Annotated in this window: 65 protein-coding genes, 1 tRNA gene and 1 pseudogene (1 of these 67 running past the window's edge); 1 reads left to right on the forward strand and 66 read right to left on the reverse strand. The window is 26.6% G+C overall.

All coding sequences use genetic code 11. The features are described 5' to 3' along the window. The 50 genes and pseudogenes from HMPREF3181_RS02960 to HMPREF3181_RS03195 all read right to left on the reverse strand — a co-directional run. Positions 1-287 (reverse strand): annotated as a pseudogene (locus tag HMPREF3181_RS02960) (hypothetical protein); the annotation flags it as partial. Between the two features lie 163 nt (positions 288-450). Further along, positions 451-1,239 carry a CD1107 family mobile element protein gene (locus tag HMPREF3181_RS02965; RefSeq protein WP_068472831.1) on the reverse strand — a complete coding sequence of 263 codons (789 nt, stop codon included), beginning with the start codon at positions 1,237-1,239 and terminating at the stop codon, positions 451-453. Next, on the reverse strand, positions 1,229-1,480 hold the full coding sequence (locus HMPREF3181_RS02970; RefSeq protein WP_068472834.1) for a hypothetical protein: 252 nt from the start codon (positions 1,478-1,480) through the stop codon (positions 1,229-1,231). Before HMPREF3181_RS02970 ends, HMPREF3181_RS02965 begins: the two co-directional genes overlap by 11 nt. A gap of 5 nt (positions 1,481-1,485) precedes the next feature. Beyond that, complete coding sequence (locus HMPREF3181_RS02975) at positions 1,486-3,384, reverse strand: CD1108 family mobile element protein (RefSeq protein ID WP_068472836.1); 1,899 nt, start codon at positions 3,382-3,384, stop codon at positions 1,486-1,488. A 6-nt stretch (positions 3,385-3,390) separates the two neighbouring features. Next, positions 3,391-5,817 (reverse strand): VirB4-like conjugal transfer ATPase, CD1110 family, encoded by a 2,427-nt coding sequence (locus tag HMPREF3181_RS02980; protein WP_068472838.1) that lies wholly within the window; start codon positions 5,815-5,817, stop codon positions 3,391-3,393. Then, positions 5,801-6,118, reverse strand: a complete 318-nt coding sequence (locus HMPREF3181_RS02985; protein ID WP_068472840.1) for a PrgI family protein — start codon at positions 6,116-6,118, stop codon at positions 5,801-5,803. The genes HMPREF3181_RS02980 and HMPREF3181_RS02985 overlap by 17 nt, the downstream gene beginning before the upstream one ends. A 3-nt stretch (positions 6,119-6,121) precedes the next feature. Continuing rightward, a complete protein-coding gene (locus HMPREF3181_RS02990) occupies positions 6,122-6,322 on the reverse strand; it encodes a hypothetical protein (protein WP_068472842.1) in 201 nt (66 codons plus the stop codon). Between the two features lie 9 nt (positions 6,323-6,331). Then, positions 6,332-7,204, reverse strand: a complete 873-nt coding sequence (locus HMPREF3181_RS02995) for a VirB6/TrbL-like conjugal transfer protein, CD1112 family (RefSeq protein ID WP_068472846.1) — start codon at positions 7,202-7,204, stop codon at positions 6,332-6,334. Between the two features lie 12 nt (positions 7,205-7,216). Continuing rightward, positions 7,217-7,432, reverse strand: coding sequence for a Maff2 family mobile element protein (locus HMPREF3181_RS03000; RefSeq protein ID WP_156435983.1), 216 nt, complete (start codon positions 7,430-7,432; stop codon positions 7,217-7,219). Positions 7,433-7,512: 80 nt separating this feature from the next. Further along, positions 7,513-9,324 carry a VirD4-like conjugal transfer protein, CD1115 family gene (locus HMPREF3181_RS03005; RefSeq protein ID WP_068472849.1) on the reverse strand — a complete coding sequence of 604 codons (1,812 nt, stop codon included), beginning with the start codon at positions 9,322-9,324 and terminating at the stop codon, positions 7,513-7,515. Then, entirely contained in the window at positions 9,306-9,935 is a 630-nt protein-coding gene (locus tag HMPREF3181_RS03010; protein WP_068472851.1) for a DUF3801 domain-containing protein, read from the reverse strand. Before HMPREF3181_RS03010 ends, HMPREF3181_RS03005 begins: the two co-directional genes overlap by 19 nt. Positions 9,936-10,530: 595 nt before the next feature. Next, positions 10,531-10,815 carry a hypothetical protein gene (locus HMPREF3181_RS03015; RefSeq protein ID WP_068472852.1) on the reverse strand — a complete coding sequence of 95 codons (285 nt, stop codon included), beginning with the start codon at positions 10,813-10,815 and terminating at the stop codon, positions 10,531-10,533. 92 nt (positions 10,816-10,907) lie between these two features. After that, positions 10,908-11,432: a hypothetical protein gene (locus tag HMPREF3181_RS03020; protein ID WP_068472853.1), complete on the reverse strand. Its 525-nt coding sequence runs from the start codon at positions 11,430-11,432 to the stop codon at positions 10,908-10,910. A gap of 11 nt (positions 11,433-11,443) precedes the next feature. After that, positions 11,444-11,689, reverse strand: a complete 246-nt coding sequence (locus tag HMPREF3181_RS03025) for a hypothetical protein (RefSeq protein WP_231723255.1) — start codon at positions 11,687-11,689, stop codon at positions 11,444-11,446. Positions 11,690-11,730: 41 nt separating this feature from the next. Then, positions 11,731-12,630 (reverse strand): ParB/RepB/Spo0J family partition protein, encoded by a 900-nt coding sequence (locus HMPREF3181_RS03030; protein ID WP_068472854.1) that lies wholly within the window; start codon positions 12,628-12,630, stop codon positions 11,731-11,733. An 11-nt stretch (positions 12,631-12,641) separates the two neighbouring features. Continuing rightward, positions 12,642-13,406 carry a ParA family protein gene (locus HMPREF3181_RS03035; RefSeq protein WP_068472856.1) on the reverse strand — a complete coding sequence of 255 codons (765 nt, stop codon included), beginning with the start codon at positions 13,404-13,406 and terminating at the stop codon, positions 12,642-12,644. Between the two features lie 89 nt (positions 13,407-13,495). Next, a complete protein-coding gene (locus tag HMPREF3181_RS03040) occupies positions 13,496-13,957 on the reverse strand; it encodes a hypothetical protein (protein ID WP_068472858.1) in 462 nt (153 codons plus the stop codon). A gap of 17 nt (positions 13,958-13,974) precedes the next feature. Beyond that, positions 13,975-14,928: a DUF6017 domain-containing protein gene (locus HMPREF3181_RS03045; RefSeq protein WP_068472861.1), complete on the reverse strand. Its 954-nt coding sequence runs from the start codon at positions 14,926-14,928 to the stop codon at positions 13,975-13,977. Positions 14,929-14,939: 11 nt separating this feature from the next. After that, positions 14,940-15,308, reverse strand: coding sequence for a replication initiator protein A (locus HMPREF3181_RS03050; RefSeq protein WP_068472863.1), 369 nt, complete (start codon positions 15,306-15,308; stop codon positions 14,940-14,942). A gap of 180 nt (positions 15,309-15,488) precedes the next feature. Then, positions 15,489-15,935, reverse strand: coding sequence for a transcriptional regulator NrdR (nrdR, locus tag HMPREF3181_RS03055; RefSeq protein WP_068472865.1), 447 nt, complete (start codon positions 15,933-15,935; stop codon positions 15,489-15,491). Further along, the gene (gene ftsZ / locus HMPREF3181_RS03060; protein WP_068472867.1) at positions 15,935-16,990 is read right to left on the reverse strand and encodes a cell division protein FtsZ; all 1,056 of its coding nucleotides are present in this window, start codon (positions 16,988-16,990) and stop codon (positions 15,935-15,937) included. The genes nrdR and ftsZ overlap by 1 nt, the downstream gene beginning before the upstream one ends. A gap of 92 nt (positions 16,991-17,082) precedes the next feature. After that, on the reverse strand, positions 17,083-18,681 hold the full coding sequence (locus tag HMPREF3181_RS03065; protein WP_068472869.1) for a cell division protein FtsQ/DivIB: 1,599 nt from the start codon (positions 18,679-18,681) through the stop codon (positions 17,083-17,085). A gap of 2 nt (positions 18,682-18,683) precedes the next feature. Continuing rightward, positions 18,684-19,793 (reverse strand): undecaprenyldiphospho-muramoylpentapeptide beta-N-acetylglucosaminyltransferase, encoded by a 1,110-nt coding sequence (gene murG / locus HMPREF3181_RS03070; RefSeq protein ID WP_068472871.1) that lies wholly within the window; start codon positions 19,791-19,793, stop codon positions 18,684-18,686. A 1-nt stretch (position 19,794) separates the two neighbouring features. Beyond that, positions 19,795-20,898, reverse strand: a complete 1,104-nt coding sequence (locus HMPREF3181_RS03075; RefSeq protein WP_068472873.1) for an FtsW/RodA/SpoVE family cell cycle protein — start codon at positions 20,896-20,898, stop codon at positions 19,795-19,797. Then, positions 20,898-22,223, reverse strand: coding sequence for a UDP-N-acetylmuramoyl-L-alanine--D-glutamate ligase (gene murD, locus HMPREF3181_RS03080; protein ID WP_068472875.1), 1,326 nt, complete (start codon positions 22,221-22,223; stop codon positions 20,898-20,900). Before murD ends, HMPREF3181_RS03075 begins: the two co-directional genes overlap by 1 nt. Before the next feature lie 13 nt (positions 22,224-22,236). Beyond that, complete coding sequence (mraY, locus tag HMPREF3181_RS03085; protein ID WP_082713884.1) at positions 22,237-23,208, reverse strand: phospho-N-acetylmuramoyl-pentapeptide-transferase; 972 nt, start codon at positions 23,206-23,208, stop codon at positions 22,237-22,239. Positions 23,209-23,225: 17 nt separating this feature from the next. After that, complete coding sequence (locus HMPREF3181_RS03090; protein ID WP_068472877.1) at positions 23,226-25,643, reverse strand: penicillin-binding transpeptidase domain-containing protein; 2,418 nt, start codon at positions 25,641-25,643, stop codon at positions 23,226-23,228. A gap of 25 nt (positions 25,644-25,668) precedes the next feature. Continuing rightward, positions 25,669-26,034, reverse strand: coding sequence for a septum formation initiator family protein (locus tag HMPREF3181_RS03095; RefSeq protein WP_068472879.1), 366 nt, complete (start codon positions 26,032-26,034; stop codon positions 25,669-25,671). Positions 26,035-26,047: 13 nt separating this feature from the next. After that, positions 26,048-26,980 carry a 16S rRNA (cytosine(1402)-N(4))-methyltransferase RsmH gene (rsmH, locus tag HMPREF3181_RS03100; protein WP_068472881.1) on the reverse strand — a complete coding sequence of 311 codons (933 nt, stop codon included), beginning with the start codon at positions 26,978-26,980 and terminating at the stop codon, positions 26,048-26,050. 11 nt (positions 26,981-26,991) lie between these two features. Further along, on the reverse strand, positions 26,992-27,429 hold the full coding sequence (gene mraZ / locus HMPREF3181_RS03105; protein WP_082713885.1) for a division/cell wall cluster transcriptional repressor MraZ: 438 nt from the start codon (positions 27,427-27,429) through the stop codon (positions 26,992-26,994). A gap of 295 nt (positions 27,430-27,724) precedes the next feature. After that, positions 27,725-28,474 (reverse strand): prolipoprotein diacylglyceryl transferase, encoded by a 750-nt coding sequence (gene lgt / locus HMPREF3181_RS03110; protein WP_082713886.1) that lies wholly within the window; start codon positions 28,472-28,474, stop codon positions 27,725-27,727. An 8-nt stretch (positions 28,475-28,482) separates the two neighbouring features. Then, positions 28,483-29,118 (reverse strand): TIGR01906 family membrane protein, encoded by a 636-nt coding sequence (locus HMPREF3181_RS03115; RefSeq protein ID WP_068473187.1) that lies wholly within the window; start codon positions 29,116-29,118, stop codon positions 28,483-28,485. A gap of 1 nt (position 29,119) precedes the next feature. After that, positions 29,120-29,863 (reverse strand): YebC/PmpR family DNA-binding transcriptional regulator, encoded by a 744-nt coding sequence (locus HMPREF3181_RS03120; RefSeq protein ID WP_068472885.1) that lies wholly within the window; start codon positions 29,861-29,863, stop codon positions 29,120-29,122. Between the two features lie 2 nt (positions 29,864-29,865). Then, on the reverse strand, positions 29,866-30,573 hold the full coding sequence (nadE, locus tag HMPREF3181_RS03125) for an NAD(+) synthase (protein ID WP_068472887.1): 708 nt from the start codon (positions 30,571-30,573) through the stop codon (positions 29,866-29,868). Positions 30,574-30,690: 117 nt separating this feature from the next. Beyond that, positions 30,691-31,581: a LicD family protein gene (locus HMPREF3181_RS03130; RefSeq protein WP_068472889.1), complete on the reverse strand. Its 891-nt coding sequence runs from the start codon at positions 31,579-31,581 to the stop codon at positions 30,691-30,693. Beyond that, positions 31,581-32,801 carry an MFS transporter gene (locus HMPREF3181_RS03135; protein WP_068472891.1) on the reverse strand — a complete coding sequence of 407 codons (1,221 nt, stop codon included), beginning with the start codon at positions 32,799-32,801 and terminating at the stop codon, positions 31,581-31,583. Before HMPREF3181_RS03135 ends, HMPREF3181_RS03130 begins: the two co-directional genes overlap by 1 nt. A gap of 287 nt (positions 32,802-33,088) precedes the next feature. Next, a complete protein-coding gene (locus tag HMPREF3181_RS03140) occupies positions 33,089-34,567 on the reverse strand; it encodes a 3D domain-containing protein (RefSeq protein ID WP_068472893.1) in 1,479 nt (492 codons plus the stop codon). A gap of 275 nt (positions 34,568-34,842) precedes the next feature. After that, positions 34,843-35,736 carry a DMT family transporter gene (locus HMPREF3181_RS03145; protein WP_068472895.1) on the reverse strand — a complete coding sequence of 298 codons (894 nt, stop codon included), beginning with the start codon at positions 35,734-35,736 and terminating at the stop codon, positions 34,843-34,845. 70 nt (positions 35,737-35,806) lie between these two features. Further along, a complete protein-coding gene (gene gcvH, locus HMPREF3181_RS03150) occupies positions 35,807-36,178 on the reverse strand; it encodes a glycine cleavage system protein GcvH (protein WP_068472897.1) in 372 nt (123 codons plus the stop codon). Between the two features lie 374 nt (positions 36,179-36,552). Further along, entirely contained in the window at positions 36,553-36,684 is a 132-nt protein-coding gene (locus HMPREF3181_RS08035; protein ID WP_255353727.1) for a hypothetical protein, read from the reverse strand. Beyond that, complete coding sequence (locus HMPREF3181_RS07945; RefSeq protein WP_231723256.1) at positions 36,678-37,328, reverse strand: MBOAT family O-acyltransferase; 651 nt, start codon at positions 37,326-37,328, stop codon at positions 36,678-36,680. Before HMPREF3181_RS07945 ends, HMPREF3181_RS08035 begins: the two co-directional genes overlap by 7 nt. A gap of 25 nt (positions 37,329-37,353) precedes the next feature. Then, complete coding sequence (locus HMPREF3181_RS07950) at positions 37,354-37,839, reverse strand: hypothetical protein (protein WP_231723257.1); 486 nt, start codon at positions 37,837-37,839, stop codon at positions 37,354-37,356. A gap of 2 nt (positions 37,840-37,841) precedes the next feature. Continuing rightward, complete coding sequence (dltC, locus tag HMPREF3181_RS03160) at positions 37,842-38,069, reverse strand: D-alanine--poly(phosphoribitol) ligase subunit DltC (protein ID WP_068472899.1); 228 nt, start codon at positions 38,067-38,069, stop codon at positions 37,842-37,844. Between the two features lie 11 nt (positions 38,070-38,080). Next, positions 38,081-39,595 (reverse strand): D-alanine--poly(phosphoribitol) ligase subunit DltA, encoded by a 1,515-nt coding sequence (gene dltA / locus HMPREF3181_RS03165; RefSeq protein WP_082713887.1) that lies wholly within the window; start codon positions 39,593-39,595, stop codon positions 38,081-38,083. 177 nt (positions 39,596-39,772) lie between these two features. Further along, the gene (gene mobB, locus HMPREF3181_RS03170; protein ID WP_068473190.1) at positions 39,773-40,264 is read right to left on the reverse strand and encodes a molybdopterin-guanine dinucleotide biosynthesis protein B; all 492 of its coding nucleotides are present in this window, start codon (positions 40,262-40,264) and stop codon (positions 39,773-39,775) included. Beyond that, positions 40,254-41,483: a molybdopterin molybdotransferase MoeA gene (gene glp, locus HMPREF3181_RS03175; protein ID WP_068472901.1), complete on the reverse strand. Its 1,230-nt coding sequence runs from the start codon at positions 41,481-41,483 to the stop codon at positions 40,254-40,256. The genes mobB and glp overlap by 11 nt, the downstream gene beginning before the upstream one ends. Next, positions 41,473-42,045, reverse strand: a complete 573-nt coding sequence (locus HMPREF3181_RS03180) for an AI-2E family transporter (protein ID WP_068472903.1) — start codon at positions 42,043-42,045, stop codon at positions 41,473-41,475. Before HMPREF3181_RS03180 ends, glp begins: the two co-directional genes overlap by 11 nt. Positions 42,046-42,058: 13 nt before the next feature. After that, a complete protein-coding gene (locus tag HMPREF3181_RS03185) occupies positions 42,059-43,327 on the reverse strand; it encodes a glucose-6-phosphate isomerase (RefSeq protein ID WP_068472904.1) in 1,269 nt (422 codons plus the stop codon). After that, positions 43,328-44,443: a SpoIIE family protein phosphatase gene (locus tag HMPREF3181_RS03190; protein ID WP_068472906.1), complete on the reverse strand. Its 1,116-nt coding sequence runs from the start codon at positions 44,441-44,443 to the stop codon at positions 43,328-43,330. A 14-nt stretch (positions 44,444-44,457) separates the two neighbouring features. Then, complete coding sequence (locus tag HMPREF3181_RS03195; RefSeq protein ID WP_068472908.1) at positions 44,458-45,591, reverse strand: THUMP domain-containing class I SAM-dependent RNA methyltransferase; 1,134 nt, start codon at positions 45,589-45,591, stop codon at positions 44,458-44,460. A 276-nt stretch (positions 45,592-45,867) separates the two neighbouring features. On the opposite strand from HMPREF3181_RS03195, the gene HMPREF3181_RS03200 reads away from it, so the two are divergent. Beyond that, positions 45,868-46,434 (forward strand): ECF transporter S component, encoded by a 567-nt coding sequence (locus HMPREF3181_RS03200; protein WP_068472910.1) that lies wholly within the window; start codon positions 45,868-45,870, stop codon positions 46,432-46,434. Positions 46,435-46,621: 187 nt separating this feature from the next. On the opposite strand, the gene HMPREF3181_RS03205 is transcribed toward HMPREF3181_RS03200, so the two are convergent. From HMPREF3181_RS03205 to obgE, 16 genes are all read right to left on the reverse strand, one after another. Beyond that, positions 46,622-46,864, reverse strand: a complete 243-nt coding sequence (locus HMPREF3181_RS03205) for a hypothetical protein (protein WP_068472912.1) — start codon at positions 46,862-46,864, stop codon at positions 46,622-46,624. Positions 46,865-46,918: 54 nt separating this feature from the next. Then, a complete protein-coding gene (locus HMPREF3181_RS03210; protein WP_068472914.1) occupies positions 46,919-47,794 on the reverse strand; it encodes a DNA-3-methyladenine glycosylase family protein in 876 nt (291 codons plus the stop codon). Next, complete coding sequence (locus HMPREF3181_RS03215; protein WP_231723258.1) at positions 47,794-48,270, reverse strand: DUF5673 domain-containing protein; 477 nt, start codon at positions 48,268-48,270, stop codon at positions 47,794-47,796. Before HMPREF3181_RS03215 ends, HMPREF3181_RS03210 begins: the two co-directional genes overlap by 1 nt. Positions 48,271-48,315: 45 nt before the next feature. Further along, positions 48,316-50,256 (reverse strand): ATP-dependent zinc metalloprotease FtsH, encoded by a 1,941-nt coding sequence (gene ftsH, locus HMPREF3181_RS03220; RefSeq protein ID WP_068472915.1) that lies wholly within the window; start codon positions 50,254-50,256, stop codon positions 48,316-48,318. A 19-nt stretch (positions 50,257-50,275) separates the two neighbouring features. Further along, positions 50,276-50,836 (reverse strand): hypoxanthine phosphoribosyltransferase, encoded by a 561-nt coding sequence (gene hpt / locus HMPREF3181_RS03225; protein WP_068472917.1) that lies wholly within the window; start codon positions 50,834-50,836, stop codon positions 50,276-50,278. Continuing rightward, positions 50,833-52,218 carry a tRNA lysidine(34) synthetase TilS gene (gene tilS / locus HMPREF3181_RS03230; RefSeq protein ID WP_231723259.1) on the reverse strand — a complete coding sequence of 462 codons (1,386 nt, stop codon included), beginning with the start codon at positions 52,216-52,218 and terminating at the stop codon, positions 50,833-50,835. Before tilS ends, hpt begins: the two co-directional genes overlap by 4 nt. Positions 52,219-52,254: 36 nt before the next feature. Then, positions 52,255-52,536, reverse strand: coding sequence for an FtsB family cell division protein (locus HMPREF3181_RS03235; RefSeq protein WP_068472919.1), 282 nt, complete (start codon positions 52,534-52,536; stop codon positions 52,255-52,257). 90 nt (positions 52,537-52,626) lie between these two features. Next, positions 52,627-52,866, reverse strand: coding sequence for an RNA-binding S4 domain-containing protein (locus HMPREF3181_RS03240; protein WP_068472921.1), 240 nt, complete (start codon positions 52,864-52,866; stop codon positions 52,627-52,629). Further along, positions 52,866-53,384, reverse strand: coding sequence for an adenine phosphoribosyltransferase (locus HMPREF3181_RS03245; RefSeq protein WP_068472923.1), 519 nt, complete (start codon positions 53,382-53,384; stop codon positions 52,866-52,868). Before HMPREF3181_RS03245 ends, HMPREF3181_RS03240 begins: the two co-directional genes overlap by 1 nt. 99 nt (positions 53,385-53,483) lie before the next feature. Continuing rightward, positions 53,484-54,641 carry a D-alanyl-lipoteichoic acid biosynthesis protein DltD gene (gene dltD / locus HMPREF3181_RS03250; RefSeq protein WP_068472925.1) on the reverse strand — a complete coding sequence of 386 codons (1,158 nt, stop codon included), beginning with the start codon at positions 54,639-54,641 and terminating at the stop codon, positions 53,484-53,486. Positions 54,642-54,995: 354 nt separating this feature from the next. Further along, a tRNA-Lys gene (locus HMPREF3181_RS03255) sits at positions 54,996-55,071 on the reverse strand. A gap of 118 nt (positions 55,072-55,189) precedes the next feature. Further along, positions 55,190-55,561, reverse strand: coding sequence for a RidA family protein (locus HMPREF3181_RS03260; protein ID WP_068472928.1), 372 nt, complete (start codon positions 55,559-55,561; stop codon positions 55,190-55,192). A gap of 18 nt (positions 55,562-55,579) precedes the next feature. Then, the gene (rsfS, locus tag HMPREF3181_RS03265) at positions 55,580-55,888 is read right to left on the reverse strand and encodes a ribosome silencing factor (RefSeq protein WP_068472930.1); all 309 of its coding nucleotides are present in this window, start codon (positions 55,886-55,888) and stop codon (positions 55,580-55,582) included. 4 nt (positions 55,889-55,892) lie between these two features. Further along, on the reverse strand, positions 55,893-57,035 hold the full coding sequence (nadD, locus tag HMPREF3181_RS07955; protein WP_082713888.1) for a nicotinate (nicotinamide) nucleotide adenylyltransferase: 1,143 nt from the start codon (positions 57,033-57,035) through the stop codon (positions 55,893-55,895). Beyond that, on the reverse strand, positions 57,035-57,328 hold the full coding sequence (gene yhbY, locus HMPREF3181_RS03275) for a ribosome assembly RNA-binding protein YhbY (protein ID WP_068472933.1): 294 nt from the start codon (positions 57,326-57,328) through the stop codon (positions 57,035-57,037). Before yhbY ends, nadD begins: the two co-directional genes overlap by 1 nt. 10 nt (positions 57,329-57,338) lie before the next feature. After that, positions 57,339-57,671, reverse strand: partial view of a GTPase ObgE gene (gene obgE, locus HMPREF3181_RS03280; RefSeq protein WP_068472936.1) — the end only. 933 nt of this gene lie beyond the right edge of the window; the window shows 333 of its 1,266 coding nt (coding positions 934-1,266); the start codon falls outside the window, past its right edge; its stop codon occupies positions 57,339-57,341.

A 57,671-nucleotide genomic window follows, 5' to 3' on the forward strand; every position in this document is an offset into this window, starting at 1 on the left:
TTTTCATCTACTTTGTATCCGTCAGGGGTTGTAGTATTTACAAGCATTGCTCCATCTTTACCAAGATAGTAATTTCCTACCCATACGTTTGTTAATCTAAAACCCGACTTATCAAAATAGTACCACTTATTTGATATTTCTTTCCAAGTTGAAGTTGGATAGCTTCCATCTTTTTCTTCATACCAAGAACCAACCTTATTACTTTTCCATTCTCCTGCTTTTACCGAATTTGCAGAAAAAATTATCATAAATGATAACCCTACAGTTAATAAAGCTTTCTTTTTCATACAATCCCTCTCTTTCTTTTCTAAATATACCTTTTTCTATTTTTTTATCCGTTCAATTTAGTATTAGACAATTATTTTTGGTCAATTTGACCAAAGTTTTTTTATTTACAATCAAATTATACCGCATTATTTTCTATTTGTCAGCACTTTTTTTAAAATTTTTTTATTCTTCATCTTCATCAATATCGTCAAAATTTTCACTATCTTCATCTTCTATTGATTCAGCTTCTTGTAGTTCTTGTAATTCTTTATCTTTTTGTCTTTTTTTATAAAAGAAAAAACCACCTATACCAATAACAAATCCTGCTAAAAGTAAATTATCTAAACTTAAAATACTAGAACCACTAGATTTAGATTTTTTAGTTTTAGAATTAGAATCAGATTCTCCACTTTTTCCTAATTCTTTTTTTAATTCTTCTTTAAAATTTTCTAAATCTTCTTTCTTTAACTCTTTCTCTTTATCCTTATCTTTATCTTCTTTACTTCCACCATTACTTTTATTCATTTCTTTTATGATATTAGCCATTTCATTTTCATTTATTTCGGTTAAAAATTGAACTTGCTCAGATTCTTTTGTATAATCAATGATTAAGTAATAGTTTTTACCAGCTTTTGTTGTAAAAGTTAAAAACTGTCTATTTTCATGCCTTTTATCTCCATTATAAATATGTCCATCAGAACCTATGTTTTCTGTAATTTTATTATTCTTAGAATCTTTTTTCGTTTCTTCTTGTTTAGTTTCTTTTATTTCTTCCTTTTTTTCTTCTTTCTTTTCATCATCTTTCGCTTGTGTTTTTTCTTCTTTCTTTTCATCATCTTTTGCTTGTGTTTTTTCTTTTTCTATATCAATTTCTTCAAGTTCTATTTCCTTTGAACTCGCAAAAGAATTTGCCGGTTTAATAAAAAGAAAACTCATTAACAAAAGTAGTAAAATTTTAGATTTATTTTTCATTAGTACCTCCTAGATATTCTATAAATTCTTCAAGAGTTAAATTACTTTTTTTATAAGCCTTATAAATTTCTCTTATTTCTGTCTTTTCAACTTTCAAACTTAAAATTTCTTTTCTTTCTTCTAAATCTTCTAATTCTAAATCAAGTTTTTTTGCTTTTTCTACTAATTCAGAATATTTTTTCTTTTTTACAGAAATAGAATTTATAATTTTTTCAAGTTCTTTTTCTTCTTTACTTGGCATATATACTATTTTCTCCTTTCAAATTTTGGGTCATATTTTTTTATCTCATCTTCCAGTTGTTTTAACAATGCAGGGTCTGCCGGAGAATCTAAATTTGACAAAGTTATGAAATGAGTAATATTTTGTCCCCAAAAACTCATCCCACTAGGAACTCCTTCTTGATGACTTCCAGTTGTCCTATATCCATTTTCAAAGCCTAAAAATATTTCAATATGATGTTGTTGATTTAATATAGCATCTCCCGGTTTTAATGATGATTTTGGGATAGATTTTACAAATCTATTTGGCATATTAAAGGTTGCATATACTCTATCTATATTTCCACCACATTGTCCCCAAGCATTACATACAAAACTTGAACAATCCAAATAATTACCATATTTTCCAATAGGAACTCCATGTCCTGCTCCAAGTCTATATGGTATTCCTTCGTGTGTTGCACACCACATTAAAACAGCTTGTCTTATACTTCCAGGTGTTACAAGTGGAGAGTTAATATATTTTTCCATAGCTTTTTGATAGCCTTTAGCTGGTTTATATATTTTTCTATCTCCATAAATTATTGGATTTTCAAATTCTTTTAATTCATCTTCCATATTGCCTTTAGTTTCAAGTAAAGTTTCAAAATGTTCTAAATTTTCTTTATCCTCACTAAAATCATTTTTAGCTATATCTTTTATTTCTTTTCTTCTTAAATGAATTACAATCTTTTTTTGTTTCTTTTTATAAGCAGTTCCTTCTTCGTCTATATATCTGTCAACAATTGATTTAGTGATACTTTTTTTATAATTTCTTTCAAAAAGTTCATCTAAACTATTTTTAAATTTATCAAAATCTTTAATTTCTCCATATCTTGCAGTTACATAAGATAATAAATCGTGAACATCGTGTCCCACATCATCAGCATCAACTTCATAAATATCATAATTTATATAATATTTTTGTGGATTGTAAATTTCATCAAGAAGTCTTTTTTCTTTATCTCTATAATAATTTTCCATTTTTTTCAAAACTTCAATATCTGATAAATACGTTGTTGTTGCAACAATATCTGTCGTTGTATTTTGAAAAAACATCAAAGCACTTGTTAATAGTACAATAATTGTTATAAATAAAAAAGAAGATAAAGCTAACCATATTAAATTAATTATTTTACCTTTTATAAAAGTAAAAATCCTACTAGGGATTGTTTTAATATATCCCCAAACTCTTTTTAAAACATTCTCTATTTTTTTATCGATAGTATAAAGATGTTTTCTTTTTATGTTTCTCCTTTGAATAAATTTACTTGTAATTTTACTATCTTTATAGTTCTTTTTTCTACTTAATTTTTGCAAATCTTTTTTAAAAGCTGATTTTTTCTTTAACTTTTCTTGCTTCCTTTCAAATTTAGCTGCTTTATGCAAAAACTTTTTTGGCTTGTTCTTGTTTTTAAAATATTTTCTTGTATGAGTAGCAAGCCTTTTATCTAAAAGTTTTTCTGTTGATTCAATTCCTGCATTATTTTCATCTATATTTTTAAAAGTTCTATTTAGTTGAGAATAAGCAAACATATTAGTTCTACGATAAAATTTATAGAATTTATATCTTTTTCTATTTGCTTTTAAACTGAACTTAGCAGATTTTTTTCCTTTTCTTCTTGCTCTCCAATTTAGATTTCTAGTATGATATTTTCTATAAGTTCTAAAAGGATTGAAATTTTCTTTAAAAGTTTTATTCTTTATTTCACTTCTATATTTTCTTTTTATAAAAGTAATTTTCCTTCCTTTAGAATTTTTGAAATTTCCTAAGGTTTTGTTTTTGAATTTTAAATTTTTCTTAAAATTAAAATTTTGTTTTTTGTTTTTAATAAAACTATTAATGTTTTCTTTAATTCTAATTTTTTTTATTCTAATCTTTTTCATAGCGTTTTAACCTATTTCTCTAAAACTTGTTTGTAACAATTTGTAGAGTTTAGTTGTTTTAGGAAATTTATTTTCAAAAGGTACTATGTCTTTTCCAAATTTAATAAGTCCTGAACCTTTATCTGGATTGGATATATATTTTTCTTGTTCTAAAGATAGATTTAAAAGTCTTGCCATAATTTCCCTATCTTTTGGAGCTTGTTTTAAAATTAAGATAAAATCTGTATTTTCAAAAATATCTTCTACACCTTTATAAGCCAAAATGTTTTTAACATTTTGAGTCATAAGCGTTGGAACTCCTCCATATTTTCTAAATCTTTTGTAAACTTGTGTATTAAATTTTGCAGTTGTTGGGTCTTCAAAAAATAAGTGTGCTTCATCTACATAATATCTAGTTAATATTTTTTTATTTCTATTTACAGTAACTCTATTCCAAACTTCATTTTGAATTATTTGCATACCAATTTTTCTAAGTTTTTCTCCAAGAGAATTTATATCATAACAAATAATTCTCTTTTTTATATCTATATTAGTATGATGATTAAAGATATTCATAGAACCTTTTACATAAAATTCTAAACTTTCGCAAAGCTCGTATGAAATATCAGTTTTATAGCTTAATAATTCATTATATAAATCTTCTAAAATTGGAATATTTTCCTTTTTAGGATTCTTAAAATATTCTTTATAAATTTCTCTTACAGCTCTATCTATTATAGAATCCTCACGAGGCTCTAAACTCCTTTTTAATATAAGTTCAAAAAATGATAAAACAAAATCAAGTTTTATACTTAAAGCAAAATCTTCTCCGCCATACCCTAAGTTAATATCTAAGGGATTGATATAGTTTTTTGAGTTCGGAGAAATTTCTATAACTTCGCCATCAAGAGCTTTTGTTAGTTCTATATACTCTCTTTCCGGGTCTAAAATTATTATTTCATCATCAGTTAAAAGATAAGATAATGTCATTTCTTCCTTTGCTGCAAAAGACTTTCCAGAACCAGTTGACCCTAAGATTAAACCATTAGCAGAATTTAAGTACATTCTATCTAAGCAAATTATATTTTTACTTATTTGATTATTTCCATAATAGAATGGATTTCCTTTTGTTATTAGTTCCTTTGTTTTAAAAGGAATAAATGCTGCAACAGATGAAGTTGTTAAAATTCTCATACTCTCTATTTCATTTTTACAAAGTGGTAAGGACGATACTAGACCTTGTTCTTGTAAATATTTTAATGGTTTTAATATCGAGTTGTTTCTCTTTGCAATTTTTCTAAGACTGGCTAAAATTTTTCTTGAATACAACTTATCTTTTGCTAAAATAGTAAAAAGAATAGTTACTTTAAAAAGTTTTTCATTTTTACTTTTTACATCTTCAAGTAAAGATTCAACACTGTCTAAATTTTCTTTTAATTTTCCACCAATCAAATCCATATCGTAACCTGATTTTATTGCCTTTTTTTGTTCTTCAATTTTCATTTGTTGAAGGTTGGTTAAAGTTTTTGCTACAAGATTAGTTCCGTCAAGTTGGTCGATAGGTTCTATATGAAAATTAATATATAAATCTTCATTGACTTCTACAAATTCTTTCAAAATTTCATCTGAAATTTCAGAACCTGTTATCTCTAAGTAAAAAGTTTGTGCAACCATTTCATTTATTTTAAATTCATCATCTTTTGAAAAATCTAATAATTTAGGTGTAATTTTTTCTTTTTGGTCAATTTGACCAAAATCTAAATTCTTATGAGGATTTAACATTTCATAAAAAAGTGATAGTCTTTCTTCTAAATTCAAAATTTTTATTTCAGTGTCCAACTCTTTAAATTGCTTTTTTAAATCTTTTTCCATTCCTGTCAAATTTATATTAGCTTCTTTTAAATTCTTTGCAGTTGTTTTAAAAGTTAAAAATTTTCTTTTTTCAAAACCTTTATTTTTATTTATTTTATTTTTTAAAATTTGATTATATTCATCTCTAAATTCATCAAAAGCATCGTTTTTGTTTTCTATTTTAAATCTATCTTCCAATTTAAAACTTTTTTCCCCACAATTTATATATGAAAATTGATAAGAGTTAGAAGAATCAAAAGAATTTAATATTTCTGAAAAGTTTATAAATAAATTTTCTCTATCTTCTTCACTTAAAGCGGTATAGTTTCTATCAAAAAATTCTAAAGTTTTACTATATTCATTTTTTGAAATTTTAAAAACTCCGTTTTTATAAACTTCTAATGGTAAAACTGTATCTTCAGTCGTAACATTATTTGTTTTAGCATTCTTATTTAAAAAAACATTTATTGAATCCAAAATTCTTTTTATATCTCTTTTAAGATTAAATTTTTCTTTTGTTTTCTTTCTGTCGATTTTTACTTTTTTTAACTCATTATTTAACTTTTTTAATTTTTCAGTTGTTTTGTTATTCTTTTTTGCCAAGTCCTTTAACCCCCTTTCTCTTCCTTATTTTTTTCATAAGTTTAAAATTTAAAATGTGAAATAAATGTTTTTCTAAGCCTTTTCCATTCTTTTCATAAAAAGCAAAAACAAAAAATGGAATAGCAAGTGTAATCATTAAATATATAGATGTGTTTATTCCTAATTTTTTAAAAGTTAATAAATATGTTGGTAAAGAAACTATTCCCGCAAGACTAAAGCAAATTAATTGTCTTTTAGTTAAATTAAATATTACTTTTGTTTTTATTTTAGTAATATCAGTAGGTACTTCAACAAAATTCATATTCTACTCCTTTTCATTTTTTTCTAATCTTTCCAATTCACAAATATCTTCAGCTACACTTTTGAAATTTCTATAAACGTTTTGATTCAATTCGTTTATTTGTTTTTGTAAATGATGTTCTTTTATTTTTGAGTGAATAAATAAGGCTATTCCTCCTAAAATAAAATATTTATAATTATTTTTATATTTATATTTATATTTCATATTCCTCCTCTAATGAGCATTAAATATACTCTTTGCAAGTGAACCTGTCTTTAGCATAGTTACCATCAATAAAACTGCATATCCTAAAACAGACCAAACAGCTTTCATTGCATTTGTATAATCTATACTCTTTATAAGTATTGCAAAAATAGTTACACAGAGCATTATTAAAAACCCTTGCAAGGCTAATGCTCCTAAATTTTTTAAATAGTTATTTCCAAAATTCCAATTATGGTTTTGACTTGTAATACTAGCTACTGGAATTGGAGCTATCGCCCCCATCAAATATATTTCTATTATTCTTCCATAAATTATAACGTGAATAGCAATAGAAATTATATAGACTGCAAGTCTTACTATCAAAAGCTCTATATATGTTACCATCAAACTACCTACCGAATTTTCTTTTAGAGCTTCTTTTATAGTTGATAAATATGAATCATCAAATTTAGCAGCTTCATTTAGATAAGGTTTTGCATCTGTTATTATCTTTTCTCCAATTTTAAATGCAAATAAAAATATCTTAGTACAATTTTTCACAAACATAAATGCTATTATGAATTTAAAAAGTGGCTTTAAAACGTCTATAACGTCTATCTCTTTCAAGTTATTCTTACTTTCTGCAAGTTGTACATACTCCATTACCAAGATTGCAGCTATTATTAGAGCTGCAACTGGTAAAATAACTAGAGTAGATATATTTTTTACAAATTCCCAAATAGATGTATTCCAAGTATCTGGAGCTACTGAAATATTATTGGATATTCCTATTAAATCTTCATTTATAGAGTCAAATATTCCTGATAATATTTTACCTATTCCATCTATTATTCCATCTTTGATATAATTAGTGATTTTATCAAAGATTCCAAAAAATACCATTCTTTAACTCTCCTAGTAGTTAATATAATTTTGTAGAAGTGGTACTAATTTAAGTCCAACAACAAAAATAATAGCTCCACCTACCATTTGTTTTGTTCCACTATTTTTATCTGCAGCATTCTCAGAACCGTGTCCTTCTCCCCACTTAACAACTCCCATTACTGTTAAAAATGCTCCAAATAATTTTAATGCCCAAGCCATTAAGTTTAATATTTCTGTAAAATTCATTTTTAAAAATCCTTTCTTTTTTGTTTTAATAAAAAAAGAACTTAAAATATTCAAAATTAAAAAATATTCTAAATCCTTTATTAATTTTCTTTTTCTTCTTGTTCTTCAAATTCAAAAACTTCTATTATATCTTCTTCAGATAAATCTATTTCTCCTCTTTCTTCCTTTAAAAATTCTTCTAAATCAATTCTATTTTTTTTATTATAATCTAATAAATATTTATAATTTGGATGTTTTGTTATATCATATTTTTTAGAGAAAAATGGAGGTAACCCTGTAATCTTTAAAATACATTTATCTCTAGGTATTTCTGATAATTCGTTTGCGTCTAAAAGCCTTCTACCTGTTTTTTGATAACTTGTTCCAAAAGTTTCATCTCTACCTTTATTACTTGAATTATTCATAACTTCAATAGTTTCGTTTCCTATCATTTCAGAGATTTCCTTAGTAGTTTTCCCAAACTGTCCTCCTAAAAATAAAAAACTATCACAGTTTTCTATAATTGATTCACTTTGACCTTTGAACATAGCTTCAAGTTGTGCTTTTGCCTGTAAAAATATATTTACAGACATATTTCTTGACCTTAAAACTGTTATTATCCTTTGAAAATTAGGAACTTTACCACTATTAGCAAATTCATCAAATAAAAATCTTATATGATATTTTAAACTTCCTCCTTGATTATATGCTTTTTCAAAAAGTCTATCAAACATTTGAGAATACATTATAGCGGTCAAAAAGTTATATGTTGATTGAGTATCTGATGTAATCATAAATAAAGCTGTTTTTTCATCTCCAAGTGATAATAAGTCCATTTCATCATAGGACGTTATTTCTCTAACTTCTGGAATTGTAAATACTGATAATCTAGCTAAACAAGAAATTACAATAGATTGTTTAGTTTCTTTTGCACCAGAAAGATATGAATTATATTGCAATACTGCAAAATGTTCACTATCTTTTTCTTCAAGTTCCTTAAACAACAAATCTAAAGCATTATTTATACTATCTCCTACGTTACCAAGTTGTAATATTTTAAAAATTGATTCAAATGTATGTTCGCTTTTTTCTAGTTCATAAAAAACATAAGATGAACAAGCTAGAAGTAGCATTCTTTCAGCTTTTATCCAAAAGCTTTCTCCCTTTTTTTCTCCTTCACTATCTGTATTTTCCATTAAACTATCAATAAAGATAAACATATCACTCATATTTCTAATATATGCAAAAGGATTGTAGTGCATAGACTTAGAAAAATCTATCGTGTTAAAAACTTTTAATTTATATTTAGCTTTTTTTAATAAATATGCGGTTTCATCAAATACAGTTCCTTTTGGGTCTGTAACTGCATAAGATGAATGTAATTGCATTAAATTTGGTTTTACAAAAAATCTTGTTTTACCAAAACCCGTTCCACCAATTACCATAACATTTTTATTTCTAGCAAATTTTAAGCTTTTAATATTCTTTATAGTCAAGCTCTCGGTTTGAGTTAAAATAATATTTTCTTTAAATTCTGCATCAATAAATGGAGCTATATCTTTCATGTTGCCCCATCTTGCTCCTCCGTATTCTTTACCACTCTTTTTTAATTTTTTTCTGTTCTTATTTCTTAAATAAACAAAAATATTTACAATTAAAACCATAATTATAGTATTTATTAAATTTTTAAAATTAAAAACTATTTTAGCATTAATAACCTTATTTAGCTCTAAAATAGTTTTAAATGATTTATCTAATAAATCCCCACTCATAGTATCATATATAGTTATAAATTTAAAAGAAAAGTAAAATAAAGCTAAATTGAGTATAAAAAAAGCTATATACTTTTGTTTGTGTTCTTCAAAATCTAGTTTATAGCTATCAATAAGTTTTTTTATCTTTTTCTTTGCCATATTTCTTCACCACTTTTAAAATTCTTTTTAAAAGTATCTTTTATTCTATTAATCTTTTCTGATAAAGACTCTTTGACAAAATCTTTAAATTCAGTTTCTTTTGTTTTAGTTTCTGTAAAATTTTCAGTTTTTGAATTTGTACTTTTCTCTTTTTTATTAAATTCTTCCCAAAAATTTTTTGCTTTTTCTTTCTTATCACGCCTTTCTGTTTTCTTTTCCTTTTTCTTTTCTTTTTTCTTAAATTTAGATTCAAAATATCTATCAACTTCTTTATAAGCTTTTTCTAGAGCTTCTTTATCAATAGCTTTAAAATATAGTTTATAATTTATTTTTCCATTATCAATTTTTTGTTTTTGAACATAAAAATCTACTCCATATTTTTTTAATTTCTTTTTTAATAAACCCCAATATTTTGAATCTTTAATTTTAATATTCTCAAGTTTTCCTCCCCTGTTCAATTCTTTAAACTTCATCTTTCTTCCGTTTAATTTTTGTTTCTTCAAAGGTTTTTTATTTGCCCTATTAGAAATAAATCTTAGAGCTATTTCAAAAAGTTGCCTTGAATTTTTAGCATTAGCTATTAAAACTTGAGTGACATTTTCATTAATCAATTATACTATCAACTCCTTACATATAGAATTTAAAACTTAAGTTTTAATTATCATCAACCTCCTTTATAGTTATAGATAAATTATCTATACAAAAAAAGCAACTATTTTTGTAGTCGCTTTCTTATGTGGTTTTTATATACCTTTCCACGATACATATTATAACATATTTTCTTGTTTTTTTTGAACTTTTTTTGCCCAATTTTTGCCCTGATTTTGCCCAATTTTTGCCCAATTTTTGCCCTACTACTTGTTGGAATTTCAGCAAAAAGTTTGTTCAAATTCTTAACACTTTAAAAAATGTAAAAGTATTTTATGTATTTATCTTATATATTTTTTATTTTAAAGTAATTTAAAATGGTTATTTGCATTTTAAAAGCCAGTTTCACAAAAAATATTTTTTGTCAAGTTTTCAAAATAATTCAAAAAATTTTCAAATTATTAAAAAATCTTAACAATTGACCGTTTTCCTAATTTTTATTCTATTTTTTACACTTTCGCTTTTTATTTTGTGTATGCTTGTTTTTATAAAAATAAAAAAAGAAATAGATTTTTTTCTATTTCCTATTTTACAACTATTTCTATAAATTAAAGTGCTTTACTCAGTAACCAAACTGTTAGTCACTTTATTTAACTTTTCTTCTAAATTAGCTAATTGTTTTTCAACATAATCAAGTTTAGCTATTGAATTAAAACCTTTATTTAATAAATCAAGTTTTTCTTTTTCTAACTCTTCTATCTCTTTTATATAAATATCTTGTTTTTTTAGTATAATATTATTTATAGGTCTTGACTTATAATAAGTATATTTATCTTGTAATAGCTCATTTATTATTAAAACAAGTTCTTCTTTTGTATAAACTTCTGTGTTTATTAATTTCATATAAATTTCCTCGCTCACAAACAATATCTCAAATCCAATACTATCATCATAGTATTTACAAATTAGGCATCACAATCTTCATCATTTTTCTCCTACTTTAATTTATATTCAACAGAAATTACTGAAGAATCTTCATTATTTACTGTTGTACTTTTTATTCCAACTGTCTTTTCTCCAATTTTATAGTTATAATAATCATTTCTTGACACATTTGATTCTAAATTTTTATTATCAGGTGTCTTATATACAATATAGTATTCATCTGGAAATATTCCAAGCAAAACTGTTTTTTTATATTTATCAACTATTAAAATTTCACAATCTTCATTAAATTCGGTTAAACTTTTAATTCCCAATGCTGGTTGTAAAGGATAGCAAAAATTACTTTTTGACTTCTTTAGGTTTTCCTCAATTCTTATTTGATTAGGTTTTTCATTCACTCTAGTCTTATCAAGAAACGACCCGGAAATATGAGTTCCTATAATTACTAAAAAAAATATTATGAGGAATATTACTAATACCCTTTCTATGTCCTTACATTTAAATAAAATAGTAGCAATTAATAAGGCTAATATGGATATAAATATATATATAAATATAAATATTAAAAAACTCATAAATTTACTCCTTAAAATCTCTTGTCTTTTGGTATTTTAGCTACTTTTGACCTACATTCACAGCAATAGTAATATACACTAATTAACTTACTTGTTGCATAGTCATACATTTCAGCATTATAGTCAGTCGCCATACCCTCATTATCAACTACAAACTCATAAATTCCAGTATATTTTTCTTTTGTAAAAAACAAATCTTCATTTCCACATTTTTTACATTTCAATTTCATCTTCTTGCTCCTTTTTGTTTTATTCATAGTTCTATCCTTTCAATTTTTGGTCAATTTGTCCAAAACTTTTATAGCGATAATTTTTCTTGTTCTTTTAGTAATTTATTTTTATTTAAGAAATCTAAAATTTCAATCCACTTACTTTTTTCAATATCAAATTTTAAATACAATTCTTCAATCTCAGTTTCTTTTTTAAATTTTTTCTTTTTATTTAATTTTTCAAAAAGTTCATCTATAACTTCTTGATTTACACTTATTTCCATAATTAAATTTTCTATGAATTGCTTACTAATTCTTTTTAATGAAATTCCTCTATCAAAAAAATATTTACAAACCTCATCTTGTTCATTTCTATTTAACTTTGCTATTTCTAAATACACTTGTTGTTTTAGCTCATTTTCATCAACCATTTTTAAAAATGTTTCATTTAAATTTGTTATTTTTACAAATCTCCTAATTGTTTTTTCTGAAAATGGAGTATCTTTTGCTAATTCTTCCCAAACATTAAATCCTTTTTCGTCTTTATTTCTATTTTTTTGTAGTATTTCTTTTTTTATTAAATAAGAATGAGCCAATTCACTGCTCAACATATTATGCCTTTGATTCAAGTTAGCATTAATTAGCTTTATTGTAGCTTCATCATCAGTCATTTCTTTTACTATACAAGGAGCTTCTTTTTTTCCTAATTGCTTTAATGCTAAATATCTATGCCTACCAGAAATAATTTCAAACAAATTTTCTCTTTTCCTAACTAAAAGTGGACTATATAACCCATTCACTTTTATATCTTCAGCTAAGGAAGTGATATATTCTTCAGATTGTAATCTAAAAGGTTGATTCTCAATTATAATTAATTCATCAAGATTTATATTAACTATTGCATATTCCTCATTTTCAAAGAATACAGATTGTATATTTTCATTATTTCTAACAAAATTTTTCATATCAACATTTTTTAATAAACTCATAATCTCACCACCTATTCTTTATTTATAACTTCTTTTGCAAGTTCTAAGTACTGTTCTCCAAGTTTACTATTTAACTTAACTAATGATGTTTTTATAGCTGTACTTTCACTTGCAACAGTTGATTTGCTTATTGTAGTATTAAATAAATCTTTTTTGTATTCTAACTTTAAATGTTCTAAAACCATTCTACTCATAACAGTGTTCTCTATCATAGTTGGTAATATTCCTAAAACTCTTAAATTTGCATTTAAATGAACTTTTATTTGTTCAATAGTGTTATATACTAAACGTAAACTTTCAATAGTAAAATATTGTGATTGAACAGGAATTATAATGTCCGTAGATGTTGCAAGAGCATTAGTCATTAAAGTTGATATTGATGGAGATGTATCTATCAAAATATAATCATATTGTTTGAAGAAATCGTCTGCTAATATCTCATTTAAAATCATTTCTCTAGCAAGTCTAGTTTCCATCTGCTTTTCAACAACAGATAGGTATGGACTACTAGGAATATATTCTATTTCATCATTCTCAGATATTTTTATATAATCAGTTAAATTTATTGTTTGTTTAAAAAGAAATTTACTAATTAAATCATCAATAGTATTTCTATCATCTCCATCGTGATTTAAATATATAGATAAACTATTTTGTGGGTCAAAATCTATCAATAAAACTCTTTTTCCCAGTTCTTTAAGAGCTACTCCTAGATTCATCGTACTAGTAGTTTTTCCAACTCCACCTTTTTGATTTCCAACTGTTACTATTTTCATCTTCCAATCCTCCTAAATTATTTGATTTTATTTTTATTTAATTTTAATAAGTAATATATACTTTGAATTAGCAAAAGATACTCCATTTTCTAAAAAATAGTTAAAATTTCATCTGATTTTTTTACTTTTAAATAATCTAATATATCTAAAAGTGCCTTATCTTCTAATTTATAAATATATCTTTCACAAAAATTATATTTTTTAGAAATTTCTGAATAAGAAAAAAAGTTTATATAAATATCGATAAGAACTTCTCTTTGAATATCATCAACATAATTTATTAAATCTTTAATCTTATCTTGTTCGAGTTTTATAATCAAGAGCTTATTATCTTGTTTTTCTAATAATTCTAAATATTTGTATATTTGCTTCTCTTTTGAATTGTTAAAATTAGAAAATATTTTTTCATCAAAATTTGTAGCTCTCAAAGTCGTATATTTATCTTCCAATTTGTTTTTTTCTTTTTCAAGTTTAAATTTTATTTTTTCAAAATATTTATATTTACTAAAATATTTTTTTAAATCTTTCTTTGTTTTTATTGAACTTTGCATCTTTACTCCTTATTTTTTTATAAAAAGTTATCTGAAAAGTCATCTGAAATTTCATTATCAATTTGTACTAATTCAGTTGAATATGAATTGTAAAGACAAGTTATTAAGTAACTTCTAATATTTTTAGCTTTTTTACTATTTTTTCTTATCGAACTTAAAACATATTCAATATGAGAATATGTCAACAATAAAAACCTCATTTTAACAAGTTCTTTAGATATATAATTTCCAGATACTCTTATTTTTTCATCTTTAGATAAAATAACATCTAACATAACTTCAATAATTTGATTTAAATATTCCATTTCTGTTTTTGATAGACTTATTTCTAAAATTTCATAATTTAAATTTTTATAAATTAAATCTTTATATTTTTTATATTCAATCACATCAACATCAATCTCTTCGGATTGATTGATTGAATTAGTATAAATAGAATCAGTATGATTTATATTAGTATAATTAGGGTCCAAATTTTGAACTTCTAAAGGTTCATTTTTTGCACTTCTAGAAGTGCAAATTTCAGACTTCTTGAAGTCCAAATTTTGAGTTTCTAGAAGTTCAATTCTTGGACTTCTTGTATTTTTAGCCAATTCTTGATAATTTGGTTTTAAAATATATATTCTATTTGCTAAACCTTGACCCATTCTTCTTTCAAAAAGCAATTCAAATTCAATCAATTCTTTTTTATATTTTATTACTGTATTTTTTGATAAACACAAAACATCTTTTAAACTTTCTATTGTATAAATTAAAAATATCTTTCCGTTTTCATCTGTATATTTATCTTTATTTTTTAAGGATAAACTTTGTCTATCTGCTAAAATTGAATAAAGCATTTTTGCCCCTAATGATAAATTTTGATATAACTTAGAAGATATTAAAATTGCAGGTGTTTTTATAAATCTATATTCTTGATAATAGTCGTTTTCTGAATAAAATAATTCATTATTTACATCTTTATATTTCATAAATTCACCTCCTACATACCATTAGGTTTTAATAAATAATAAATGTTTTGAGATTTTTTATCTTTTTTATCTTTTTGAATCAACAAATCATTTTTTAATAATTCTTTCTTATACTTCAATGAAGTTATAGTTGATACACTTAATGCCTCGTTCATTTCTTCGATAGTGAATTCAAAGAATAAAAATCCTTCTTCATCTTTCAATACATCTTCAGAAATTAGTTTATCAAGATAAATTCCATAAAGCATTTTTGCCCCTAACGATAAATTTTGATAATATTCATTGAACAATTCTTTTGGTATTAAGTAACAATTTTCATTACTTAAATTTAAGACTTTAGGAATATCTCTAAAAAGTCTATCTTTGATTAATAATTTCATAAGTCCTCCTTTTTATAAAAAACAAATTTATTTTATTACACTATTTTGAAATAGTTAATTATAAACTCTTTTTTTCAACAAAAAAATAGATATAAACATTGATTTCTCAATACTTATATCTATTTTCACATCATATGCGGACTTACAAAACCATATAAAAAGGAGTGAATAAATCACTCCTTAAAACTCTTCTTGTAAATATTCCAAAAATGCTTTAACATCCTTGAACTTTTTATAAACAGCTGCAAAACGAACATAAGAAACTTCGTCAAGATTTTTTAAATTTTTCAAAACCAATTCTCCTATTTGAGTCGATTCAATTTCATTTTTATAATTCTTTCTAATATCCATTTCAATATTATCTATAACAGCTTCTATCTGTTCATCATCAATATTTCTCTTTTCACAGCATTTTTTTATCCCAGCAAAAACTTTGTTACGAGAAAAAATTTGTCTTGAGCCATCTTTTTTTAATACAAAAATTACAAATTCAGGCATTCTTTCATAAGTTGTAAATTTATAATTACAAACTTCACAAAGACGTCTTCTCTTAACATAAGTTTTATCTTGCGAATTTCTAGAATCTAAAACTCTAGTAGTTTCTGCTCCACAGTTAGGACATTTCATTATCTTAAGAAACTCGGAATATCTAAATCTAATCCATCATCTTTTTTAGCAGAAGATGATTTGCTTTCAATTGAAGTTGGTTTTCTTAGTCCACCTGATACAAGTGGATCAAAGCCAGTTGCAATAACAGTAATCTTAATATCATCTCCTAATGATTCATCAATTCCTGAACCGAAGATAACATTAGCATCTCCATCAATAGCCTCTCTAATCAATTCAGCTGCTTCATGAGCTTCAAAAATACCAACACTAGCAGCAGTAACATTAAGAAGAACAGCCTTAGCACCATCAATAGAAGTTTCAAGTAATGGACTGTTAATAGCCATCTTTGCTGCCTCAATAGCTCTATTATCTCCACTTGCTCTACCAATTCCCATATGAGCAATTCCTTGGTCTAACATAACTGACTTAACATCAGCAAAGTCTAAGTTAATGATATTTGGAACGGCAATTAAATCTGAAATACCTTGAATACCATTCATTAAAACTTCATCAGCCATAGCAAATGCCTCTAACATAGTTGTTCTTTTTTCAGAAATTTGTAATAATCTATCATTTGGAATAGTAATTAAAGTATCAACTTTTTCTTTCAAAGCCTCAATTCCTTGTTCAGCTTGAACAGCTCTTTTTCTTCCTTCAAAAGTAAATGGTTTAGTAACAACACCAACAGTTAAAATTCCCATTTCTTTTGCAATACCTGCAACAACAGGAGCGGCACCTGTTCCGGTTCCACCACCCATACCGGCAGTTATAAATACCATATCAGTACCTTGAAGTGATTGTATAATTTCTTCTTTACTTTCTTCAGCTGCTTTTTCTCCAACTGCAGGATTAGCTCCGGCTCCAAGACCTCTTGTTAATTTTTCTCCAATTTGTATTTTTGTTTCTATATCAATAGAATTTAAAATTTGTCTATCTGTATTAATAGCAACAAAATCAACACCCCTTAAGCCTGATTGTTTCATTCTTGATATAGCGTTATTTCCACCACCGCCAATACCAAAAACTTTAATTTTGGCTAAATCATTTCCATATACTTCCATTTCAAATGCCATTTCAATTTCCTCCTGTATTTTTTATATTAATTTCTGTTTAATTTTAAATTTCAGTTATTTAATATTATACTAAATTTTTCAATAAAATTCTACTATTTTTTTACTATTATTGGGTTATCTCCAACATTTAATATAATTTCTTTTGCATTTATTCCTTCAAGTTGAATTTTTTTGATTAAAATTCCAATAACTTGAGTTTTTTTAGCATAATCTTTCAAATCTCCAAATGTAACTTTTAAAGAATTTTTAAATTCTAAAACTATTTCTTTATCATTAGTGAAGTCTATACTAACAATTTCAGAATAATATTCTTTAGTTAAAATATCTAATAAAAATTTAACTTTTGTAATATCTTTAGAAAAATCATCTCCAACTTTTAATCCTGTTTCAGAAATTCCTTTTATCTGAACTCCTGATGCCTTAGAATTATCAGTAACAACCTCTTTAACTTTTCCATAATTATCGATAGTAGTTAATCCACTTGGTGAATTTATATAAGCACTAACATAATTTTCTTTTATTTCTATTTCAATTATATTTGGATAATTTTTCCTTACCTTAACACTTTCAATATTTGAAATTTCTTTTAAGTTTTTTTCAATTTTACTTGAAGATGCTAAAAATATATTATCTCCAATACTAACGCCACTTTTTGAAATTAAAATTTCTTTTTCATTAGCAACATTACCGGTAATATTTATATAATCTATTTTAAACAAATCATGAGTTAATCCAAAATAAACAGCTATCGCTGAACAAGCAACTAAAAAAGCTAAAAGGAATTTAAAGAAGATTCTAAATCCTCCTCTTTTTTTCTTTTTCTTACCTTTTTTATTTACATAATATTCATCTTCATCTTCTTCGTATTCATCTTCAAACTCATCATCTGTTTCTTTAAGTTCATTATAGTAATTAGATTTTTGACTTACATTTACAAAAGATTTTTCATCTGAGTCAACATTGTATTCCGGTTCATCATCTAAACTACCAAAATCGTCATCGTCATCTTCTTCATAACTTTTATTTTCAAAACTAACATATCCTGAATTATCAAATAAAGAATCATAATTTCCCTCTTCAGATGAATCTTCATCATTTGCTATACTATATTGATTAAATATTGAATTTTCATCTTCTTTTTTATCATCAAAAACAGTATCTTCAGTTGTTTCAAATAAAGAATCATATTTTTTTTCATCAGATACAGTATTAGAATTTTCATCTTCATGTTCTAAACTGCCAAAATCATCATCGTCATCTTCTTCAGTTTTATCATATAGTTTTATATCTTCTTCAAAATCATCTACTATATCGTAAATTACATCTTCCTCAAGAATTTCTTCTTTTTTATCCAATTCAGCTGTTTCATTTAAGATTTCTTTTTCTTTTGGAATTTCAATTTCTTTTAAAATTTCTTTTTCTTCTGAAACATCTTGAATCACCTCATCTTCAATCATATCAGAAGATGAAAAAACATCCTTTTTAACTTCTTCAAAAGAATTTTTTTCTTTTTCATGCTTAACTTGCTCAAAATCTACACTTCTAAAATTTTCAAAAAAAGATTCATCAATAGTTTTTTCTTTAGACTTTAATTTATCATATTCATAGAATTCATCTTTTACAGAAATGTCTTCATCTCTATTTTTCTTTATAAAAATTCTAGGCTTTTTTTCTCTTTTATCAGCAGACATAACTACCTCCCTTTAAATTCATCATAAAATATTGAAACAAAGTCTTTAACTGCATTAGGTGTAGCAAGTTTTTTCGCATTTTCTTTCATTTGCTCCAATCTACTATTATCAAAAATTATCTTTTCTATATTTTCCCATAATAAATCTGAATTTAATTCTTTTTCTAAAATAAGTTCAGAGGCACCAATATCTTTATATGCTCTCGCATTAAATTCTTGATGATTTTCTGTTGTATATGCTTTTGGAATCAAAATACTTGCTAATCCAATTTTAGAAATCTCAGCAAGTGTTATCGCTCCGGAACTTGTTATAACAAGGTCTGAAACTCCATAAGCCTTATCCATTTCAGTCATATATGGTAAAATTTTTACATTATTTTCAATTTTTATCCCTTTGTTTTTTACTTCTTCTAAAAATTTATCGTAATTAAGTTTTCCGGTTACATGAATTAAAGAAATTTTTTCATTTTCACAAAATTTATCTAAAATTCCAAGAACAGCTTTGTTAAGCTCTTCACTTCCGTTACTTCCTCCAAAAGAAAATATATTTTTAGAATTTTCATCTATTTCAAAAAATTTAAGAGATTGCTCTCTATTCAAAAACTCAAATCTATTTCTTATAGGATTTCCTGTAACAACACATTTATCGTTGTTTTTAAAAAACTTGATAGACTCTTTAAAAGTAACTGCCATAGCATTAACATATCTTGATAATATTCTATTTGTAATTCCAGGATAACTGTTTTGTTCATGAAATATTGTATAAATACCCATTTTATGAGCTTTATATAAAACAGGTCCTGTTACAAATCCTCCTGTTCCTATAACCACATCAGGTTTAAATCTCTTTAATATTTTTTTTGCTTGTCTTAAACCTTTAAGTAAAACAAAAATAGATTTAAAGAATTTTTTATTAATCTTTCTTGGAAGTCCCATAACTTCTATTGATTCATAATTAATCTCTAAGCTTGGAATCAATTCACTCTCCATACTATTTTTAGAACCTATGTATAAAATATCTATATTATTATCTCTTTTTTTCAACTCTTCAATTATTGCAACAGCAGGATATATATGTCCTCCTGTTCCACCACCAGATATTACAACTTTCATACTATCTCCCTTTTACATCATATCTAACAATTCCTAAAATAATTCCAATCATTACAGAAGTCATAACTAAAGATGAACCTCCATAGCTTACAAATGGTAAAGTTACTCCAGTAGGAGGAATAACCCCTGTTGCCGTACCTATATTTACCAATGCTTGCAATCCTATTGAAAATATTATTCCCAATATTATCATTTTTCCGTATAAACTCTTAATATTTCTAGAAATCATTATTCCTAAATAAGCTAAATAAATATAAACTCCAATTAAAAACATAGAGCCTACAAAACCGAACTCTTCAGCAATAGTTGCAAAAATAAAATCATTATGCGCCTCAGATAAAGTATATTTTTGTCTTCCATTTCCAAGACCAACACCTAAAAGAGAACCATTAGTTATTGCAAAAAGTGATTTTATTAATTGCCAAGACTTAGAATCTCTATATTTTAATGGGTCAATAAAGGCTTGAATTCTACTAGTTCTACTATATCCTGACTTTAACAAAAATATAGCTCCAAAACTTGCTAAACTCAGTCCTAAAACAGAAAATCCTATTGCTTTTTTATCCATACCTGCAACCAGATACATAGATGTTATAGTCCCGGCTATTACTAAGGTAGTTGAAAGGTCGGGCTGAATCATTACAGAAAAAGCTGATATTCCAACTATTGCCAAATATTTAAAAAACACATTTTTAAAAGTAAATGCTTTTTTGTACCTATCAATCACATAAGCCATCATCATTATGGCTCCAATTTTCATAAAGTCGGAAGGCATAAAAGTAAAAAATCCTACTCCAACCCATCTTCTTGCATTATAAAGATTTACTCCAAGTGGAGAATATACTAAAAAGCCCATCAAAAACACAAGTATAAAAATATTCTTACTATATTTTTTTAATTTTAAAATATTTATATATGATACGAAGAACATAGCTATAATAGATAAAACAACAAAAATTATATGTTTTCTTATTATTTCTATTTCATTTCCCTTTAATCTGTAACTATATGGCCAGCTTGTACTAAATACCATTACACTCCCAAAAAGTAGTAAAAAGATAACTACCATAACTAACTTTTTAGCATATTTATCAAATTTCATCATTATAATTCATTTACCAACTTCTTAAATAAATTTCCTCTTTCTTCAAAACTTTTGAACATATCCCAACTTGCAGATGCCGGAGAAAGTAATACATTATCTCCACTTTTTGCTAATTCAAAACATTTTTCTACAACTTCTTTATAATCATCGACTATTACATTATTTTCAAATCCGTATTCTTTTGAGCAAGAATCAAATTTATATTTTGTATCTCCAACTAAAATTAATTTTTTTATTTTACCATTAAAAGATTCAAACAAAGGATTAAAATCAACACCTTTATCATATCCACCTAAAATCAAAATAATAGGTTTTTCTAAAGCGTCAACAGCTTTTATAGTTGAATCTACATTTGTTCCTTTAGAATCATTGTAAAACTTTATTCCATTTAATTCTCTAACAAATTCAATTCTATGTTCAACTCCACCAAAATTTTTGCATGCAAAAATTATAGTATCCATATCTATACCATAATTATAACAAATTGCAACAGAAATTAAAACATTTTGAGCATTATGTTTGCCTAAAATTTTCAAATCTTTCATAGAAAATAACTTTTCATCTTTATGATAAAAATTATTTTCGTTAAAATAAAAATCTGTATCTTTTCTTTCTAATGAAATCTTTGTAACATTTGTATTTTCTACATCAACTTTACTTAAAATTTCATCATCTATGTTTAAAACTAAATTTCCATTTTTATCCATATTTTTAAAGACTTTAAATTTGTCTTGTATATAATTTTCAAAACTTCCATGCCAATCAATATGGTCAGGAGTTATATTTCCAATTGATGCTATAAAAGGTTTAAAAAGTTTAGTGTTATGTAGTTGGAAACTACTAACTTCTATGATATTCACAGTTTCTTCATCAGAATTAAATATTTCCCAAAGCATACCTACACCAATGTTACCAACCACTTTTGATTTTATATTTGCAGTTTTAAAAATTTCTCCAACTAAACTTGTAGTTGTAGTCTTTCCATTAGTTCCAGTTATTGCAATAATTTTTCTTTTTGAAAATAAAGTATATGCCAATTCTAAATCCGTATAAACAGGAACATTATTTTCACAAAAATATTCAATTATTTCATTAAACGGTTTTATCCCAGGACTTTTAACAACAAAATCAAAATCATAATCTTTATAATTTTTTATAAATTTAAAATTAAATTCATTAAGACTTTCAAAAACATTTTTTAATTCTATTTCTTCTTTATCGTCATAACAATAAACTTCGGCTTTTAACGAACTCAAAGTTTTTATAGTTGAAATTCCGGATAAACCCAAACCTACAACTAAAACTTTTTTATTTAAAACTTCCATAAATATCCCCTAACTAAGCATTAAAAAATAAACATACAGCTATAATTGATAGAATTCCACTAATCACTGCAAAAGACGTAACTATTTGAGGTTCTTTATAACCTTTTAATTCATAATGATGATGAATAGGACTCATCAAAAATACTCTCTTTTTATTTCTAGTTTTGTAACTAACAACTTGAATAATTACAGATAATGCCTCCATTACATAAATTCCACCGATGATTGGTAGGTAGAAAATCATTCCATTAAGTATGCATATACTTGCAATAGCACCACCTAATGCCATTGAACCGGTATCTCCCATAAATACTCTGGCAGGATATGAATTAAACATAACAAATCCCATTAAACTCGCCATAAATACTAAAGAAAATACTGAAACACTTGGGTATTTAAAAAAACTTATTACCGCAAGACCTAAAAATACAGGAATTGATACTGAAGATGAAAGCCCGTCTAAACCATCTGTTAAATTAGTAGCATTCGCAGTTCCAACCATTACAAAAATTAGTATAGGATATATAAACCAACCAAAATTAACAGCTCCTTTTACAAAAGGAATTAATTGGTATCTCAAGTCAACTCCTACAACTTTTTCTATAAAAACAATTACAACTATACTAATTATAAATTGAATAATCAGCTTTTGAATTTCAGTAAGACCCAATGACCTTTTCATAATAAGTTTGAAAAAGTCATCTAAAAATCCTATGAATGTAAAGCCTAACATACCGATTAAAACAGCAAATACTTCTTTAGAAAAATTACCTAAACAAATTGTTGTAATAATTATAGCAACCACAAAAAATATTCCACCCATAGTTGGCGTTCCGGCTTTAGATAAATGACTTTGTGGTCCGTCATCTCTAATATTTTGTCCAAGTTTAAATTTTCTTAAATATGGAATAGACATTTTTGCTATAAACACAGTTAGAAAAAAACTGAACAAAATACTCCATATTACAAAATTTGATATATCCATTATTTTCATCTCCTAAATTAATCTTCAAAAGTTAATACTATTTCTTCATCCTTTGAAATATAACTTCCAATTTTCTTGTTTGAAGATACAAATTTACCCTTACCACCTGAAGTTTTATATTTGTATCCCATTTTATTTACAACTTCCATAGCTTGTTGATAATTCATTTTTGAAAAATCAACTACTAATAATTTTGCATCTTCCGATAAAGTAAGTTCAACATTACTTCCTTCATCTAAAGTCTTTCCAGCATACTCGCTTTGCTCTGTAACAATAGCTTTTGAAGAACTTTCTCCCTTAACAGTATAATTTAACGATTGTCCTTTTAAAACTTCTACTGCATATTCTAAAGTAAGTCCTCTAACGTCCGGAACATTTGTCTTTCTAACTATATTATTGTCATCTTTTGTCTTAACTAATTGTTTGTATTCAACTATTTCTTCAACCAATTTTTTAGCTAAAGGCGCACATGCTCCGGTACCACCTGAGTTCACCTTTGGCTCATCAAAAATAATCAAAATGCTATATTTTGGATTTTCAATAGGAAAAGCCACATACAAAGATGCAATAGTTTTATTATCGTCATATCTACCATTTACAGTTTTTAAAGTTGTACCGGATTTACCACCCATTCTAATACTATTAGAATACGCCTTCTTAACTATACCATCTGTTACACCATGTTCCATCATAACACGCATCTTATCGCTTGTTTCTTTAGATATAATTTGATTTTTAATAATCGGTTCGTTTTCTTTTATTTTGATTTCATCATCAGATTTTTTTTCAATATTTTTTACATTAATTTGTGGCTCTAATAAATATCCACCATTTACAACTGCATTTGCAGCAGTAATCATTTGAATAGGAGTTACAGAAACACCATGTCCATAACTCATTGTGGCAAGTTCTGCAGGTCCTATATCTGATAATTTTTTAGGAATTTGCCCACTACTTTCTCCAGGTAATGATATTCCTGTCATCTTTCCAAACCCAAAACCATTTATATATCTATAAAATCTTTCTTTCCCTAAATGTCTAGCCATTTGAACAAAAGCAGGGTTACAACTATTATCCAAAGCCTCAGTAAAAGTTTCTTTCCCATGAGGATTTTTCCAGTTAAAACATCTAAGAGTTATTCCCGGAATATCTTTTATAAAACCATTACAATAAAAAGTTGAATCTAGTGTATCACTCTTTTCTTCCAAAGATGCACTGGCAGTTATAAGTTTAAATACAGAACCCGGCTCATAACTATCACTTACAGCAGGATTTCTCCACATAGCAAATATTTTTTCAAGCCTTTCTTTTTCATTTAAGGTTTCAAATTCTTTACTTGCCTCTTCTCCGATAGGAGTTGTAGGATTATTAGTATCATATTTTGGGAAATTATCCATAGCTAATATATCCCCATTTGTTACATCAGAAACTATAACACTCAACTTAATCGGTTTTTCTTCATTAAAATATTGTTGCCCATACTTTGCAACATATTCTTGTATTGTACTGTCAATAGTTAAATACAAATCAGAACCATCTTTAGCATCAACAATTTCTTCAATAGACTTACTCAAATTTTCTCTTATTACTCTTCTGGCACCACTTGTTCCCGCAAGATTATCGTTTAAAAAATTTTCAACTCCACTTTGTCCACCATTTTCATTAGCATGACCAACGACAAAAGGAGCCAAAGTTCCATTTATATAACTTCTATTTTGTTCTATTTCAACACTGATTATGGAAGAATTTATTTCCTTAATCTCTTTAACAATATCCGGACTAATAGTTTTCTTTATTTTGAAATTAGTCCCTCTATTTGCCCTATCAAAAACTTTCTTCTTATCCAACTCAAGCACAGAAAAAATCTTATCGATTTTTTTCTCTTCCACCTCTTTAGCTTTTTCAGAATAAAGTTTAAATTTATCATATTCTAAAACCGAAAAATAAACTTCCTTATTGCTATTAGCACTTACTAAAAGTGAATTTTCAGATTTAACAACAGAATTTTGTTCTTCTGTAATATCTTTTTTTATCAATAAGTTATTATATTCATCAGCCTTAGCAAAGATTTCTTCTTTATTTAATTGCAAAATATCAAAAATCTTATCTAATTTTTTAGTTTCTTCATCTTTAATTTTCCCACTAGATTTTTTATAACGATTATAATCAAAAGTGGAAAAATATCCATTATATACACTTATACTTTTAGCTAAAGTATTTCCATTTCTATCAAAAATACTACCTCTCTTAGCCTCAAGTGTTGTATAACTAACAGAATCTTTAAATTCTTCAACGCTGTATTTATTTTTGGAATACAGTTGCAAATAGGCTAATTTAAAACCTATACTCGCAAAAAGTATTATAAATACAAAAAATAAAACAGCCGAACGAGAAGAGACTGTTTTATTTCTAATAATATATTGCTTGTTTTTCATTTAAACTCCTCTTGTTTAAGTTTAATTAGTCAATTTTATCCAAATACTTAACTTGTTCTTTCTTTGGAAAATCCATATTATAATTTAACCTTGCAATCTTTTCAATCCTATCAACAGATTTATAAGGCTCAAGCTTAATATCATAATCATCTTTTTCTGTTTCTAATGAGCAAATTTCAGAGTTTAGTGCATTTATTTTTCTATTTTGTTGAGCAATATTTAGATATCCATATAAAATTACTACACTAAAAGCTAATGTAACAGTAGCAAATAGAAAAAGTGTAATATTTTTATATAAACTGGATTCTCTGGTAATTCCGTAGGCTTTTTTCTTTTTCTCTAAAATTCTCTCATTTGAAACATCTATATATTTTACTTGAGCCGTACTCATATAAATCATCCTCCTAAATTTTTGAACAAACTCTTAGCTTTGAACTTTTTGACCTAGAATTTTTGTCCATTTCATCTTTTGAAGGTATTAAAGGCTTTCTTGTTAAAATTTTTATCTTAGGCTTATTGTTACAAACACAAACATATAATTCCTTAGGACAAGTACAACCTTTTGCAAGATTCTTAAAAGAATCTTTAACAATCCTATCTTCTAAAGAATGAAAAGTAATAATACACAATCTACCATTTTCATTTAATCTATCTACTATATCGGGAATAACTTTTTTTATAACTTCAAGTTCTCTATTAACCTCAATCCTTATAGCTTGAAACACCCTTTTTGCAGGGTGCCCACCCTTAGCCCTAACAGCTTTTGGAATAGCCCTTTCAATAATATCAACTAATTCAAAAGTAGTTTCTATAAACTTTTCTTTTCTATAGTTAACTATAAATTCTACTATTCTTTTTGTCCATTTTTCTTCGCCATAGTTATAAAAAATATATTCCAAATCTTTAGAATCATAATAATTTACAACATCAAAGGCACTCTTTTCAAGACTTCTATCCATTCTCATATCCAATGGAGCGTCTATCATATATGAAAAACCTCTTTGACCATTATCTATTTGATAAGAAGAAACCCCTATATCCAATAGCACACCGTCAACTTTATCTATTTCAAAATAATCTAATATTTCTTTAAAATTTTCAAAATTACTTTTATAAAACAAAACATTATCAGAAATCTTTAAAAGTCTTTCCTTTGCAACTGCTAAAGCCTCTTCATCTTGGTCAACGCAAATAAGTTTACCATCTTTTATTCTTTTTAATATTTCAGTTGAATGACCTGCGCCACCAACAGTTAAATCAACATAAATTCCATCAGGTTTTATATTTAAATTTTCTATTACTTCATCTAACATTATAGGTATATGATTAAATTCCATAACTAACTTCCTTAAAAATCAAGTCCGTCAAACTTTTCAGACATAATATTATCATCACTATATTCAGCTTCACTGTATTCATTCCATTTTTCCTTGGACCAAATTTCAATTCTATCAGAAACTCCAATAATCATTACATCTCTTTCAATCCCTGCGAATTCACGCAAATTTTTATTAACTAAAAATCTTCCTTGTTTATCTAAATCCGAAGTCATCGCACAACTACAAAAAAATCTTGTAATTGAACGAACATCTTTTTTACTCAATCCTTTTGAATTAAGTTGTTCTGTAAACTCATTCCATTTTGATTCTGTAAAAACAAATAAACAACCTTCAAGGCCGCGAGTTACAATAAAATTAGTTCCTAGTTCATTTCTAAACTTTGATGGCATAATTAATCTGCCCTTATCATCTAATGTATGAGGAAAATCTCCCAAGAACATTGCCATCACCTCCTAAAAACTAACTCCATTTTACTCCATATTACCCCACATTTATTATTACACTTATATTTTATACTATTTTTTCATATTTTGCAACCCTTTTTACAAAAAATTTTCAAAAAATATTTTTTATTTTTCATAAAAAACACTAAAATTTCAACAATTTTAAAAAATTAATAAAAAGTGGAGGGATTTTTCTATTTTTTTCAAAAATTTTATGTTTTTTTTTAAAATTTGAACAAAAAAACTACATAGAACAAAACTATGTAGTTTAAAATTTTTTGTTATTAAATTTCTATTATTAAATATCTTTTCCGTATTTTCTATTTAAGAAGAAAAGTAAACTTCCAACAATTACTCCAACAAGAGAAAGCACTTGCGAAACTCTAAATCCTAAAAACATAAGACTATCAGTTCTAAGACCTTCTACAAAAAATCTTACCACTCCATAAAAAATTGCATAGAGTAATACAACTTCTCCTTTTTTCTTTTGGTATTTCCTAATATAAATCATCAAAAATGTAAAAACCAAAAGATTGCCAATGGATTCATATAAAAATGTTGGGTGGTATCTCTTCCCGTCAATGATAACTGCCCATGGTAATGTCGTTTCAGTTCCATGAGCCTCTTGATTTATAAAGTTTCCCCATCTTCCTATGGCTTGTCCAAGTATAAGTCCCGGAGCACAAACATCAGCTAAATCTCTAAAATCAATTTTTTTGAATTTTCCAAAAAAGTAAACCACAATTATTGCAACAATAACTGCCCCATAGATAGCAAGTCCACCTTCTCTAATGTTTATCATTGATAAAAAATTACCTTTATAACTTTCCCATTCAAATGCCACATAATAAATTCTAGCGCCAATGACACTAAGAGGCAAAGCAAAAAGCAAAAGATTAGAAATTTCATCTTCTTTTATATTTCTAAGTTTAGAATTTTTTGTTGCCACAAAAAGTCCCATCATAATTCCGAAACAAATTATGATTGCATACCACATTATATCCACTCCAAAAAGAGAGAATGCAACTCTATCAATTTTAACTTCCATATTACCTCCTAATTATGCTCTTCAAATTTTATAGTTCTTAAAAAGAAATATATCAAAATAACAGCTACTGTCGATATCATAAGAACATTCACAAATAATGTAAAGAAAAATTCTTCCGGCAAAATTCTTATCATCAAATCCATTTCATAGTCCAAAAGCCATAAATCATTACTAAAAAATAATTTATGAAAATAAATAAAACTTTCAGAAAAGAATAAAGAACAAATGCCTAAAAAAGAAATTACTAAAGCATAAGAAATCAAAATATATTTCCTAAGCATATTAAAAAAATAATTTTCCTTTTTTGAGAATTTGTAAATAATCCCAGCTAAAAAAATTATAAGTAATGTTATATATACAATTCTATCAAGTACAAATAATTTATATACATCTTTCATGTGCAAAATTTCTTTTTCATTAAAATTTTTCTTTAAAACTTCTTTATCTCCATTTTTAATAAATTTAACCAAAGAATCACTAGCCTCAGTTATCCATTCTTTAGATAAACCAGAAACCTCATCAATTTTATATTCACTATGAAAATTATTGTAATAAGAAATATCTTTAGCCATAAAATCTATCGAATACAATAGCACAAACAAAACTATACTTATGGAGATAAAAAAAGCAAATATCTTTTTCATATTATTCAACGTCTAAATCTTCAGGCACTTCCCAGTTATGATAAACATTTTGAACATCGTCATTATCTTCAAGTTGGTCAATCATCTTAACCATTTTCTTTATATTATCTGGATTTGAGATTTGAGAATTATTGCTTGGAACATATTCTAAATCACATTCACTAAATGTATATCCTTTTTCTTGTAGCGCATCTCTTAATGATATAAAATCAGAAACTTCTGAATAAATTGTATAAACTTCATCATCAGATTCAAAATCACTTGCTCCATTTTCTAAAGCAAAATCCATTAATTCATCTTCTTCAGCTTGTTCTCTTGACATTTCGATAACACCTTTTTTATCAAACATAAACAAAACTGAACCATTTTGTCCTAAATTTCCACCATGTTTGTCAAATGCATGTCTAACATCTGCTGCAGTTCTATTTCTATTATCTGTCAAACATTCAACTATAACAGCTATACCTTCAGGACCATATCCTTCATAAATTATAGTTTCGTAGTTACTTGCATCTCCATCTCCTGCACCTTTCTTTAATGCCCTTTCAATATTATCATTAGGCATATTTTCAGCCTTTGCCTTTTCAATAGCTGACTTTAAAGATGGATTGTACTCAGGGTCTGCTCCACCCTCTTTAACTGCAACAATTATATAACGTGCAAGTTTTGTAAATATCTTTCCTCTTCTAGCATCTTCTTTTCCTTTTTTATGTTTAATCGTACTCCATTTATTATGTCCTGACATAATTACCTCCTAAAACTTTTAGCAAAATTTCTTTTGTGTTCAGAAATTTTTACCATTCTCTTTATTTTTTCTTCTATATTTGAATCTATTTTTTCATTATTTATAAATTTTTCTAAATCATCATAAGAAAAACCCATTTCATCTTCATCTGTTTGATTTTCAAAAAGGCCTGCGCTCGGTGGCTTTTGAATTATCTTATCCGGAACACCTAGATACTTTGCAAGTTCATAAATTTCTTTCTTTGTAAAATCAACAAGTGGCATTAAGTCTGAGCCACTGTCCCCATATTTAGTAAAATATCCAACAGTAAATTCCGATTTATTGCCGGTTCCAGCTACCAAATATTTTTTTAGTTGTGCATAATAATACAAAGTTGTCATTCTAAGTCTTGGCTTAATATTTGCATAAGCCATTGAATTATCTCCATTTTCAACAGATTTTTCTAATTCAGAATAAGTCTTAGACAAATCAACCTTTATTGCATTTAAATTAAATTTTTCAATAACTAATTTAGCATCTTTTTCATCTTCTTCACAACTATTTATAGGCATCATAATAGCCAAAGATTCATCTCCAAAAGCAAGTTTTGAAAGTCCGGCAACAACAGCAGAATCAACTCCACCACTAAGCCCATAAACTATACCTTTACAACCAGCCTCTTTAACAGAATCCTGTAACCATTTAACAAGTTTATCAACAACTTCTTTCATCATTACACCCCCTCACATAGAACACCTTAAAATAAGGCATAAAAACTGTATTAATTTTATCATATTTTTAAAAAAATTTCTACAACTATAACAAAAAAAGCTACGATTACTCATAGCTTAAATTTTTTCTTGATATTCTCTAAAACTTTTATTTACATCAGCAATATGAAAATTATGGTGATTTTCTCTTTGGTCTTCAGGAGGTAATTTCATATAATCTCCATACAAAATTTTTAAATATTCATCATAATTTTCCGGAGCATTTACCTTTATTCCTTCAAAATCAACCTTTGTTCCTTTTCCTAAAAATTCTTTCTTGAAAGGAATTATAGAAAAACTATCTACCAAACAAGCAACATACTCAGACTCTTCAAAGCTAGGATTATCTTTAGGAACAGATAATTTTGAAAGGTCTGTCTTTAACTTATTAGGAATAGTTTCTCCGAGCTTATAAGTTAATTTTTTCCCTAATCCATTTAAAGTATTTGAAATAATATTAGTATCAGATTCTTCAAAAACAGGATTTTCTTTTACTCTCAAGTCCAAAACTTTATTTTGTCCTTTAACATATCCGTCAAAAGGAAAAATATCTATAAATACACCATGATTTATATCAACATCTACAACATGCTTTTCAAAAAGTGTTGTATCACTATCACGAAGTTTTGCAAAATTCAAAGCATACTTAGGGTCCGTATCCATAGTTTGAATAAAATAATTTTCAGGTAAAAATTTACTTCCTTCACTAATAAATTTATCATAATCAGGTCTTGGCATACAAACATCAATATCATCGTCCCAAGGAATGAATCCACCATGTCTAATCGCTCCTATAAGAGTTCCATAACTTATATAATAAGTTAAATTCATTTGTTCACAACAAGAAATAAATTCCTTTAAAATTTCCAATTCCTTTTTCTTTAAAGAATCAAAGTCTATATCAAACTTAGTCTTTTTAAATTCTCGTTTCATTCTCCAAGAATTTTTTGAATCAAACTTAAAAATCATTACTTTTCTTCCTTAGGTAATTGTAACATAACTAAATAACCTACAACAAACAAAGGAATTATACCAAGTATCGAATATCTAGGATTTTTGGTTAATGTAGTTATCAAGCTCATAATAAAAGGTCCTATTATAGCTGCAAATTTACCAAATATATTATAAAATCCAAAAAATTCATTTGCATTTTCTTTTGGAATTATCTTTGCATAATAACTTCTACTCAACGCTTGAATACCACCTTGTGCAGATGCAATAAGTGTTGATAAAACAAAAACATGTAGTAAATTACTCATAAAGTATGCAAATATAACTGAAATCATATATGTAGCGATGCCTAATTTTATCATATTTCTTGTTCCGAACTTACTTGCTAATCTTCCGTAGATAATAGCAAATGGAAAAGCTACTATTTGAACATAAATAAGAATTCCTAAAAGTACAAGAGTATTAAACTTATCGGCATCTAAAACAGATTTAGAATAAGGAATTACCATTTTTATAATAGTATCTACTCCGTCAATATAAAGAAAATAAGAACATAAAAATATAACAACTATTTTATTTTTCTTAATATCCTTTAGAGTGTTAAAAATTGTTTTAAAACTTTCTCTAACAGGATTAGGGACGGGTTCAACTCCATAAATTTGCTCAACATTCTTATACATAGGAATGGTAAGTATCAACCACCAAAGAGCCGTTATAACAAAACCTATTTGGTAACCAAGAGGGTTTTTCATTCCAAAAATCAAAACCGCTCCCAAACAAAACATAAATGGTATTACACTAGCTATGTAGCCATAGGCAAACCCTGCTGTACTAATCTTATCCATTCTTTCATCATTAGTTACATCAACTAAAAACGCATCATAAAATATATTTCCTCCAGCAAAAGTTACACTTCCTAAAATAAAAAAAGACATTAATAAAGGCAAGCCAAAATTATCAGCGAATGATAAAAATAATGTAGAAAAAATTGCAATAAGTGAAAATAATGTAAATAATTTTTTCTTCATTCCCTTAAAATCGGCAATAGTTCCAAGTATCGGACTAATAATCGCAATAATAATACTAGCAAATGAATTATAATAACCTAAATTCATCTCATTTCCACCAACCATTCCAAAATAAATTGGGAATAATGCAGTAGTAATTGCCATAGAATAAGCAGAATTTGCACAATCATATAAAATCCAGCTCAATTCTTTCTTTGAATAACCAAACATAGATTACCTCCAAATTGTAAAATCAAAAAATAAATTTATTACCTTTTGCTAAACTTATTATACCATATTTATCGATAAAACAACTAAACTAAGGATAAATATGGTGAAATAAAATTCTCATCATAGAAAAGTTTATTAATGTTGTTTTTATTATACCATATTAAAAAATGATTGTCTATTTCAAATCAAATTTACATCAGGTTAATTTTTATTTGTTCAGTATTTTAATACAAAGAAATTCAGCCAACAAAAAAGAGAGCTTTCGCTCTCAATTTTATCGTTTAAAATTATTTTAAAATATAAACTTTTACATTTCTTCTACCAAAAGCATGTGCCTTTGCTTTATCAGTATAACAAACGTCAATTCTATTACCTTTTATGGCACCACCTGTATCTTCTGCAACTGCATAACCATATCCTTCAACATAAAGTTTAGTTCCCAAAGGAATAACTGAAGGGTCAACAGCTACTACACCATATCTAAGTGGAGTTCCCATACGAGTTGTACTGTAACCACCATTTTCAGCAGGGTCATCTGTATAAGAAGTTGCATTCATAGTTAAAACTTTACTATAATTTAATTCTCCAGATTTCACTGTTTCAACAGTCTCAGGAGTTTTTTCTTGTTCTTTTGAAACAACCTTTCCGTCAACAATAGTTTCATCTTTTTTAACAGTAACCTCTTCTGAAACTGAATTTCCACCCTTTTTATCAGAACTTAAATCTGATAAAATAATTTCATTCTTAGATTTTTCAACTTCAAAGCCCGTAACTTCTTCATTATTCAATGAAGATAATATCGCTCTAAAAGATACATATTTACCTAACTCATCAGTTGAAACAAAGCTCAAACTTTTAACGTTAGATTTTGCAAGCATTTTTTCAATTTCTAAATTCATAGAATTTGAATCAATAATTAAATAGCCATAACCACTCTTATCAGCTAAGATATATGAACTTAACATATCTGTCAAGTTACCTCTCTCTGATAAAACTACATTTTCATTTAATTTTGATGAGTACTTATCTTTAAATATCTTTAATAAGTCTTTTCCATCTAAAGAATAACTCTTTATTTCTTTTTTATCTTTTTTAGATAAATCGTAAATTTTAGCTTTTACATCATCTTTAACAGAATTTACTCCGTCAAAGAAATATATACTATTTTCATTTTCTGAAAGTAATTTTTCATTAATATTCTTTGTTGAATCAAAAAGATACAAATTCATATTATAGATATGTGCATAATGAATCGCTCCTAAAACATCGGAACTTTCCTTAACATCAACAACTAAAAGATCTCTATTTCCTAAAAACTTATTTACATAAGCATTAGTATCTTCAGAATTAGTAGAACCAATTCTTTGGAATTTAATCTCTAAATTGTTTAAAACATCATCTGAAATTGAACTGCTATCTCCAACAACATACACTTGCTCACTATTTTTCAAAATACTTTTTGAGTTTTCATCAATATTGCCACCCTTTACAGGAATAACAACTCCGTTCTTATCCAATGAAAGCAAACCTGCCAAACTGAAGCTAATTTTATCATCTATATTAACTACATAAGATATTTTAGAAGAACTACCATTAGCACTATCCAAAATTCTGTTATTCACTTTTTCAATGGTTTTAGATTCAGATTCTGATGAAATTACAAAACCTCTAACCTTTTCATTCGCAAATGACTTAGATGAAAATCCAGAAAATGTAGCATAAACACACAAACATGCTAAAACACTTCTAAATATTGCTCTTTTCAAATAATCACTCCTTATTTAATTAATCAGCTATAACCTGATAATAGAATTATAATGATTTTATCTAAAATCGTCAACAAATTGTAACTTTTTCAAAAGTTTTTTACAAAAAATCATACAATTTAACAATCTTTTTAGCCAAAAATAAGTAATTTTAACATTTTTGTAACTTTTTTTGTTTTTTTGTTCCCCATTTTCCAAAGGTTACAGAATGATTACAAAAATTAGAGCATTTTTCAAAAGAAAAACTCAAAAATATTAAAAAATTGTAATATTTACTATTTTAATGATTTTTTTTCATTATTTTCCCTTGTATTTGAAAGATATGACATCAATGACATAGAAAAAATAAGTATAATTCCTATTAAACTATAGATACTAACTGATTCATTTAGTATTAATTTACCCAAAATAACAACAAAAACTATTCCTAAATAATTAAAGATACTAACATCAGAGGCATTTGCATATTGATAGCTGATTGTTAATCCAAATTGACCAACTGATGATGCAACTCCTATTAAAATCAAATAAATAAAAATTTTCAAATCCGGCATTACAAAATCTTTAAATATAAAAGGAAAACTGCAAACAGTTGAAAATAATGAAAATATAAAAATTATAGTTTCAGTTCTTTCAGTTTTTCCGATTCTTGAAACACACATATATGCAATAGATGCGCTAAGTGCAGAAGTCATAGCAACTATAGATGGAAATAATCTTGAATCAAATTGTGGTCTTACAACAAAGATAGCACCTATAAATGAAAAAGTTAAAGTCAAAAATCTTTCCAAAGTAAATTTTTCCTTAAATATAAAACAAGCGATTAAAACCACAAAAATAGGGCTTGTCCTTTGTAATATCCCTGCATCTGCAACTACCATATTATTTATAGCATAAAAATTAAAAATAGTTCCTGCATATCCAAAAGCAGACCTCATACAAAGTAGTTTTCTATTTCTTTTATTTCCAAAAAAACTACTCCCTTTTATAAAAATATAAACAGTACAAATAATCAACATAACAAAATTTCTCATAAAAACTTGTTGCATAAGTGTAAACTTTCCTGATGTCAGCTTTACAAAAATTTGCATAAAACTAAAACCAAGTGTAGAAATAATCATAAAAATAATACCTAATTTTAAATTTGTACTTCTAGAATTATCTGTCATAAACCCTCCTTTTAAAAAAATAAATGCCACCTTAGGTGGCATTTATTAAATAAATAATTTTAAGAAATTATTATAATGATGCTTCATAATCAGCGTCATTAGTTAATTCTTCTAATTCAGCTGGATTAGACATTTCAATTTTGCAAACCCAAGCAGCATAACAATCTTTATTGATTTCGCCTGGTTCGTCATCTAATACTTCGTTAACTTCAATAATTTTTCCTGAAACAGGAGCGTTGATATCACTTGCAGCTTTTACAGATTCAACTGATGCTAAAGAATCACCAGCTTCAACTTCATCATCAACTTCTGGAAGTTCAACATAAACGATGTCTCCTAAGTGGTCTTGTGCATAGTCAGCTAAACCAACTGTTGCGATGTTTCCTTCAACTTTTACCCAATCATGATCTTTAGTATAAAGTAATCCTTTTTCTACTCTCATTCTAATATACCTCCTAAAATTTTTACTATAACTCTACCCAAGTATGTACTAATATTTTGGATATTCATTACAATATTATAGTATACTTAAATTATAGTGTAGTTTTGAAAAAATTTCAATACTTTTTATTACTTTTTTTAATATTTTTTTCAAATTTATTCAAAAAAAACTATTTTTTTAAGTATTTACATTTAAAAAAGATTTTTTCATTATATTTCGCTTTAAATAAAATATCACAAAGAAAAAAATAGTATGAATTTTTAACATAAAATTTAATTATTTTATTTCAAATACTTCAAATTTAACTTCTATACCATTTAAATTTTTAGTTCCTTTTTCTATAGTATTATAATTTTTAAATGCATAATTCGGTTCTAAAAATTACTATATATAAATTCTTTTACGACATTGAAATCATACAAAGCACAAAAAATTATAAGGCTTGTCATCATTATAGTATAAAAAACAACTCTAAGCCAAAATTCTTTAGTTTCTTTTTTTACCATAATCTACCTCCTAAAATTCGTAAAATATAGACAAATTTTTCAGAAAATATGAAAAATCCGAACATAACTAAATTAAATGTAACAAAAATTGATGAATATTCAAACCATTTTTTGTTTTTATTTGATTTATAAAACTTAGTCTTTTGAAAATACTCTGTGATTGCAAGAATCATACCATGGTATAAGCCGTACAAAAGATAGCTTAAATTAAGTCCATGCCAAATACCCATAACAGTCATATTAACTATATATGCAACCATTGCTGTCGTTAATTGTTTTTTAAAGGTTTTATTTTTAAACATTTTAAAAACTAATCTACTAAAAATAAAATCTCTAAACCAATGTGATAAACTGATATGCCATCTATTCCAGAAGTCTTTCATATCCTTTGCTAAAAATGGTTTATTAAAGTTCATAGGTGTTTCTATTCCAAATATTTTACTAACACCCACAGCCATTAAACTGTAACCTGCAAAGTCAAAAAACAGATAGAACCCATATAGGTACATATATATCAACAGGTTTGGAATTGTGTAACTTTTATTAGCAATAATTTCCATTTTATCAAAAATAACCTGAGATAAAATTAATTTATACACCAACCCTTGTAAAATATATTCTATTCCCTTTCCTAAATTATCCAAATACTCATCTTTAGTAAATTTAGTTTCAAAATCTTCTACTTCTATCTATAGGCCCTGAGGCAAGTGTTGGAAAAAATATCATAAATAGTAAATAATCTACAAATTTTACTTCTTTGATTAAGCCGTCTTTTATTTCTATAAGCATTTGCATTACTTTAAAAGTGATATATGATATTCCTAAAAATCCTAATTTATAATGAATTTTTGTAAAAGGTAATACACGAGCTAAAACAAGTGGCATCAAACTTAAAATTATAAAAACGGATACCTTATCAAATTTATTTTCACTTTTCAACTTCAAATATATTTTTATAAGTGAAAATTCATATATTATAAACAAAATTAGTGAAAATAGTGAAGTTTTACTTTTTGAATAAACTAAAAAGCAAAAAATAAGTGATACAGCTAAAATATAATATTTGTTTTTCTTTTCTTTAATGCCAAAAATTACAGCCGGTACAATCATTAAAATAAGTATTAGCCAAAAATTTAAACCACTAAAAAACTCCATATTTAATTCCTACTCTTTAAAAATTCGATAATTTTATTCGGAGTATTAACCACTTCCTTATCCAACTCCATTATTCCTAAAGTAATTCCTAAGTTTTCTTCAACCTCAACTATGAATCTAACAAGTCCAAGTGAGTCCATAAGACCCTCTTCAAATATATTCATATCAGGTGTTTCTCTTAAATCCTCTTCACAAATGTCCTCTAAAATTTCAAAAACTTTTTCTTCCATAACAATCCTCTCTACTTACTTTCTAAAATTTTCTTTAATTCTTTTCTATCTATCTTTCCATTGTTATTCATTGGTAATTTTTCTAAAAATTTAAATTTTTTAGGTACCATATAACTTGGAACATATTTTTGTAACTCTTCCTTTAAAAACTTCGTATATGCTTTCTCATCTGTAACATCATTACAAACCATAACAGCAGTGATACTCTTAACTTTATTGTCCAAATCGTAATTTGGCAATGCACAACAAGAGATTACCCCTTCAACATTCAAAAGATTACTCTCAATATCTCCAAGTTCTATTCTATATCCATTTAATTTAACTTGAAAATCTTTTCTATTTGAGAAAAATAAATTTCCATCTTTAAAATATCCTAAATCACCGGTTCTATATCCTCTTTGTCCATCATCAGAAACAAAAAACGCCTTTTCAGTTTGAGTAGGATTTTTATAATAACCACTACTTACAGTATCGCCGATTATTACAATTTCTCCAACCTCTCCGTCATTTAAAACTCTATCATTTTCTCTAATTTCAATTCTAGTTCCATTTTTTGTATCTCCAAGTGGAATAACATCAAACTTTTCTAGTACATCATCTGTAACTAAAATATCCGTAATACAAACTGTTGATTCAGTTGGACCATAAGTATTTATAACTTTTGCATTCGGAAATCTCTCCCTTAACCTTTGAGCAGTTTTCTTTGTCAAAACCTCTCCACAGAATAAGAAATACTTTAAATTTTTAATATTTTCAGAATTAAACTCCTTTAAAGACAAACACATATCAGCAAATGATGGCGTAGAAACCCAATTTGTAATATTGGACTTTTCTAAATTTGCATAAAGTTTAGAAAAATCTTGTTGATCTTCCTTAGTTATAGCAAATAATGTAGATTCTGAATATAAAGACAAATACAAATCCATTACGGATAAGTCAAAAGAAAAAGGAGCCTGATTCAAATAAACTTTATTTTTCTCATTGCCTACAACATTATGTATCCAATTAATATAATTGTTTAAATTATCGTAAGTTATTTGCACTCCTTTAGGTTTTCCTGTACTTCCGGATGTAAAAATTATATAGACAATATCATCTCCACTAATTTCATATAATCCGTCAGCAGAAATATCATCATATTTTTCATCGTGGATAATATCAAGAATGTTTTTTCTATTTAATAAATTGTATTTTTCATCGACAAGTAAATCTTCAGTAAAAATTGAAAATTTTGATTCTGTAACACTTAAAACATCTTCTACTCTATTTTTAGTAAAAGAAATATCCATAGGGCAATAAGGGTGCCCAGACTTTGTACAAGCCAAAAAGCTAACTAACATTAAAAAATCTTTATGTCCATATACAGGAATGGCATCTTTATTTCCATTTTCAAAATTTTCTAAAATATATTTTGCAAGTCTATCTGAATATAGCATAAGCTCACTATACGAAATGGATTTTTCATTACATATATAAGCAATCCTATTTGAATTTTTATAACTATTAAAAACTTCCAAATATCTCACAAAATCACCTCCTCATTAACTGTTAAAGTATAACATATACCTAATATTTTTTCAATACATATAATTTTCTTTTTATTACATTTTACAATATAAACTTTAAATAAAACTAAAACAATCATATAAAAAACAAAATTTAAAAAATAATTTTTAAAAAAATGAGATGCTATGGCACCTCATTTAAATTTTAAAATATTCTTTTATTATTTTTGCAATTTTTTCATATTCATCAGGCTTAAATTGTTTAATATCCAAATTATGCTCAATATCTGAAACTATTGCTATTAATTTTTCTTTTTCAGAAATTATCTTTGTTGAATATCCACTTCTATAAATTTCAATTCTATCTAGTTTTTCCCATTTATATCCTTCAACTAAAATAAAATCATACTCAGTCATTGTTTCTAACACATCATTTAGCGATTTTTCATAATTTAAATTTTCAACCGTTATAACTCTGTTGGGACTTATCATCTTAACACAACTTGCACCACTTTGCGAAAAAATATAACTGTCCTTTCCTTCTCTATCAAAGTCGAACTCTTTATGATGATGCTTTATAACTCCTACTTTTAAACCTTCTTTTGAAAAAATTTCAAGCAAATTTTTTATTAAAGTTGTCTTACCGACATTGGAACATTCTCCGACAATAGATATTGCTTTAGTTTTCATATAAAAACTCCACATCAACAATTTCTCCTTTAGAAATTTTAGTTTCCTTTGGAACAATTACTATGGAATTTTTACCTACCATTGTGGATAATACTCCTGATTCTTGTCTTTCTTCAAGCTCTGTAAAGTATTTTCCATCTTTATAAAATGTATTTGCTCTTAATATTCTATCTACTTTAGCTTTCTTTTCGAACCCGTTAATCAATTCACTTTTAACTTTAAGCATATCTACATTTTTATTTTGCATTTTTAAAATTATCGGTCTAACATAGAGATAAAAATTCATAAAAGATGCAGCGGGATTCCCTGATAGTGCAAAAATAAATTTATTTTTATACTTACCAAAGAAAACATGTCCACCCGGTTTTGCAGAAACTCTTGTAAAAATAGTTTCAACACCTATTTTATCAAGTGCAGTCAAAACAAAATCACTGTCTCCAACAGAAATTCCTCCGGTAGAAATAACTATATCACTATTTCTTATAGCTTTTTCATACATATCAACCAAGGTATCCAAGTCGTCCTCAACTTTTCCGTATTGAATAACATCAGCATTATACATTTTTCCAAGTTGTTCAATGGTATAGCTATTACTATTTCTTATCTTTCCATCTTCCATTTCGTCTGTAACATCAAGCAATTCACTACCTGTTGCAAATACACTAACCACAGGAGATTTAAAAACTTTAACAAAAGGAATTCCAAGACTTGCTAAAACTCCAACTTCAGCAGGTGTTATAACTGTTCCTTTTTTTATAATTACATCCCCTTTTTTTACATCTTCTCCTAATTTAACTATATTTACATTTTTACCTATCGGAGAAAAAATTTTAACTTCTTTTTCAGAAAATTCTGTATCTTCATACCTAACAATACAATTTGCTCCATTTGGAACTTTTGCGCCTGTCATTATTCTAACAGCTTGTCCTTCAAATACTGATTTTTCAGAAACCTCCCCGGCCATTATTACATCAATAACTTCAAGAACTATCGGGCTTTCTTTTGTTGCTTTTTCAACATCTTCTTTTCTAAAAGCATAGCCGTCCAAAGGTGATTTGTCAAAACTTGGTATATTAACTTGTGATACTATATCTTCTGCTAAAACCCTTTTTAATGCATCATTAAAATATATTTTTTCAAATCTTTCTTCAATATCTACTTCATCAACAATTTTTCTAGCATCTTTTAATTCAATAGGTAAAAAATTATTAATTATCATATTCCTCTCCTACATTTTCATAATCATATTTCTTTCTCATTTCTCTTTGTCTAAGTCTTTTTTCTTTTCTTTCTCTCATTTTTCTCTTTTGTTCAAAAGAATAAATTTCATTAATATTTAATAGAGTATTTAAAATAAATATGATAATAGTAATTATAGATAATCCTTTGTTTCCACCTATAATTTTGAAAATAAGTGCTAAAACTATTACAATTCCAATTCTAAAATTAACTTTTCTACCTAATAAAATTGGTTCTAAAACTAATCTAACACTCAATATTGTAAGATACAATACAGCCAAATTTGATGCAATAACAGGTTCTCCTTTTATCAAATTAACCACAATTTGATAGCAAAGATAAAGTCCGTTTCCTATAATAGGAACAATTTCCAAAATACCCATAATAAGCCCTGCTTTAAATCTACCTGAATAATTCATAAGATAAATGGCTACCAATGAAGTAATCAACGCTAACAATACTAATATGCCTTGAACTTGTAAATAATCTTTAAAAGTTTTCTTTCCTTTTTTCAAAAGAGCATTTATATAGTTTAGATACATTTTTCTTCCTCCTCTACATTTTTTCTAATAATTGATACATATTTTTTTTATAATTATCAACTCCAGGTTGGTCAAAAGGATTAACCCCTAACATATAGGCTGAAATTGCACAAGACATTTCAAAAAAGTAAATTAATTTACCAATATTATATGCGTCCAATCTTGGAATTTTTATCTTTACAGTAGGAACTTTCCCGTCTGTATGAGCCTTTCTAGTTGCTGTTACAGCAACTTTATTTATATCATTTAAAGATTTTTTTGATAAGTAATTCAATTTGTCAAAATCATCTTCAACAAAAGGAATTATAATATCATTTTTTAAATTTTCAACTTCAATTATAGTTTCAAAAGTTATCTTATTTCCGTCTTGAATCATCTGACCAAAAGAATGTAAATCTCTTGTGAAAATAGCACTTTCAACATAAAGTCCTTTACCATTTTTACCTTCGCTTTCTGCAAATAATTGTTTCCACCATTCTTGAAAATAAGAAAGTTTAAATTCGTGAGCTACTAAATATTCTATTTCTTTTTTCTCATCTTCAAACATTGCATTTCTAATAATTGCATATTTTAAAGCAACATTATTTAAACTTTTTTTCGTATATTCTTCCAGTCCGTCGTTAGCTCCAAGTAATATAGCATCAGTATCAATTCCGGCAGACATAATTGGAAATAATCCAACGGCAGTTAAAACTGAAAATCTTCCTCCAATATCATCAGGAACACAAAAAGTTTCATAACCTTCTTTTTCGCTAAATTCTTTTAATATTCCTTTTTTTGAATCTGTTGTAACTATAATTCTATTTACAGATTCTTTTCCATATTTTTCTTCACAAAGCTCTTTTAAAACTCTAAAAGCAATAGCTGTTTCAAAAGTACTTCCGGATTTTGAAATTACATTTATATAAAAATCTTTATCTTTAATATAATCAACCAATTCACTTAAATAATCACCACTTAAATTATTTCCGGCAAATACAATATCCAGACCATTTTGCTTAAAATATGGTTTTAATGCCTTGATAACCGCTTTAGAGCCGAGAAAACTTCCTCCAACCCCAACTACAACTAAAACCTCTGCCTTTTTTACCTTTTCAGATAAAATTCTCATTCTACTATATTCTTCTCTATCATAAACTTCAGGATGAGTAACCCAACCTAAAAATTTATTTCCCAATCCATTTTTATTCAAAATGAAATCAAGAGCTTTAAAGCCTTTTTCTCTATAATTATCAAAACATAAATCTTCTGAAAAGTCAATTTCAAAATTATTATATTCCATCTACAAAACCCTCATACTTAATAATGCAATATCATCTTCTTGAACTCCGTATCTAAATTCAGAAACACCTTCAACTAATTTATCTAAAAGCTCCCTATCTAAAAGAGAATTTTTATATTTATCCACTGCATTAAAAAATCTTTCTTCTCCATATTCTTCTCTATTTTCATTTTTAGTTTCAGTTAGCCCATCTGTATAAAACAAAAGGCAATCTCCGTGACAGAGTTTAACTTTACCAACAGAATATCCACTATCTTGGAATAACCAAGAAATAGGTAATCCACTCAACTCTAAACGTAAATTTTTATTTTTATTAAATAAAATAGGAATAGAATTATGTCCGGCATTTGAATATTCAAACTCACAAGTATTTTTATTATAAATTCCTAAAAATATTGTAAAATACATTTCTAAATTCAACTTTGAAAATTCCCTTGATAAAGCCGTAAGTATTTCTCTAGGATACTCAATTTTTCGACCATAAACCAACATTCTAACTGAAAACCTTATAAACATAGTTATCATACTTGCTGAAATACCATGTCCCATAACATCCGCCATATAAACACAAACTTTATCATTTGGTAATTCTATAACATCAAAAAAATCTCCTGATAACTGCTCGGACGATATGTATTTATATTCTAAACTCAATCCATCAATATGATTCAACTTAGACAATAGACTCTTTTGAATATCTGATGCAGTTAGCATATCATTCTTTATCATTTTTTGATATTTTATCAAATCATTTTGTAATTTATTTACATCTGTAATATCTCTAAAAACTTCAATACAACCCCAATACTCATTATTAGAGTTAAAAATAGGACTACTCTTTACAAAAAAATCTCTTCCTCCAACTGATAACAACTCAGTAGTAACATCATCTCTACAACCTATTGGAGCAACACACTTCAAAGAAGAAAAAACTCTATCATCTTTATCTGAATTATCTTCAGAAAACAAGCAAAACTTTCCTTCTTCATTTTCTAAAAATTTTTTCATACTTGAATTAGTATAAACAATTAATCCCGTTTTATCGAAAACTCTAACCAAATCTTCCATAAAATCTACTAACTCAAAATTCCAATGTGTAAAATTATCCATATACATACTGTTATCTCCCATTACTTTGGTTTAGGCCCATAAAATTGATAAAAGTCAACCTTTATTCTTCCATTAAAAAGTTTTCTCTTTCTATCAGCTTTTTTTCCATACAACCTTTCAAAACTTTCCATACTTGTTATTAGATATACACTCCAAGTGTCTAACTCTTTAAATTTTTCGCCAAAATCTCTATAAAGTCTTTCTACTTCTTTAATATCCCCCATACGTTCACCATAAGGTGGATTAGTTACTACAACTCCATACTCATTATATAAATCAACATCTCTCATATCTTTTATGAAAAAAGAAATTTCATCTTTGACACCTAAAATATCTGCATTATCCCTAGCTCTTAAAATTGAACGCTTATCTATATCTGATCCTAAAATCTTTAAATCTGTATCATAATCTATTAAAGCTCTCGCTCTATTTTTTTCATTTTTTAAAGCATCTTTATCAAGTAAATTCCAATTTTCAAAAGCAAAATTTCTCATAATTCCGGGAGCAATATTTCTTCCAATCATATATGCCTCAATACAAAGCGTTCCACTTCCACAAAATGGGTCATAAAATACTCTGCTTGGCTCCCAAAAAGATAAACTAATCATAGCACTTGCCAAAGTTTCCTTTAGAGGAGCATCTCCTGCTCTTTTTCTATATCCCCTCTTATGCAAAGCCTCTCCGGAAGTATCAACAGTAACTGTCGCAATATCCTTTAAAATAGAAACTTCTATATAATACAAAGCATCTGAACTCTCATCAAACCATTCAACATTATAAATATCTTTTAGCCTATCAACTATAGCCCTCTTTGTAATTTTTTGAATATCTGATAAACTGAAAAGTTTAGACTTAACACTATTTGCATTAACGGGAAATTTATCATTTTCTGAAATCAAGTCTTCCCACTTTATCTTTTTTATTCCTTGATATAAATCTTCAAAACTTAAAACTTTAAATTCATCTAATTTAAGCAAAATTCTCTCTGCACATCTAACCCAAAGATTAACCTTTGCTATATCATTAACATTCGCCAAAAATTCAACCTTACCATCAGAAACATTTATATCATCAAAACCTAATTTTATTATCTCTCTTTTAACAATCGCCTCTAGTCCAAAAGCACAAGTTGCAATCAAAGTAACTTTTTTCATCATTTCTCCATTTATATAAAAATTTAATCCAACAAGACCTCCATATTTTCACAATAATTCAAATCATTTGTATCCATAAGAACCTTGTTGTTTAACAATAAAAACTATTTTATCATTAAATATAATTATATCAAATTTACATAAAAAAAACAAAAAAATATTGAAAAATTTTTTGAACTTTTGCTATAAAATGAAAAATTTGATATAATTAGACTCGTGTTGAAATACTTAAAATTTTTATTTCAATAAATTTTACATAAAAATAAAGGAGGATTTATGAAAAACATTTCAACAAAAACTATAACAAAAATTGGAATATTAAGTGCACTTGTAATTATTTTATCACTTTCACCTATCGGATTCATACCATTAGGACCTGTTAGAATAACAACCGTACACATTCCAATAGTCTTAATCGCATTAATCGAAAAACCAACCGTATCTTTCTTTGTAGGATTAATTTTTGGATTATTTTCATTTTTTCAACATTTATCAGGCATAAGCCCATTGTCCTTCATGTTTATAAATCCATTTGTTTCAGTATTACCAAGAGCATTAATAGGACTTGGAACATATTACACATTTAACTTTGTAAAAAAATATATAAAAAATGTATTTAATGTGATAATCGCAAGTATAATAGGAACAATGATAAATACATTCGGTGTGTTATCAATGGCATACATATTCTGCTCAAGTCAACTTTATGAAGTTCTAAAAATTAATCCGGCAAAATTTTTATTCACAATCGCAATATCTAATGGTATTCCTGAAATAATTGTTTGTTCAATATTAGTACCAATGATTTACAAAAGTTTACAAAAAATTCTAAAAACAATTTAATTAAAAAGACTAAGTTTATAATAAACTCAGTCTCAGAGTGCAGACAAAGCATTAGTTTTGTCTGCACTTAAAAAAAAGACAGAAATTTTAAAAATTTCTGTCTTTTTCATTATTTATTTCTTTTTTTTAATGTAAAAGTAGTTCCAGCTAAAGCTAGTCCCGTTAAAACTAATGAATAACTTGATATTTATGTTTTTGCTAATGAATTTCTAGTTTTAGCTTTTTCTATAATTGGTTTTTTTACTGTTGTTTTATATAAAATTGCATATTTAGAAAAATGATTTGTTTTGAATGTTACTTCTTTTTGTGTTTGAGTAAATTCTCTTCCTTCAATATTTCCATTATCATCTACATAATATACTTTTTCAACTTCTTTTCCATTTTCTTTTTGTAAATAATATTTTACACATACTATTATATATATTGTCAAGTATTTTTTAGAATTAAATACAAAATGAAGGGTTTCCCCTTCATTTACAATTTTCTATTTACCTATTTTTTCTTCTCTTCCATAGTAGAAAAGATATTGTTGTGCATATCCTGCATATTTTCCAAATATTCTGTTCGCCTCTTTAGCTATTTTTTTTACAGGTGTTTCTTGTTTTATGAAAAGTTTTTCCATAACTCTTTTTATCCAAACGTCAACGGGAAAAACCTCTCCTCTTTTGTATGAAAATAGCATAATGCAATCGGCAACTTTATTTCCAACACCGGAGAATTTTAAAAGTTCTTCTCTTAAAATATCCGTTTCTAAACTTTCAAAACTATTTAAATCAATTTTATCGTTTAAAATCATATTAACCGTATCAAAAATTCTTTTATCTCTAAAGCCGACTTTTGCAAATTCTCTTAAATCTTCAACTGTTGTATTACTAAGCTCTTCAACCGTTGGAAATGAGTAATATTTTCTATTTTCATCTTCACAGATAAATTTTCCATATCTCATAGAAATTACTTCAATGGATTTTTTTATTCTTGGAATCATATTATTTGCAGAAATTATAAAACTGATAAGCATTTCAAAATGATTTTGATTCAGTATTCTAATTCCCTTACCATATTCCATTGCATTTACTAAAATTTCATTACCAGATAATGTTTTTCTTATTTCTTTGTAGTTTGTATTCAAATCGAAATAATCTAACCAAATTTTCTTAAATTCTTCTAAATTAGTCCCTTTGAAAACAACTCTATCCTTTTCATTTAAAACATTTAAAACTCTACCTAAATGGACAGTTGTAAAACTTCCGTCTTTTTCCTCATACCATCTAAAAGCCTGACCACAAGTAAATATTGCTCTGGCATCAAAATTTTCGACATCTTCTAAAATTACTAAATTATTTTCTTCGTATAACTTCATTACTTTTTAGCCTTTGGTCTTGCCTTATTTTGTTTTATTATAATAGAAAGTTTTTCAGAATTTTCCTTATCTAGTGGAATAGTTAAAGTTTCATCTTTCATATCTCCTGCAACAACAACTTCATAAAATTTATTGCTAATAGGAGTCCATTTTTTTATTTTTTTAAATTCAGCAAATTTTCCGTCAAAACAAAATCCATTTTCTGCAATGTATAATTTATCAAGAGAAACGATACAATAACATAGTCCGATTAAAATATATACTATACTGTAAATATCTCTAATTTTTATTGTATAAACAACTCCAAATCCGACTAAAGAGATGGACAAAGCAAGTAAAACAGTTCTTCCTCTAAGTTTAATCGTTGATATTTCTCCTTCTAATTTTTTTCTTGTTTGGAACATAGCAACTATTTTCTTTATTACAAATATTAAAACTACTCCAAATACTATTAATAACCAATCTCCACTATTCATAAAATCCTCCATACAAATTAAGTAGAAGCGAACTTCTACTTAATTCTAATTTTCCTTATTTTCTTCTATTTCTACTTTTTCAACAGTTTCTTCGACTACTTCGCTAGTTACTTCTTCTGGTTTAACTTCTTCTGTTTTAACTTCTTCTGTAACTTCGACTTTTTCTTCGATACCCATATGTTTTTTATACATATCTTCAAAATCTTTTCCGCTTACAGTTTCTTCTTCAAGTAATTTTTTAGCAACAGCATGTAAAAATTCAATATTTTCATTTAAAACTCTTTGAGCAGTAGCATAAGCCTCATCAAGTAAATCCTTAACTTCTCCGTCAATAAGTTTTGCAATATCTTCTGAGTAATTTCTTCCCTTGCCAAAATCTCTGCCTAAGAAAGTTTCTTCTTCGCCCATATCATAATTTATAGGGCCAATTTTACTACTCATTCCATAAGTTGTAACCATATTTCTTGCAAGTTTTGTTGCTCTTTCAATATCATTTGATGCACCTGTTGTAAAATCTTCAAAGATTATAAGTTCAGCTGAACGTCCACCAAGCATCATTGCAAGTCTTGATTTCATTCCGTTTACAGTCATATATTGACTATCTTCATCATGAGTATAAGCAGTAAATCCACCTGCTCTTCCTCTAGGAACAATAGTAATCATTTGAACAGGATCTGATAATGGTACAAATCTTGAAACAATAGCATGACCTGCCTCGTGATATGCAGTAATCTTTCTATCTCTATCTGTAACAACTGCTGATTTCTTTTCAGGACCTGCAACAACTTTTATTGAGGCCTCTTCAAAAACTTTCATAGTGATAGTTTTTTGACCATATCTTGCTGATAAAAGTGCAGCCTCATTACACAAGTTTTCAAGGTCTGCCGGAGTAAATCCTGTTGTATGTTTAGCAATAACCTTAAGGTCAACATCTGGAGCCAATCTCTTGTTTCTAGTATGAACCATAAGTATTGCTTCTCTTTCTCTCACATTTGGAATACCAACATAAATTTGTCTGTCAAATCTACCAGGTCTTAAGATAGCCGGGTCAAGTATGTCAGGTCTGTTTGTTGCAGCCATAACGATAATTCCTTCATTAACACCAAAACCGTCCATTTCAACAAGTAATTGGTTTAATGTTTGTTCTCTTTCATCATGTCCACCACCAAGTCCGGCACCTCTTCTTCTACCAACAGCATCAATTTCGTCTATAAAAATTATACAAGGAGCATTTTTCTTTGCTTCTTCAAATAAATCTCTAACTCTTGAGGCACCAACCCCAACGAACATTTCAACAAAATCTGAACCACTTATGCTAAAGAAAGGAACTTTTGCCTCTCCCGCAACAGCTCTTGAAAGATAAGTTTTTCCTGTTCCCGGAGGTCCAACCATTAATACACCTTTTGGAATTCTGGCACCAATGTCGCTGTACTTTTTAGGAGATTTTAAGAAATCTACAATTTCTTGTAATTCTTCTTTTTCTTCTTCAAGTCCTGCAACATCTCCAAAGGTAACCTCATTTTTCTTATCCTTATGAAGTCTGGCTTTACTCTTTCCAAAATTCATTACCTTTCCACCACCTTGGGCTTGTCTCATAAACATAAACCAAAGTACACCAAGTCCTATTAAAATTATAAGAGTTGGTAAAATTTCAAGATAAAATGGTTTTGTAGGTTCAGCTTTACCATTATATTTTAAAGTATTATTGTCAACCTTAGCCTTTAGATAGTTATCATAAAATTTAAATCTAAATTCTTGTGGCAAATAAGTTTTAAATTCTGTTTTATCTTTATCATTTAATTTCCCTGTTATATAAGCTCCTTGAGTAGTTACCTCAGCAACTTCATCATTTTTTATCTTTGATACGATTTCTGTAACAGTATATTCCTTAACGACAGGAGCTGAAGTCTTTATAGCAAAGAAATATACAGCTAAAAATAAAACCGGTATCAAATATATAAGATACGCTTTAGTTTTCTTATTCACGCTCTACCTCCTAATTAATTTATTTATAAACTTCTTCTTTTAACGAAATTATATATGGTAAATTTCTATATGATTGATTATAATCTAAACCATAACCAACTATAAAGTCATTTGGAACTTCAAAACCGACAAAATCTCCGGAAATATCAACAAGTCTTCTTTCAGGCTTATCTAACATACTGGAAACCTTAACTGTTTTGGCTCCTCTTTCTTTAAAGTAATTAAAAAGATATTTTAAAGTTTTACCTGTATCTATAATATCCTCAACTATTAAAATATTTTTTCCTGTAACATCAGCCTCTAAATCCTTTACAATTTTTACAACTCCACTTTCTGATGAACTTCCATAAGATGAAATAGCCATAAAATCTATTAAAATTGGTAAATTTATATTTCTAATCAAATCTGCAAAAAACAAACTTGACCCTCTTAAAATACCAACGACAACAAGCTCGGCATCTTCATTTTCATAATATTCAGTTATACTTTTACCAAGCTCTTCAACTCTATTTTTAATAGTTTTTTCATCGAATAGCACTTCTTTCATATCTGACTTAACGATACAATCTAATCTTTTCATAATCTCTCCTTTGATAAAACTCTAATTTTTACAATATCATCTAATCTATCAACCAAATATTTATTAGACCTTCTAATATTAGAAACCCAAACAATATTATTTTCGATTTCAAAAATAGGTATATCATCTCTAATATCTTTACTTATTTTTTCGTCAATAAATATATCTTTAAGTTTCTTTTTGCCAAATTCAAACTCTAAAAAATCTCCATTTTTTCTATTTCTAATTTTTAACAAACTAAGATATTTTTTATTTATAAAAAACATATCTTTATTTTGTTTTAAGTTTTTAAATTCTTCAAAATTTGAATACTCTATAATTATATCAAAAAATTTTGTAGAATACAAAGAAAAATCTAAATTTTCAAAATAAAAATCATTTTCTGAATTTTTCAAAATATTTTTACTGTAAACGAGTAATTTATCATATTCAATTTTAAAAACAACATTTTTTATCTCTATATATTTACCCGTTTTTGCAAAAATCAAATTATCTATTTCTTCAATTATTTTATAACTTATTCCATTTGGATTTTTACTTATAAACTCAAAAAATTCTCTATATAAAATATTTCTAAACGAAACAGATTCTAAACGTAATTTAGAAATATCAACAACAATTTTATCTCCATCAAAATCCCATAAATTTCCTTTTTTAGAAAAAATATATTCTCTTGAAATATTACTATAATCTGAGGCAATGTTTGACAATCTACAAAGTGCATCACAAATCTTAGAATTATATTCCCTTTCCAACATAGGTAAAAGATTTAACCTAATTTTATTTCTACTATAAATATCTTCAAAATTAGTTTCATCTTCAACAAAAGGAATATCATTTTCTTTGATATAATTTTCTATTTCTACTCTTGAAAAATCCAAAACGGGTCTAATCAAATCTCCTCTTTCAGACTGTATTCCAACCAAACCGTTAATACCGGTTCCCCTTAAAATTCTCATAATAACAGTTTCTGCCAAATCATTTTTATTATGAGCAGTTGCAATATAATCTAAATTTTCACTTTTCTTAATTTCATCAAAAAATTTATATCTTAAAATTCTTGCACCCTCTTCAGTAGAAAGTCTATTCTCAACTGAAAATTTATTTACATCTTCCTTTTTAGAATAAAATTTCAAACCATACTTTTCACATTGTTCTCTAACAAAGTTCTCATCTCTATCGGCATTATCCCTCAAAGAATGATTGAAATGGCAAACAATTAAATTAAGTTTAAATTCATCTTTAAAAGAATTAAACAAATCTAACATTGTCATAGAATCTTTACCACCTGAAACAGCAAGTAAAATTCCCACATTATTAAAATTATAATTTTTTAAAATTTTTAAAAATCTATTCTTCATAAAATCAAAAAAACCGAGCAAAAATACTCGGCTCCCTTCCATATTAATTTATCAGTCTTAATCCTTATACTTTACTACTATCTCATCTTTTTCTATCATTTTAAGTTTTTCTCTAGCTACTTTTTTAACAAATTCTTCACTATCAACCTTTTGAAGATTATCCTTAGCCTCAATAATTTCACTATTCAACTTATCTTTTCTTTCTTCCAAAGAATTAATTTTAGCATTTAATCTATTTTTTTCACGAACTTGATAAATAAAAGTTTTTCCAAAAACGATACAAAAAACTAAAAATATTAAAGAGTAAAGTCTAACTCGACCTCTATGTTTCTTATTCATCAAGCTATCACCCCTATCTAATATGATTATATACTAAAAAATATAATTTTTCAACAGTTTTTACAGATTTTTAAAGATTTTTAGAGATTTTTAAAGATTTTCGTACATTTTTTGAGCATCTTCCTTCTTTTGACTGTCTGTTATATCCAAAACTCTAATTTTTACTTCAGAATTTCCGAATTTTAATTCAATAATATCTCCAACCTTAACTTCGTCAGAAGGTTTCATTGCCTTACCATTTCTAAAAATTCTTTCCTTCTCACAAGCCTCTTTTGCAACAGTTCTTCTCTTTATAAGACGTGAATTTTTTAAAAATTTATCAATTCTCATTAAATATCATACTCCAAAACAGAATCTATTTGGTAGTCTTTATTCTTTTCTCTACCTTTAAGCTCAGTTAATTCCATTAAAAATTGCATTGAAACAACTTTTGCACCTTGTGATTCAATCAATTTAGCACAAGCATTAATTGTTCCACCAGTAGCAAGTAAATCATCAACTATTGCAACTCTATCTCCACTTTTTAATGCTCCTTTGCAAATTTCTAAAACATCTGTTCCATATTCAAGTGAATATTCAAAAGAAACAGTTTCTCCCGGTAATTTTCTGGGCTTTCTAACAGGAATAAATCCAATGTTTAAAGCATAAGCAACCGCTGAACCAAATAGAAAACCTCTTGCCTCAGGTCCAACTATGTAATCTATGTTTCTATTTTCTAAATTTTTCTTTATAATATCTACAGCTTCTTTAAAAGCATCTCCATCACTAATTAATGTAGTTATATCTTTAAAACTGATTCCTTCCTTCGGAAATCCTTCAATAACTCTAATCTTTGATTTTAAATCCATAACGTCCTCCTAAAATTTTATCGGCTACTTATTATATACCATTTAAAATTTTTTTGCAATCATTTAGGAGAATTTGTTGAATTTAAAATATATTTTATTTTAATCATTATTATACTTTAATAAATCTTCCTGTAATTGTAAAAGTCCAATCCTTCCTAAATGTGTAGCATCTTTAAAAAAATATTTTGTATAAGAATATTTACTATAATCAATTAAATTTACATTATTTTTTGCTGAAATATCTCTAATTCTTTTATAAAAGTATTCTCTTTCATCCTTTGGAACTCCGGTATAATCAGCCCAATATCCCTGAAGAGGAACTAAAATAAGATTAACTTTAAAGCCCAAATCTCTTGCAACGTCTAAAAACAATTGTAGATCTCCATATTCTTCTTCACTTCTATATTTTGTATTCTTTGCAGAATTTTTTAATTTTGCAAAATTTTTCTTAAAATTATTGTCAAAATATTTATTATACATAAAAAATCTATTGTCATTTGATTCTTCTTTTGCTGTTTCAAAAGCTTCTTTTCTAAACTTTTCCCAGTCAAAACTTTCAGGAGCTTTTTTATCATTTATACTGTCATCCCTATGATATGATTTTAGAAACTTACTATTTGCAATCAATTTGTACTTTTCAGCATTAGCACTGTTTACTGTATTATCAACAGGATTATCTCTTTTTAATCTTTCAACCATTCCGGTTACAGCAGAATTATCTTTTGAAAGCTCCAAAATTCTATTATAGATTTTATCTTTTGTTTCTTTAGAAATTTTTTTGTTTTTATATAAATTATACAAGTGATCTATTGAAAATCTAGGTTGAAAAGCTTCAGGACTCATTCCATTTTTTTCAAACCATTGCATAGATAAAATTAAATTTACAGTTTTTACCGGTGATTTTTCTCCAATCGAGCCCAAAGTTACAGCTTGAATTATAGATTGATAAAATCCCTCTCCAATTTGCATAATATTTTTATCTGAATAATCTAAAAATTGTCTTGGATGCTCCTTCCAATCATTTGTTACTATAAGTTCAGAAGAACCTAAAAGTATTATAGTACCTTTCCCTATATTTTTCGTTATAGCATCATGAGATTTATATTTATTTGGAGAATCATTATATCTTATAGAATTATTATGAACGGATAATTCATCAAACTCTTTTTTCTCCTCTTTAGTATAAAAATGTAAAAATGTAGAAGAAATGACTAAAGATAAAATTATTGCTACACTTAACGCTTTTAACCTCTTCATAAACACTCCTAAAAATTATTATATTAATTTACGACATTAACATTGTACAATACTCAAAAAAATTATAGATTTTTTAAAAATCTATATAAATATTAAAATTTTTAAAAACTCCACAAAATTATCCTAAATAATTTTACAATAGAAACTTTAAATAAAACTAAAAAATTATCAGAATAATATTAATCATATTAAAGATATAATACAATCTGTATAATTAAATTAACTAAAAAACAAGAATGAAAGTCTCTTTTGATAATAATATTATATCACAAAATTCTTCACATCAGGTCAATATCATAAAAATTTATTATTTCACAACAATAAAAAACAGCTATATAAAACAGCTGTCAATCTTGGTGCACCTTCAGGGGTTCGAACCCTGGACACCCTGATTAAGAGTCAGGTGCTCTGCCAACTGAGCTAAAGGTGCAAATCTAATACTCAAATAGTATAAATCATTTATTTAATTTTGTCAAGCTTTTTTTGAAAATTTTTATATTTTACATAAAAAAATACTGATGCTTTCACATCAGTATTAAAAATATTTTTTAAACAGCTGCTATTGCTTCAATTTCGATTAAAGCATCTTTTGGTAATTTTGCAACTTGAACTAAAGCTCTAGCTGGTTTGTGGTCACCAAAAAATTCTGCATAAACTCCATTGATTGCTTCAAAGTCATTCATATCTTTTACAAATACATTAACTTTTGCAATGCTTTCTAAGCATCCACCACCTGCTTTAATTATTTCTAAAACATTTGTTAAACTAGCAAGTGTAGCTGCTTTTATTTCAGTTTGTAATTCTCCATTAGTGATTGGTAATTGTCCAGAAACAAATATTAAATTACCAACTTTTCCAGCTTGTGAATAAGGTCCAATAGCTGCTGGAGCCTTTTCAGTTTTTAAAAATTCTACGCTCATTTCTTTCCCTCCTAAAATCTATGCCCACAATCTTTCAAGATTGTAATAGCTTCTATAATCTTTTGTCATAATATGAACTATAACTTCTCCACAGTCCAACAAAATCCAATTTCCGTCTTTATATCCTTCTGTACCGAAACAGTCCATATCATTCTTTTTTAATTGGAATTCAACTTCATCACAAATAGCTTGATTGTGATTAATTACACTTCCGGTCGCAATAACAAAATATTCAGCAATAGATGATTTTTCTTTCAAGTCTATCGTTATAACATCTTCTGCAATTTTATCATCTAATGCTTTTAATATAATATCAAGTTTTTCCATAAAACTACTCCTTATTTATTAAATAATCTCTTGCCTTAACAGATAGATGATGAACTTGTTGTGATTTTTTTTCTAAATATTCAAAACTATCATTTAAAAATTTTACAATAGCTCTATCTATATCAAAATCAGCAAGTCTTCTAAGCTCATCAACTGTATCATACTTCCTACCAGGCTCAATTTTATCAGATATAAATAAAATCTTTTCAAGCAAAGTCATATTTTCTTTTGCTGTTGTATGATAACGAACAGCTGAAATTATTTCTTCATCAAAAATTCCATATAAATCTTTACAAACAACTGCACCTATCGGAGCATGTTTAAGATTTTCATTATCTTTTTCTTCAGTATCAAATATTATATCAGAATTTAATTTTTTATTCAACATATAAAATTCTTCCAAATTTTTGGCACAATCATGAACAAGTCCGGATAAATACGCTCTATTCTCATCAACTTTATAAATTTTAGCAAGTCTTTTGCAATAATCTGCAACTCTTAATGAATGTTCATATCTATTTTTTGAAAGTTTTTCTTTTAAATCTTTTTTTATCTTATTAATATCAAAATAATTCAAATCTTCATATATATATTTATAGACTTTTTTAGGGATTAAATATTTTATAGATTTTTTTCCATTCATTCTATTTCTAATATCTGTTGAAGAAATTGAAATTACAGAATTTTTCACGATATTAATATCATATTTTTCTATTAAATATTTATTTTTATCTAAAATAAAATCTAAATTATATTTTCTCAAAAAAACTATAACTGAAGTTATTTCTAAAAATTTCTCATATTCATACCAAGAACTAATATTTAAAAATTCATCATCACCCATAATAAAATAAAATTTATCTTTACCATTACAAAAATTTTCTTTCATTGTATTGTATGAATAATGCGTTTTTAAAAAATCTTCTTCAACAAGAGAAATCTCAAATTTTTCATTATCCTCTATTGCCAGTTTTAACATTTTAACTCTATTTTCAAAAGAAAACTTTTCTACATTTTTATGTGGCGGTTTAGAATTGGGAAGAAAAATAATTTTATCAAGTCCCATTTCAATTAAACAATCCTCAGCAATTTGCAAATGTCCATTATGAACGGGAGAAAAACTCCCACCAAAAATTCCTATTTTCATTATGGTAACTCTATTCTGTTCTCATCTTTTCTTTTTCTTCTATAAATAACAAATTTATTTCCAATATGTTGAACAAATTCTGCTCTAGTTTTTTGTAAAACCAATTCAACAAGTTGTTTATTATCATCTAAATTGTTATTTAAAATTTTTATTTTTATAAGTTCTCTTTTTTCTAAAGCTAAATCTAATTGTCTTATAGTTTCATCGTTAACTCCATATTTACCTATATTCATAACAGGCTCCATAGAGTGCGACAAAGATTTTAAAAATGCTCTTTGTTTTGGATTTATCATATACTCTCCTTTATTCAAAGAATTCAAATTCCATTTCACCGATTACAATGGATTGTCCTTCTTTTACACCTTTTTGTTTTAATTCTTCAATTATTCCCTTATCAGCCAAAACTTTTTGGAAATATTTTAATGAATCATAATCTTCAAAATTTGTTATATAAACTAAATAATCGATAAGTGGTCCTTCAATGTAGAAAGTTCCATCTTCACTATAAATTTCATAAGCCTCTTTTTCAGGGTCTTCTACATATTCATATTCTTCATCAAAAGTTTCATAATCTATTTCAATTTTTGATAATTCATCAAATATTTTATATTTTAATTCCTTTACACCCATTTGTGT

It is taken from the genome of Parvimonas sp. KA00067, assembly GCF_001553085.1.
Lineage (GTDB): Bacteria > Bacillota > Clostridia > Tissierellales > Peptoniphilaceae > Parvimonas > Parvimonas parva.

Bases quoted from the DNA above. Each gene is read 5' to 3' on its own strand.
- HMPREF3181_RS03190 (WP_068472906.1), bottom strand. From the start codon at position 44,443: ATGTATATGGATAATTTTACACATTGGAATTTTGAGTTAGTAGATTTT.
- HMPREF3181_RS03195 (WP_068472908.1), bottom strand. From the start codon at position 45,591: ATGAAAAAAGTTACTTTGATTGCAACTTGTGCTTTTGGACTAGAGGCG.
- HMPREF3181_RS02970 (WP_068472834.1), bottom strand. From the start codon at position 1,480: ATGCCAAGTAAAGAAGAAAAAGAACTTGAAAAAATTATAAATTCTATT.
- HMPREF3181_RS03130 (WP_068472889.1), bottom strand. From the start codon at position 31,581: ATGATTTTTAAGTTTGATTCAAAAAATTCTTGGAGAATGAAACGAGAA.
- HMPREF3181_RS03015 (WP_068472852.1), bottom strand. From the start codon at position 10,815: ATGAAATTAATAAACACAGAAGTTTATACAAAAGAAGAACTTGTTTTA.
- HMPREF3181_RS03240 (WP_068472921.1), bottom strand. From the start codon at position 52,866: ATGAGAATTGATAAATTTTTAAAAAATTCACGTCTTATAAAGAGAAGA.
- yhbY (WP_068472933.1), bottom strand. From the start codon at position 57,328: ATGATAAATCCAAAACAAAGAGCATTTTTAAAATCTTTGTCGCACTCT.
- HMPREF3181_RS08035 (WP_255353727.1), bottom strand. From the start codon at position 36,684: ATGGTAAAAAAAGAAACTAAAGAATTTTGGCTTAGAGTTGTTTTTTAT.
- gcvH (WP_068472897.1), bottom strand. From the start codon at position 36,178: ATGAGAGTAGAAAAAGGATTACTTTATACTAAAGATCATGATTGGGTA.
- HMPREF3181_RS02995 (WP_068472846.1), bottom strand. From the start codon at position 7,204: ATGGTATTTTTTGGAATCTTTGATAAAATCACTAATTATATCAAAGAT.
- HMPREF3181_RS03035 (WP_068472856.1), bottom strand. From the start codon at position 13,406: ATGAAAATAGTAACAGTTGGAAATCAAAAAGGTGGAGTTGGAAAAACT.
- murG (WP_068472871.1), bottom strand. From the start codon at position 19,793: ATGAAAGTTGTAATATCTGGTGGTGGAACAGGAGGACATATATATCCT.
- HMPREF3181_RS03040 (WP_068472858.1), bottom strand. From the start codon at position 13,957: ATGCAAAGTTCAATAAAAACAAAGAAAGATTTAAAAAAATATTTTAGT.
- HMPREF3181_RS03200 (WP_068472910.1), top strand. From the start codon at position 45,868: ATGAAAAACATTTCAACAAAAACTATAACAAAAATTGGAATATTAAGT.
- HMPREF3181_RS03210 (WP_068472914.1), bottom strand. From the start codon at position 47,794: ATGAAGTTATACGAAGAAAATAATTTAGTAATTTTAGAAGATGTCGAA.
- HMPREF3181_RS03005 (WP_068472849.1), bottom strand. From the start codon at position 9,324: ATGGCAAAGAAAAAGATAAAAAAACTTATTGATAGCTATAAACTAGAT.
- nrdR (WP_068472865.1), bottom strand. From the start codon at position 15,935: ATGAAATGTCCTAACTGTGGAGCAGAAACTACTAGAGTTTTAGATTCT.
- HMPREF3181_RS03090 (WP_068472877.1), bottom strand. From the start codon at position 25,643: ATGAAAAACAAGCAATATATTATTAGAAATAAAACAGTCTCTTCTCGT.
- HMPREF3181_RS03115 (WP_068473187.1), bottom strand. From the start codon at position 29,118: ATGAAAAAGATATTTGCTTTTTTTATCTCCATAAGTATAGTTTTGTTT.
- HMPREF3181_RS02965 (WP_068472831.1), bottom strand. From the start codon at position 1,239: ATGAAAAATAAATCTAAAATTTTACTACTTTTGTTAATGAGTTTTCTT.
- HMPREF3181_RS03135 (WP_068472891.1), bottom strand. From the start codon at position 32,801: ATGTTTGGTTATTCAAAGAAAGAATTGAGCTGGATTTTATATGATTGT.
- HMPREF3181_RS03045 (WP_068472861.1), bottom strand. From the start codon at position 14,928: ATGAAATATAAAGATGTAAATAATGAATTATTTTATTCAGAAAACGAC.
- nadE (WP_068472887.1), bottom strand. From the start codon at position 30,573: ATGAAAGAAGTTGTTGATAAACTTGTTAAATGGTTACAGGATTCTGTT.
- HMPREF3181_RS03260 (WP_068472928.1), bottom strand. From the start codon at position 55,561: ATGAGCGTAGAATTTTTAAAAACTGAAAAGGCTCCAGCAGCTATTGGA.
- mobB (WP_068473190.1), bottom strand. From the start codon at position 40,264: ATGAAAACTAAAGCAATATCTATTGTCGGAGAATGTTCCAATGTCGGT.
- HMPREF3181_RS03050 (WP_068472863.1), bottom strand. From the start codon at position 15,308: ATGAAATTATTAATCAAAGATAGACTTTTTAGAGATATTCCTAAAGTC.
- HMPREF3181_RS03145 (WP_068472895.1), bottom strand. From the start codon at position 35,736: ATGACAGATAATTCTAGAAGTACAAATTTAAAATTAGGTATTATTTTT.
- HMPREF3181_RS03235 (WP_068472919.1), bottom strand. From the start codon at position 52,536: ATGAATAAGAAACATAGAGGTCGAGTTAGACTTTACTCTTTAATATTT.
- HMPREF3181_RS03065 (WP_068472869.1), bottom strand. From the start codon at position 18,681: ATGTCTGCTGATAAAAGAGAAAAAAAGCCTAGAATTTTTATAAAGAAA.
- HMPREF3181_RS03025 (WP_231723255.1), bottom strand. From the start codon at position 11,689: ATGAATAAAACAAAAAGGAGCAAGAAGATGAAATTGAAATGTAAAAAA.
- HMPREF3181_RS03245 (WP_068472923.1), bottom strand. From the start codon at position 53,384: ATGGATTTAAAATCAAAGATTAGAGTTATTGAAGGATTTCCGAAGGAA.
- mraY (WP_082713884.1), bottom strand. From the start codon at position 23,208: ATGGATATATCAAATTTTGTAATATGGAGTATTTTGTTCAGTTTTTTT.
- murD (WP_068472875.1), bottom strand. From the start codon at position 22,223: ATGGAAGTTTTAAATAAAAAAGTTTTAGTTGTAGGTTTGGGTTTATCC.
- HMPREF3181_RS03000 (WP_156435983.1), bottom strand. From the start codon at position 7,432: ATGAATTTTACAGAAATATTAAACTTAATGGCTTGGGCATTAAAATTA.
- HMPREF3181_RS03120 (WP_068472885.1), bottom strand. From the start codon at position 29,863: ATGTCAGGACATAATAAATGGAGTACGATTAAACATAAAAAAGGAAAA.
- HMPREF3181_RS03020 (WP_068472853.1), bottom strand. From the start codon at position 11,432: ATGAGTTTTTTAATATTTATATTTATATATATATTTATATCCATATTA.
- HMPREF3181_RS03075 (WP_068472873.1), bottom strand. From the start codon at position 20,898: ATGATGAAATTTGATAAATATGCTAAAAAGTTAGTTATGGTAGTTATC.
- HMPREF3181_RS07950 (WP_231723257.1), bottom strand. From the start codon at position 37,839: ATGGAGTTTTTTAGTGGTTTAAATTTTTGGCTAATACTTATTTTAATG.
- hpt (WP_068472917.1), bottom strand. From the start codon at position 50,836: ATGAAAAGATTAGATTGTATCGTTAAGTCAGATATGAAAGAAGTGCTA.
- mraZ (WP_082713885.1), bottom strand. From the start codon at position 27,429: ATGGCAATGTTCTTGGGAGATTTTCCTCATACATTAGATGATAAGGGC.
- HMPREF3181_RS03180 (WP_068472903.1), bottom strand. From the start codon at position 42,045: ATGTATCTAAACTATATAAATGCTCTTTTGAAAAAAGGAAAGAAAACT.
- dltC (WP_068472899.1), bottom strand. From the start codon at position 38,069: ATGGAAGAAAAAGTTTTTGAAATTTTAGAGGACATTTGTGAAGAGGAT.
- HMPREF3181_RS03030 (WP_068472854.1), bottom strand. From the start codon at position 12,630: ATGAGTTTATTAAAAAATGTTGATATGAAAAATTTTGTTAGAAATAAT.
- HMPREF3181_RS03185 (WP_068472904.1), bottom strand. From the start codon at position 43,327: ATGGAATATAATAATTTTGAAATTGACTTTTCAGAAGATTTATGTTTT.
- ftsZ (WP_068472867.1), bottom strand. From the start codon at position 16,990: ATGGCATTTGAAATGGAAGTATATGGAAATGATTTAGCCAAAATTAAA.
- glp (WP_068472901.1), bottom strand. From the start codon at position 41,483: ATGATAATTAATAATTTTTTACCTATTGAATTAAAAGATGCTAGAAAA.
- HMPREF3181_RS02985 (WP_068472840.1), bottom strand. From the start codon at position 6,118: ATGAATTTTGTTGAAGTACCTACTGATATTACTAAAATAAAAACAAAA.
- HMPREF3181_RS02990 (WP_068472842.1), bottom strand. From the start codon at position 6,322: ATGAAATATAAATATAAATATAAAAATAATTATAAATATTTTATTTTA.
- HMPREF3181_RS03095 (WP_068472879.1), bottom strand. From the start codon at position 26,034: ATGAGTACGGCTCAAGTAAAATATATAGATGTTTCAAATGAGAGAATT.
- dltD (WP_068472925.1), bottom strand. From the start codon at position 54,641: ATGAAGAGGTTAAAAGCGTTAAGTGTAGCAATAATTTTATCTTTAGTC.
- rsfS (WP_068472930.1), bottom strand. From the start codon at position 55,888: ATGGAAAAACTTGATATTATATTAAAAGCATTAGATGATAAAATTGCA.
- rsmH (WP_068472881.1), bottom strand. From the start codon at position 26,980: ATGGAATTTAATCATATACCTATAATGTTAGATGAAGTAATAGAAAAT.
- lgt (WP_082713886.1), bottom strand. From the start codon at position 28,474: ATGGAAGTTAAAATTGATAGAGTTGCATTCTCTCTTTTTGGAGTGGAT.
- nadD (WP_082713888.1), bottom strand. From the start codon at position 57,035: ATGAAAATAGGAATTTTTGGTGGGAGTTTTTCTCCCGTTCATAATGGA.
- HMPREF3181_RS02975 (WP_068472836.1), bottom strand. From the start codon at position 3,384: ATGAAAAAGATTAGAATAAAAAAAATTAGAATTAAAGAAAACATTAAT.
- HMPREF3181_RS03215 (WP_231723258.1), bottom strand. From the start codon at position 48,270: ATGAATAGTGGAGATTGGTTATTAATAGTATTTGGAGTAGTTTTAATA.